Annotated in this window: 50 protein-coding genes, 2 tRNA genes and 6 pseudogenes (2 of these 58 only partly in view); 27 read left to right on the top strand and 31 right to left on the bottom strand. The window is 71.1% G+C overall.

Annotation, left to right across the window (positions count from 1 at the left end; genetic code table 11):
• From FIV43_RS16275 to FIV43_RS22690, 11 genes are all read left to right on the top strand, one after another.
• On the top strand, positions 1 to 122 hold the final stretch of the coding sequence (locus FIV43_RS16275; protein WP_141014968.1) for a DUF6049 family protein. The gene continues 2,149 nt to the left of window position 1, outside the view; the window shows 122 of its 2,271 coding nt (coding positions 2,150-2,271); its start codon lies beyond the left edge, outside the window; it ends in the stop codon at positions 120 to 122.
• Positions 119 to 1,846 (top strand): murein biosynthesis integral membrane protein MurJ, encoded by a 1,728-nt coding sequence (gene murJ, locus FIV43_RS16270; RefSeq protein ID WP_231123460.1) that lies wholly within the window; start codon positions 119 to 121, stop codon positions 1,844 to 1,846. The genes FIV43_RS16275 and murJ overlap by 4 nt, the downstream gene beginning before the upstream one ends.
• 53 nt (positions 1,847 to 1,899) lie before the next feature.
• Positions 1,900 to 3,678: a protein kinase family protein gene (locus FIV43_RS16265; protein WP_181407542.1), complete on the top strand. Its 1,779-nt coding sequence runs from the start codon at positions 1,900 to 1,902 to the stop codon at positions 3,676 to 3,678.
• On the top strand, positions 3,675 to 3,941 hold the full coding sequence (locus FIV43_RS21140; protein WP_181407541.1) for a hypothetical protein: 267 nt from the start codon (positions 3,675 to 3,677) through the stop codon (positions 3,939 to 3,941). Before FIV43_RS16265 ends, FIV43_RS21140 begins: the two co-directional genes overlap by 4 nt.
• Entirely contained in the window at positions 3,931 to 4,626 is a 696-nt protein-coding gene (sigM, locus tag FIV43_RS16260) for an RNA polymerase sigma factor SigM (protein ID WP_141014966.1), read from the top strand. Before FIV43_RS21140 ends, sigM begins: the two co-directional genes overlap by 11 nt.
• Before the next feature lie 55 nt (positions 4,627 to 4,681).
• Entirely contained in the window at positions 4,682 to 5,518 is an 837-nt protein-coding gene (locus tag FIV43_RS16255) for a hypothetical protein (RefSeq protein WP_141014965.1), read from the top strand.
• A gap of 165 nt (positions 5,519 to 5,683) precedes the next feature.
• Positions 5,684 to 6,637 carry a thioredoxin-disulfide reductase gene (trxB, locus tag FIV43_RS16250; RefSeq protein WP_141014964.1) on the top strand — a complete coding sequence of 318 codons (954 nt, stop codon included), beginning with the start codon at positions 5,684 to 5,686 and terminating at the stop codon, positions 6,635 to 6,637.
• Positions 6,638 to 6,746: 109 nt separating this feature from the next.
• Complete coding sequence (gene trxA, locus FIV43_RS16245; RefSeq protein WP_141014963.1) at positions 6,747 to 7,073, top strand: thioredoxin; 327 nt, start codon at positions 6,747 to 6,749, stop codon at positions 7,071 to 7,073.
• 97 nt (positions 7,074 to 7,170) lie between these two features.
• The gene (locus tag FIV43_RS16240; RefSeq protein WP_141014962.1) at positions 7,171 to 8,385 is read left to right on the top strand and encodes a pyridoxal phosphate-dependent aminotransferase; all 1,215 of its coding nucleotides are present in this window, start codon (positions 7,171 to 7,173) and stop codon (positions 8,383 to 8,385) included.
• Positions 8,386 to 8,432: 47 nt separating this feature from the next.
• On the top strand, positions 8,433 to 9,029 hold the full coding sequence (locus FIV43_RS16235) for a lysophospholipid acyltransferase family protein (protein ID WP_231123459.1): 597 nt from the start codon (positions 8,433 to 8,435) through the stop codon (positions 9,027 to 9,029).
• Positions 8,966 to 9,214: a hypothetical protein gene (locus FIV43_RS22690; protein ID WP_231123458.1), complete on the top strand. Its 249-nt coding sequence runs from the start codon at positions 8,966 to 8,968 to the stop codon at positions 9,212 to 9,214. Before FIV43_RS16235 ends, FIV43_RS22690 begins: the two co-directional genes overlap by 64 nt.
• Positions 9,215 to 9,419: 205 nt before the next feature.
• Here the strand turns inward: FIV43_RS22690 and FIV43_RS16230 are convergent, their stop codons facing one another.
• The 8 genes from FIV43_RS16230 to rpmH all read right to left on the bottom strand — a co-directional run bounded on the left by FIV43_RS16230 (position 9,420) and on the right by rpmH (position 14,822).
• Positions 9,420 to 10,454, bottom strand: coding sequence for a ParB/RepB/Spo0J family partition protein (locus tag FIV43_RS16230; protein ID WP_141014961.1), 1,035 nt, complete (start codon positions 10,452 to 10,454; stop codon positions 9,420 to 9,422).
• Between the two features lie 2 nt (positions 10,455 to 10,456).
• Positions 10,457 to 11,398, bottom strand: a complete 942-nt coding sequence (locus tag FIV43_RS16225; protein WP_269204027.1) for a ParA family protein — start codon at positions 11,396 to 11,398, stop codon at positions 10,457 to 10,459.
• Between the two features lie 152 nt (positions 11,399 to 11,550).
• Positions 11,551 to 12,192: a 16S rRNA (guanine(527)-N(7))-methyltransferase RsmG gene (rsmG, locus tag FIV43_RS16220; protein ID WP_231123456.1), complete on the bottom strand. Its 642-nt coding sequence runs from the start codon at positions 12,190 to 12,192 to the stop codon at positions 11,551 to 11,553.
• A 116-nt stretch (positions 12,193 to 12,308) separates the two neighbouring features.
• Complete coding sequence (locus FIV43_RS16215) at positions 12,309 to 12,938, bottom strand: Jag family protein (RefSeq protein WP_196781117.1); 630 nt, start codon at positions 12,936 to 12,938, stop codon at positions 12,309 to 12,311.
• A 14-nt stretch (positions 12,939 to 12,952) separates the two neighbouring features.
• A complete protein-coding gene (gene yidC, locus FIV43_RS16210) occupies positions 12,953 to 13,960 on the bottom strand; it encodes a membrane protein insertase YidC (protein ID WP_141014960.1) in 1,008 nt (335 codons plus the stop codon).
• On the bottom strand, positions 13,924 to 14,196 hold the full coding sequence (gene yidD, locus FIV43_RS16205) for a membrane protein insertion efficiency factor YidD (RefSeq protein ID WP_231123972.1): 273 nt from the start codon (positions 14,194 to 14,196) through the stop codon (positions 13,924 to 13,926). The genes yidC and yidD overlap by 37 nt, the downstream gene beginning before the upstream one ends.
• An 87-nt stretch (positions 14,197 to 14,283) precedes the next feature.
• Complete coding sequence (gene rnpA / locus FIV43_RS16200) at positions 14,284 to 14,646, bottom strand: ribonuclease P protein component (RefSeq protein WP_141014959.1); 363 nt, start codon at positions 14,644 to 14,646, stop codon at positions 14,284 to 14,286.
• Between the two features lie 38 nt (positions 14,647 to 14,684).
• Positions 14,685 to 14,822, bottom strand: a complete 138-nt coding sequence (rpmH, locus tag FIV43_RS16195; RefSeq protein WP_109694204.1) for a 50S ribosomal protein L34 — start codon at positions 14,820 to 14,822, stop codon at positions 14,685 to 14,687.
• A gap of 587 nt (positions 14,823 to 15,409) precedes the next feature.
• Here rpmH and dnaA point away from each other — a divergent pair.
• The 3 genes and pseudogenes from dnaA to gnd form a co-directional block, all read left to right on the top strand.
• Positions 15,410 to 16,932, top strand: a pseudogene (dnaA, locus tag FIV43_RS16190) (chromosomal replication initiator protein DnaA).
• Between the two features lie 448 nt (positions 16,933 to 17,380).
• Complete coding sequence (dnaN, locus tag FIV43_RS16185) at positions 17,381 to 18,517, top strand: DNA polymerase III subunit beta (RefSeq protein ID WP_141014958.1); 1,137 nt, start codon at positions 17,381 to 17,383, stop codon at positions 18,515 to 18,517.
• Positions 18,518 to 18,566: 49 nt separating this feature from the next.
• A pseudogene (gene gnd, locus FIV43_RS16180) lies at positions 18,567 to 19,493 on the top strand (phosphogluconate dehydrogenase (NAD(+)-dependent, decarboxylating)); the annotation flags it as partial.
• Positions 19,494 to 19,506: 13 nt separating this feature from the next.
• On the opposite strand, the gene FIV43_RS21640 reads toward gnd, so the two are convergent.
• The 3 genes from FIV43_RS21640 to FIV43_RS16170 all read right to left on the bottom strand — a co-directional run bounded on the left by FIV43_RS21640 (position 19,507) and on the right by FIV43_RS16170 (position 20,442).
• A complete protein-coding gene (locus FIV43_RS21640; protein ID WP_196780845.1) occupies positions 19,507 to 19,743 on the bottom strand; it encodes a DUF2752 domain-containing protein in 237 nt (78 codons plus the stop codon).
• Positions 19,740 to 19,913, bottom strand: coding sequence for a DUF2752 domain-containing protein (locus tag FIV43_RS21635; protein WP_196780844.1), 174 nt, complete (start codon positions 19,911 to 19,913; stop codon positions 19,740 to 19,742). The genes FIV43_RS21640 and FIV43_RS21635 overlap by 4 nt, the downstream gene beginning before the upstream one ends.
• A gap of 64 nt (positions 19,914 to 19,977) precedes the next feature.
• Entirely contained in the window at positions 19,978 to 20,442 is a 465-nt protein-coding gene (locus FIV43_RS16170; RefSeq protein WP_196780843.1) for an NINE protein, read from the bottom strand.
• A 145-nt stretch (positions 20,443 to 20,587) separates the two neighbouring features.
• On the opposite strand from FIV43_RS16170, the pseudogene recF reads away from it, so the two are divergent.
• The 8 genes and pseudogenes from recF (at position 20,588) to FIV43_RS16135 (ending at position 28,672) form a co-directional block, all read left to right on the top strand.
• A pseudogene (gene recF / locus FIV43_RS16165) lies at positions 20,588 to 21,756 on the top strand (DNA replication/repair protein RecF).
• Complete coding sequence (locus FIV43_RS16160; protein ID WP_231123455.1) at positions 21,746 to 22,372, top strand: DUF721 domain-containing protein; 627 nt, start codon at positions 21,746 to 21,748, stop codon at positions 22,370 to 22,372. The pseudogene recF and the gene FIV43_RS16160 overlap by 11 nt, the downstream one beginning before the upstream one ends.
• Before the next feature lie 311 nt (positions 22,373 to 22,683).
• The gene (gene gyrB, locus FIV43_RS16155; protein ID WP_269204026.1) at positions 22,684 to 24,789 is read left to right on the top strand and encodes a DNA topoisomerase (ATP-hydrolyzing) subunit B; all 2,106 of its coding nucleotides are present in this window, start codon (positions 22,684 to 22,686) and stop codon (positions 24,787 to 24,789) included.
• Between the two features lie 120 nt (positions 24,790 to 24,909).
• A pseudogene (gene gyrA / locus FIV43_RS16150) lies at positions 24,910 to 27,524 on the top strand (DNA gyrase subunit A).
• Positions 27,524 to 28,225, top strand: a complete 702-nt coding sequence (locus FIV43_RS16145) for a DUF3566 domain-containing protein (protein ID WP_231123454.1) — start codon at positions 27,524 to 27,526, stop codon at positions 28,223 to 28,225. The pseudogene gyrA and the gene FIV43_RS16145 overlap by 1 nt, the downstream one beginning before the upstream one ends.
• Positions 28,226 to 28,321: 96 nt before the next feature.
• Positions 28,322 to 28,395: transfer RNA gene (locus FIV43_RS16140), tRNA-Ile, on the top strand.
• 10 nt (positions 28,396 to 28,405) lie between these two features.
• Positions 28,406 to 28,564: a DLW-39 family protein gene (locus tag FIV43_RS21135; RefSeq protein WP_181407814.1), complete on the top strand. Its 159-nt coding sequence runs from the start codon at positions 28,406 to 28,408 to the stop codon at positions 28,562 to 28,564.
• Positions 28,565 to 28,599: 35 nt separating this feature from the next.
• Positions 28,600 to 28,672 (top strand) — tRNA-Ala (locus FIV43_RS16135).
• A gap of 105 nt (positions 28,673 to 28,777) precedes the next feature.
• On the opposite strand, the gene FIV43_RS16130 is transcribed toward FIV43_RS16135, so the two are convergent.
• The gene (locus FIV43_RS16130; RefSeq protein ID WP_141014955.1) at positions 28,778 to 29,554 is read right to left on the bottom strand and encodes a nuclease-related domain-containing protein; all 777 of its coding nucleotides are present in this window, start codon (positions 29,552 to 29,554) and stop codon (positions 28,778 to 28,780) included.
• Positions 29,555 to 29,564: 10 nt separating this feature from the next.
• On the bottom strand, positions 29,565 to 32,660 hold the full coding sequence (locus FIV43_RS16125) for a DUF3427 domain-containing protein (protein WP_181407540.1): 3,096 nt from the start codon (positions 32,658 to 32,660) through the stop codon (positions 29,565 to 29,567).
• Between the two features lie 262 nt (positions 32,661 to 32,922).
• Here FIV43_RS16125 and FIV43_RS16120 point away from each other — a divergent pair, with 262 nt between their 5' ends.
• A complete protein-coding gene (locus tag FIV43_RS16120) occupies positions 32,923 to 33,915 on the top strand; it encodes an alpha/beta fold hydrolase (protein WP_141014954.1) in 993 nt (330 codons plus the stop codon).
• Here FIV43_RS16120 and FIV43_RS16115 read toward each other — a convergent pair.
• The 7 genes and pseudogenes from FIV43_RS16115 to FIV43_RS16090 all read right to left on the bottom strand — a co-directional run bounded on the left by FIV43_RS16115 (position 33,902) and on the right by FIV43_RS16090 (position 41,243).
• The gene (locus FIV43_RS16115) at positions 33,902 to 34,330 is read right to left on the bottom strand and encodes a TA system VapC family ribonuclease toxin (RefSeq protein ID WP_141014953.1); all 429 of its coding nucleotides are present in this window, start codon (positions 34,328 to 34,330) and stop codon (positions 33,902 to 33,904) included. The two genes, FIV43_RS16120 and FIV43_RS16115, sit on opposite strands and share 14 nt — an antisense overlap.
• The gene (locus FIV43_RS16110) at positions 34,323 to 34,523 is read right to left on the bottom strand and encodes a hypothetical protein (protein WP_231123453.1); all 201 of its coding nucleotides are present in this window, start codon (positions 34,521 to 34,523) and stop codon (positions 34,323 to 34,325) included. The genes FIV43_RS16115 and FIV43_RS16110 overlap by 8 nt, the downstream gene beginning before the upstream one ends.
• 166 nt (positions 34,524 to 34,689) lie before the next feature.
• Positions 34,690 to 35,184 (bottom strand): Wadjet anti-phage system protein JetD domain-containing protein, encoded by a 495-nt coding sequence (locus FIV43_RS21630; RefSeq protein ID WP_407938908.1) that lies wholly within the window; start codon positions 35,182 to 35,184, stop codon positions 34,690 to 34,692.
• A gap of 138 nt (positions 35,185 to 35,322) precedes the next feature.
• A pseudogene (locus FIV43_RS23920) lies at positions 35,323 to 35,831 on the bottom strand (DUF3322 domain-containing protein); the annotation flags it as partial.
• Positions 35,828 to 39,157 (bottom strand): ATP-binding protein, encoded by a 3,330-nt coding sequence (locus tag FIV43_RS16100; protein ID WP_141014951.1) that lies wholly within the window; start codon positions 39,155 to 39,157, stop codon positions 35,828 to 35,830. The pseudogene FIV43_RS23920 and the gene FIV43_RS16100, both read right to left, overlap by 4 nt.
• Positions 39,154 to 39,789 carry a DUF4194 domain-containing protein gene (locus tag FIV43_RS16095; RefSeq protein ID WP_141014950.1) on the bottom strand — a complete coding sequence of 212 codons (636 nt, stop codon included), beginning with the start codon at positions 39,787 to 39,789 and terminating at the stop codon, positions 39,154 to 39,156. Before FIV43_RS16095 ends, FIV43_RS16100 begins: the two co-directional genes overlap by 4 nt.
• Positions 39,786 to 41,243, bottom strand: coding sequence for a DUF3375 domain-containing protein (locus tag FIV43_RS16090; protein WP_141014949.1), 1,458 nt, complete (start codon positions 41,241 to 41,243; stop codon positions 39,786 to 39,788). The genes FIV43_RS16095 and FIV43_RS16090 overlap by 4 nt, the downstream gene beginning before the upstream one ends.
• 241 nt (positions 41,244 to 41,484) lie before the next feature.
• Here FIV43_RS16090 and FIV43_RS16085 point away from each other — a divergent pair, with 241 nt between their 5' ends.
• Positions 41,485 to 42,777 carry an HNH endonuclease signature motif containing protein gene (locus tag FIV43_RS16085; protein WP_141014948.1) on the top strand — a complete coding sequence of 431 codons (1,293 nt, stop codon included), beginning with the start codon at positions 41,485 to 41,487 and terminating at the stop codon, positions 42,775 to 42,777.
• A gap of 47 nt (positions 42,778 to 42,824) precedes the next feature.
• On the opposite strand, the gene FIV43_RS16080 is transcribed toward FIV43_RS16085, so the two are convergent.
• Positions 42,825 to 43,838, bottom strand: coding sequence for a glycerophosphodiester phosphodiesterase (locus tag FIV43_RS16080; RefSeq protein ID WP_141014947.1), 1,014 nt, complete (start codon positions 43,836 to 43,838; stop codon positions 42,825 to 42,827).
• 39 nt (positions 43,839 to 43,877) lie between these two features.
• Between FIV43_RS16080 and FIV43_RS16075 the strand changes: the two genes are divergently transcribed.
• Entirely contained in the window at positions 43,878 to 45,668 is a 1,791-nt protein-coding gene (locus FIV43_RS16075) for a nitroreductase/quinone reductase family protein (protein ID WP_141014946.1), read from the top strand.
• 113 nt (positions 45,669 to 45,781) lie between these two features.
• Positions 45,782 to 46,921: a TDT family transporter gene (locus tag FIV43_RS16070; protein ID WP_231123452.1), complete on the top strand. Its 1,140-nt coding sequence runs from the start codon at positions 45,782 to 45,784 to the stop codon at positions 46,919 to 46,921.
• Between the two features lie 5 nt (positions 46,922 to 46,926).
• Here FIV43_RS16070 and FIV43_RS16065 read toward each other — a convergent pair whose 3' ends face one another.
• The 7 genes and pseudogenes from FIV43_RS16065 to FIV43_RS16040 all read right to left on the bottom strand — a co-directional run bounded on the left by FIV43_RS16065 (position 46,927) and on the right by FIV43_RS16040 (position 53,734).
• Positions 46,927 to 47,676, bottom strand: a complete 750-nt coding sequence (locus FIV43_RS16065; protein ID WP_181407538.1) for a glycosyltransferase — start codon at positions 47,674 to 47,676, stop codon at positions 46,927 to 46,929.
• Positions 47,673 to 49,031, bottom strand: coding sequence for a PIG-L family deacetylase (locus FIV43_RS16060; protein WP_141014944.1), 1,359 nt, complete (start codon positions 49,029 to 49,031; stop codon positions 47,673 to 47,675). Before FIV43_RS16060 ends, FIV43_RS16065 begins: the two co-directional genes overlap by 4 nt.
• Positions 49,028 to 49,756: an acyl-CoA dehydrogenase family protein gene (locus FIV43_RS16055; RefSeq protein ID WP_196780841.1), complete on the bottom strand. Its 729-nt coding sequence runs from the start codon at positions 49,754 to 49,756 to the stop codon at positions 49,028 to 49,030. Before FIV43_RS16055 ends, FIV43_RS16060 begins: the two co-directional genes overlap by 4 nt.
• A 387-nt stretch (positions 49,757 to 50,143) precedes the next feature.
• Positions 50,144 to 50,548 carry an STAS domain-containing protein gene (locus FIV43_RS23915; RefSeq protein ID WP_407938907.1) on the bottom strand — a complete coding sequence of 135 codons (405 nt, stop codon included), beginning with the start codon at positions 50,546 to 50,548 and terminating at the stop codon, positions 50,144 to 50,146.
• 161 nt (positions 50,549 to 50,709) lie between these two features.
• A pseudogene (locus FIV43_RS23910) lies at positions 50,710 to 51,705 on the bottom strand (SulP family inorganic anion transporter); the annotation flags it as partial.
• 212 nt (positions 51,706 to 51,917) lie between these two features.
• Positions 51,918 to 52,718 (bottom strand): ABC transporter permease, encoded by an 801-nt coding sequence (locus tag FIV43_RS16045; protein WP_141014941.1) that lies wholly within the window; start codon positions 52,716 to 52,718, stop codon positions 51,918 to 51,920.
• Positions 52,715 to 53,734 carry an ATP-binding cassette domain-containing protein gene (locus FIV43_RS16040; protein ID WP_196780840.1) on the bottom strand — a complete coding sequence of 340 codons (1,020 nt, stop codon included), beginning with the start codon at positions 53,732 to 53,734 and terminating at the stop codon, positions 52,715 to 52,717. The genes FIV43_RS16045 and FIV43_RS16040 overlap by 4 nt, the downstream gene beginning before the upstream one ends.
• Positions 53,735 to 53,980: 246 nt before the next feature.
• On the opposite strand from FIV43_RS16040, the gene FIV43_RS16035 reads away from it, so the two are divergent.
• Complete coding sequence (locus FIV43_RS16035; RefSeq protein ID WP_141014940.1) at positions 53,981 to 54,508, top strand: Dps family protein; 528 nt, start codon at positions 53,981 to 53,983, stop codon at positions 54,506 to 54,508.
• 71 nt (positions 54,509 to 54,579) lie between these two features.
• On the opposite strand, the gene FIV43_RS16030 is transcribed toward FIV43_RS16035, so the two are convergent.
• The 3 genes from FIV43_RS16030 to FIV43_RS22685 form a co-directional block, all read right to left on the bottom strand.
• On the bottom strand, positions 54,580 to 55,014 hold the full coding sequence (locus tag FIV43_RS16030; protein ID WP_141014939.1) for a hypothetical protein: 435 nt from the start codon (positions 55,012 to 55,014) through the stop codon (positions 54,580 to 54,582).
• A 137-nt stretch (positions 55,015 to 55,151) separates the two neighbouring features.
• Positions 55,152 to 57,548 carry an arylsulfatase gene (locus FIV43_RS16025; RefSeq protein ID WP_141014938.1) on the bottom strand — a complete coding sequence of 799 codons (2,397 nt, stop codon included), beginning with the start codon at positions 57,546 to 57,548 and terminating at the stop codon, positions 55,152 to 55,154.
• 106 nt (positions 57,549 to 57,654) lie between these two features.
• Positions 57,655 to 57,671, bottom strand: partial view of an ABC transporter ATP-binding protein/permease gene (locus tag FIV43_RS22685; protein WP_141014937.1) — the final stretch only. Its footprint extends 2,629 nt past the window's final position; 17 of the gene's 2,646 nt are visible here — the last part of the coding sequence; the start codon falls outside the window, past its right edge; it ends in the stop codon at positions 57,655 to 57,657.

Below are 57,671 nucleotides of genomic sequence, written 5' to 3'. Positions count from 1 at the left end.
GCTCCGGTCAGGTGAGCATCGTGATCTGGGGGATCATCGGTGCCGGCGTCGCGATCCTCTTCGTGGCGATCGCGATCCGCCTGATCAAGCGGATCCGGCGAGCCCGGGCATCGCGCCGATGAGCACACCCGTCGGTGAGGGACCCGCCGTCGAGGAGACCGCCGGACTGGCGCGCGACGACGACGGCCAGCGTGCCGTGCTCCGCAACACCATGGTGATGGCCGCCGGCACGGTGGTCTCCCGGGCCAGCGGGTTCGTCCGGTCGATGCTGCTGGCCGCGGCCCTCGGGCTGGGCCTGCACGCGGACATCTTCACCGTCGCCAACACCGTGCCGAACATGCTCTACGTGCTGCTGGCCGGCGGCGTCTTCAACGCGGTGCTGGTGCCGCAGCTGGTCCGCGCGATGAAGGACGACAGCGACGGCGGGGCGGCGTACCTGAACCGGGTGATGACCCTCGCGCTGCTCTTCCTCGGCAGCGTCACCGTGCTGCTGGTGGCCGCCGCGCCACTGGTGATGGACGTCCTGCTCAGCAACGCCTACCAGGCGCCGGACATGGCCGACGAGCGCCAGTCGGCGATCGACTTCGCCCGCTACTGCCTGCCCCAGGTCTTCTTCTACGGCATGTTCGTGCTGGTCGGGCAGGTGCTGAACGCGCGCGGCCGGTTCGGGCCGATGATGTGGGCGCCGATCGCCAACAACGTCATCTCGGTGGTGGTGCTGGTGACCTACCTGTTCGTCTTCGGGCCGGCCACGGTGGCGGAGTCCAACAGCGGCTTCTCCCCCGGTGAGGAGGCGCTGCTCGGCATCGGCTCCACCCTCGGCATCGCCGCGCAGTTCCTGATCCTGCTGCCCTACCTGCGGTCGGCGGGCGTGCGCTACCGCCCGCGCTTCGACTTCCGCGGTGTCGGGCTGGGCCACACCCTGCGGCTGGGTGCCTGGACGGTCGGCTTCGTGATCGTCAACCAGCTCGCCTACACCGTGGTCGTCCGGCTCGCCTCGGGCGGCACGGCCAGCGGTGCGGACGGCACCGGTATCACCATCTACTCCAACGCGATGCTGGTCGCGATGGTGCCGCACTCGATCATCACCGTCTCCCTGGCGACGGCGATCCTGCCCCGGCTCTCCCGGTCGGCCGCGAGCGACGACATCGCCTCGCTGACCCGAACGCTGAGCGCCACGGTCCGCACCGCACTGGTGGTCGCGGTGCCGTTCGCCGCGCTGATGCCGGCGATCGCGCTCCCGCTCGCGCACGCCCTGTGGGGCCACGGCGCGGCGGCGGAGACCTATCCGCGGTTCGTCGAGCCGCTGGTGCTGTTCGCCGCCGGGATCGTGGTCTTCACCATCCACTACCTGGTGCTGCGGGCGTTCTACGCGCTGGAGAAGAACCGGCTGGTCTTCTTCATCCAGTGCGCGATCGCGGCCACCAACATCGGGGTGGCGATCGCCCTGGTGCGCAGCACCGACCCGGAGCACACCACCTCGGCGCTGATCGTCGCCTACATCACCGCCTACGCGGTCGGGTCGCTGATCTCGGTGGTCGTCCTCGGCCTGCTGCTGCGCCGTCGCGGCACCAGCGGAGCGCTGCGCACCGGGTGGCTCGGTTTCACGCTGCGCCTCGCCGCGGCGGCCGTCGGCGTCACCGTGGTCTCGGTGACGCTGCGCATCGTCGTGGACGACACGATCACCGAGCTGTTCGGCGAGCCGGGGTGGGCGCTCTCCGCGGTCGAGGTCGCGCTGGTGGGCGGCGGCACGGTCGCGGTCTACCTGGCCAGCGCCGGGCTGTTCCGGCTCACCGAGGTCACCGCGGTGACCCGGACCGTCTTCTCCCGGGTTCGTCGAGGATGACCTCACCGGCCCCCGAGCGGCCTACCATTGACCTGCGATCAGAGAGGACTGGAGTGGCTACGTCGACACGCCCGGGCGATGTGCTCGCCGGCCGCTACCGCCTGATCGACCTGCTGAGCGAGAGCGGTGGCGGTCGCTTCTGGCGAGCGCACGACAAGATCCTCGAGCGGTACGTCGCCCTCCACGTGATCACCGAGTCCGACCCGCGGGCCGAGTCCCTGCTGGCCGCCGCCCGCTCCTCGGCGAAGGTGCTGGACTCCCGGATCCTGCGGGTGCTGGACGCCGAGACCCAGGACGGCCTCTGCTTCGTGGTCAACGAGTGGGGCACCGGCACCTCGCTGGACATCCTGGTCACCCACCGCGGGGCGATCGACCCCGGTCCGGCGGCGTGGATGGTGGCCGAGATCGCCGAGGCGATGGCCCGCGCCCACGAGGCCGACGTGCCGCACGGCCGGCTGAACCCGGAGAACGTGCTGATCGACCAGCAGGGTGGGGTGAAGCTGATCGGCCTGTGCGTCGACGCCGCCCTGCACGGCCTGCCGCCGGGCGGCACCGAGCAGGACCGGGCCGACATCGGCGGCCTGCTCTACTGCGCGCTGACCGCCCGCTGGCCCGGACCGTCGGCCTCCGAGGTCGCCGCCGCCCGGACCTACCACGGCGTGCCGCTGGCCCCGCGGCAGATGGTCCCCGGGGTGCCGCGCGCGCTGGACGCGATCTGGCGCGAGATCGACCAGCAGCGCCGCCAACCCGCCCAGCAGCATCGCTGGCGCGTCCCCGCGGTCGGGTACGGCGAGCACCCCGACGTCTCCAGCGCGGCCTCGATCTCCGAGCGGCTGATGGAGTTCGTCGGCGACGCGAGCGAGATGTCGTTCGCGCTGGCCGCGGCCAGCCTGCCGATCAACCAGGTGCGGCCGGTGTCGCTGCCGGCGCTGAGCGACCCGCCGGTGCGGCTCCCGCGGCCCGAACCCGAACCGGATCCCGAGCCCGAGCCCGAGCCTGAGCCGACGGCCGAGCAGGAGACCGCGATCTCCTCGGTGGCCGAGGCGGCCGAGGCGGCCGAGGCGGCCGAGGCGGCCGAGCGGGCCGCCGCGGACGCGACGCCGGACGAGCAGGACCTCGACATCCCCTCGCCCTCGGAGATCCGGGCGCTCACCGAGCAGCCCACCGAGGCCGGGATGCCGGTCTTCGGCGAGGACGACGAGGTGAGCTGGATGCGGGCGCGCGCCACGCCCCGCCGCCACCACCGCCCTTCGAGGACCCGCCCGAGCGCCCGCTCTTCGCTCCGGAGACCCCGGAGGGGGCCGCCGCCCGCCTGGCACGCGCCCAAGCGGCCAACCCCAGCCCGGTCCAGGTCGCCACCGACACCCGCAACCGCACCCCGGGGCCGGGCGACTACTGGCCCTGGGACGACGCCGACCACACCGGCACCGCGGAGCGGGTCGCGGTCGACGACGACGGGGTGCCGGGCCGGTCCTGGCTCCGGCTCGCGCTCGGCGTCGGGCTGGTCGTCGTACTGCTGGTGGCGGTGGTGCTGGCGTTCAACGTGGGACGCGGGCGCACGCCGCTGGGTCAGGAGGAGGAGTCCGGTCCGGTGCGGGGCAGCTCGCCGGCGCCCAGCGTGGCGCCGACCGCGATCCCCGACACCGAGGCGATCGACTTCGACCCCTACGGCGACGGCGGCGAGAACCCCGAGACCGCGCCGCTGGCGGTGGACGGCGACCCGGCCACCGCGTGGCGCACCTCGACCTACAACGACCAGCTCGGCCCGGAGGCGCCCGCGCTCAAGCCGGGGGTCGGCCTGGTCGTCGACCTCGGCGAGATCCGCACGGTGACCGAGGTCGACCTGCAGCTGCTCGCCGGCGAGGCGGACGTCGAGGTGTCGATCGGTCGGGAGATGCCGGAGGAGGCCCCGGCCGGCGAGGCGACGATCGGCGCCGGCAGCGTGGGCACCTCCAGCACGATCACCGCCGACGCCGAGGCGATCAGCCAGGGCACGACCACCGGGCGCTACCTGCTGGTGTGGTTCACTTCGTTGCCGCAGGTGCCCGACGGGTTCCGCGCCGAGCTGGCGGAGGTGGTGGTGCGTGGACACTGAGCTCACCGATGTCGAGCTCTTGCGTGCCCACGTCGCCGGGGACGCCGAGGCGTTCGGCCTCCTCTTCGCCCGCCACCGGGACCGGCTGTGGGCGGTCGCGCTGCGCACCTGCGGCGATCCCGAGACCGCTGCCGACGGGCTCCAGGACGCGATGATCGCGGCGTTCCGACGGGCGGACTCGTTCCGCGGCGACGCCCGGGTCACCACCTGGCTGCACCGGGTCGTGGTCAACTCCTGCCTGGACCGGCTGCGGTCGGCGCAGGTGCGTCGTACCGACCCGCTGCCCGACGACCTCGACGACGCCGAGCACCTGGTGCGCACCACCGTGGACCCGGACCCCGGCACCGATCCGGCCCACACCTACGACCGGGTCGAGCGGCGCGCGGCGGTGCTGGAGGCCCTGGGCCGACTCACCCCCGAGCAGCGGGCCGCCGTGGTGCTGGTCGACATGGAGGGCTACTCGGTGGCGGAGGTCGCCGAGATCCTCGAGTGCGCTGAGGGCACCGTGAAGAGCCGCTGCTCGCGGGCCCGGGCCCGTCTCTCGGTGCTGCTCGCCGACCTGCTGCCCGACGGTGAGCAGCGTCACCGACCCTCCGCGGCCCCGGAGCGGAACCGTCCGACCGGGACGGACGTCGGATCAGGGACCCGCCGCGGGCCACCGCCGGCCGCCACGACGCTCGACTGAGCGTCGCGCGACCGACCCCGGCGCTCCCGGCGTACCCCCTCCGCGAGGACCACCCATGACCACCCCCCACGACCCGCACGACGGGTCCGCGACCGACCCGGCCCCGCTCGACCCCGCCCGGGACGCGGCGGTACGCCGCCTGCTGGCCGAGGCCGGCGGTCCCGAGACCGTGCCCGACGACGTCGCCGCGCGCCTGGACGACACCCTGGCCGACCTGGTCGGCGAGCGCACCGACCCGCCCACGGCTCCGGCCACCGGGACCGTCACCGACCTCGCCTCCCGGCGCCGGCGCCGGGTGATGCGGGGGGTCCTGGGCGCCGCGGCAGCGGTGGTCGTGATCGGACTGGGCCTGCAGTTCACCGACGACGTGACCAGCGACGACGTCTCGACCCTGGCCGACGGCGAGCCCGAGCGGGGCAACGACGCCGCCGGCTCGATCGCCCCGGAGGAGTCCTCGGCGCAGGCAGCACCCGAGGACGAGCTGTTCGCCGACGCCGACGCGGGGGCCGATCGGGACGGCGACGCGGGCTCCTCGGAGCGCTCGCAGGCCGACGCCGCGCCGAACACCCTGGCCGAGGCGAAGCGCCGTACCGTGCACGAGCCGGTCCCGGTGCTGCACGACCGCAGCATGCGCGACGACCTGCTCCGGATGCAGGACCGCTACCTGCCCTCGCCCGCCACCGCGGACTACTCCGGCGCCCAGGTGACCGCCCCCCGGGGCTTCGCCTGCGCCGACATGGACCTGGGCCACGGCATCTTCGTCGGAGCCCGCTACCGCGGGGAGACGGCGCTGGTCGGCTTCCGGGAGCCGGTGGGCTCGACCCAGGTCGCCGACGTGCTGCGCTGCGGCACCGACGACGTGCTGCGCTCGATGACGCTCCCGGCTCCCTGAGCTCCGGCTTCCCGGCTTCCTGACGTCCGGCGCGCCGGACGGGTCTGGGGCGGGGAATCTTCCCGCCTACGATCGGGTTGGGATGATCGCGCCCGCCGTTCCCAGAGGAGACTTCGTGAGCACCAGCCCGACCCCGACCGACCCGATGTCGGCCCCCGCAACGTCATCGTCATCGGCTCCGGTCCTGCCGGCTACACCGCGGCGATCTACAGCGCCCGCGCCAACCTCGAGCCGCTGGTCTTCGAGGGCTCGGTCACCGCCGGCGGCGCCCTGATGAACACCACCGAGGTGGAGAACTTCCCCGGCTTCCGCGACGGCATCCAGGGCCCCGCCCTGATGGACGAGATGCGCGCCCAGGCCGAGCGCTTCGGCGCCGAGCTGATCGCCGACGACGTGGTCGAGGTCGACCTCACCGGCCCGATCAAGATCGTCAAGACCGCCACCGACACCTACACCGCCCGCGCCGTGGTGCTCGCGATGGGATCCGGCTACCGCAAGCTCGACCTCCCCAACGAGGACACCCTCTCCGGGCGCGGCGTCTCCTGGTGCGCCACCTGCGACGGCTTCTTCTTCCGCGACCAGAACATCGCCGTCGTCGGCGGCGGCGACTCCGCGGTCGAGGAGGCCACCTTCCTGACCCGGTTCGGCTCCAAGGTCACCCTGATCCACCGCCGCGACGAGCTCCGCGCCTCCAAGATCATGCAGGAGCGGGCCTTCGCCGACCCCAAGCTCGAGGTCGTGTGGAACTCCGAGGTCGCCACCATCAACGGCACCGACTCCCTGGAGTCCCTCACCCTGCGCGACACCGTCACCGGGGAGACCTCCGAGCTGCCGGCCACCGGCCTGTTCATCGCGATCGGCCACCTGCCCCGCTCGGAGCTGCTGACCGGCCAGGTCGACCTCGACGACGAGGGCTACGTGCTGGTCGCCCCCGACTCGACCGCGACCAACCTGCCCGGCGTCTTCGCCTCCGGCGACCTCGTCGACCACCGCTACCGCCAGGCGATCACCGCCGCCGGCACCGGATGCGCAGCCGCCCTCGACGCCGAGAAGTACCTGGCCGAGCTCGACTTCGCCACCTCCACGGCCGCCGACGCGGTGGCCGCGGCCACCAGCTGACCTGCAGCTCACACCGGCGACGGGAACAGGGTCCCCGCGCTCGGTGTTCAACCAGATAGCACCGCACACACCGAGGGGCCGACAGGCCCAGACGAAGGGAAAGATTGTCGTGGGCAACATCGCAGCCGTGACCGACGCCGAGTTCGACGCGCAGGTCCTCAAGTCCGACAAGCCGGTCCTGGTCGACTTCTGGGCCGAGTGGTGCGGTCCGTGCCGCCAGGTCGCCCCGATCCTGGACGAGATCGCCGGCCAGCACGCCGACAAGGTCGACTTCTTCAAGATGAACGTCGACGAGAACCCGGTCACCCCCGCGTCCTACCGCGTCACCGGCATCCCCACCATCAACGTCTACCAGAACGGTGAGGTCGTGAAGACCATCGTCGGCGCCCGCCCCAAGGCCGCGCTGCTCAAGGAGCTCGCCGAGTTCACCGGCTGACCTCCACGCGCCTCGACGGCCGGCGTCCCCGACGGGGCGCCGGCCGTCGGCGTACCGGGGCGGAAAGTCGGTGGCGCCCTCCTGCGAGAATGCGGGGGTGCGCCAGATCCGTCAGAGCCAGAAGCTCCGCGATGTCCGGTACGACGTGCGCGGGCCCATCCTCGTCGAGGCCCAGCGCCTGGAGGCCGAGGGCCACCGCGTCCTCAAGCTGAACATCGGCAATCCCGCCCCGTTCGGGTTCGAGGCGCCCGAGGCGATCCTGGCCGACATGCGCCACCACCTGTCCGAGGCGCAGGGCTACAGCGACTCGCGCGGGATCTACTCCGCGCGCACCGCCGTCGCGCAGTACTACCAGTCCCGCGGGCTGCAGTACACCGAGGTGGAGGACGTCTTCATCGGCAACGGCGTCTCCGAGCTGATCTCGATGGTGCTGCAGGCGTTCGTCGACGACGGCAACGAGATCCTGGTGCCAGCGCCCGACTACCCGCTGTGGACCGGCGCGGTGACCCTCTCCGGAGGTGTCCCGGTGCACTACCGGTGCGACGAGGACAACGACTGGATGCCGGACCTGGCCGACATCGAGGCCAAGATCACCGAGCACACCCAGGCGCTGGTGATCATCAACCCCAACAACCCCACCGGCGCTGTCTACAGCAAGGAGATGGTCGCCGCGCTGGTCGACATCGCCCGGCGCCACGAGCTGGTCGTGTTCGCCGACGAGATCTACGAGAAGATCCTCTTCGACGACGCCGTGCACCACCACGCGGCGGAAGCCGCCGGCACCGACGTGCTGTGCCTGACCTTCAGCGGCCTGTCCAAGGCCTACCGGGTCTGCGGCTATCGCGCAGGCTGGGTGATGATCTCCGGCCCGAAGGAGGTGGCCGAGGAGTTCCTCGAGGGCCTCACCCTGATCGCGAACATGCGGATGTGCGCCAACGTGCCCGCCCAGCACGCGATCCAGACCGCGCTGGGCGGCTACCAGTCGATCAACGAGCTGATCGTGCCCGGTGGGCGCTTCTACGAGCAGGCGATGCTCGCCGACCGGATGCTCAACGAGATCCCCGGTGTCTCCTCGGTCCGGCCCCGCGGCGCTCTCTACTGCTTCCCGCGCCTGGATCCCGAGGTCTACGGCATCGTCGACGACGAGGAGTTCGTGATCGAGCTGCTCCGGGCGAAGAAGATCCTGGTCACCCACGGCACCGGCTTCAACTGGCCCCAGCCCGACCACTTCCGGCTGGTCACGCTGCCCGACGTGGAGATGCTGGAGGAGGCGATCACCCGGATCGCGGACTTCCTCGCCACGCGCCGCTGAGCGGTCCCCCTACGCTTGCCTCAACGACCCCGTCCGAGAGGCCCTCGATGCTCGACATCACCTACCCGCCCGTCATCTTCACCGCGAAGGTGCTCTTCAAGGTGCTCGGGCAGCGGTTCCAGCTCACCGGCACCGAGAACGTGCCGCGCAAGGGTGGTGCCCTGCTGGCGATCAACCACACCGGGTACGTCGACTTCATCTACGCCGGCCTCGGTGCGCACCCGTCCAAGCGGCTGGTCCGGTTCATGATCAAGAAGGAGATGATGGACGCCCCCGGCGTCGGTCATCTGCTCCGCTCCTTCCACCACATCCGGGTGGACCGCGGCTCCGGCGTGCAGTCGGCCAAGGACGCCATCGACTACCTGCGCCGGGGCGAGATCGTCGGCATCTACCCCGAGGCCACCATCTCCCGCTCCTTCGAGATCAAGGAGCTCAAGAGTGGTGCCGTCCGGATCGCGGCCGAGGCCGGTGTCCCGCTGATCCCGGTCATCGTCTGGGGACCGCACCGGCTGATGACCAAGGACCACCCCGGGACTTCTCCCGGTCGAAGAAGACGATCGCGGTCAAGGTCGGCGAGCCGATGCACCCCACCGGTGAGCACCCGAACGAGGAGACCGCCGCGCTGCGCACCGCGATGCAGCTGATGCTCGACGAGGTGATCGAGGCCTACCCCGAGGACGAGAAGGCCCCGGATCGTGGTGGACCCCGCCCGCTTCGGTGGCTCCGCGCCGACCCCGAGCGCGCCGCGGAGCTGGACGCCGCGGAGCTGCGGGAGCGGGCAGCCAAGCGGGCAGCGAAGGCCGCCGAGAAGCGCGCCACCGAGAAGTAGTCCCGCTCCGCCGCCGACAGCCCGCGCCCGAGTCGGCCCGATCCGAGCTTCGGCGCGCCACCACGTGTGTTGCACGTGAAACGCGCGTGGCGGTGTCTCTTCGTCGCCAAAGCGACTCGTCGATCTGTCGCCTTATCGCTTTGTCGACAAATGCGAAGGCCGCCACCCGCGTTCGGGTGGCGGCCTCGTTCGCCGTCGGGGGACGTCAGATCGGCCGGTCCTGGCGGTTGCGCGGATCGATCAGGTCCACGATCCGCTGCAGGTCGCCGGTGTTCGCGAACTCGATGGTGACCTTGCCCTTGGACTTGCCCAGGTCGATCTTCACCCGGGTCTCCAGGCGGTCGCCGAGCCGGTCGGAGAGCTCCGAGAGGCCCGGAGCGGTCGGCTTGGTACGTCGTACCCGCGGCTTCGTGCCGGGCGTCTCGCCCAGCGCCACGATCTCCTCCAGCGCGCGCACGCTGATGCCCTCGGCGACCACACGCTGAGCGAGCTTGTCCTGCTGCTCGGCGTCGGTGACACCCAGCAGTGCCCGAGCGTGACCGGCGGAGAGCACCCCGGCCGCCACCCGCCGCTGTGCCGCGGGGGTCAGCTTGAGCAGGCGCAGGGTGTTGCTGATCTGCGGACGGGAGCGGCCGATCCGCTGGGCCAGCTCCTCGTGGGTGCAGGCGAAGTCCTCCAGCAGCTGCTGGTAGGCGGCCGCCTCCTCCAGCGGGTTGAGCTGGCTGCGGTGCAGGTTCTCCAGCAGCGCGTCGCGCAGCATGTCGGTGTCGTCGGTCTCGCGGACGATCGCCGGGATCGTCTCCAGGCCCGCCTGCTCGGTGGCGCGCCACCGACGCTCACCCATCACCAGCTCATAGGAGTCGGCGGACGTCCGGCGCACCACGACGGGCTGGAGCAGCCCGATCTCCTTGATCGAGTGGACCAGTTCGGCCATCTGGTCCTCGTCGAAGACCTGCCGCGGGTTCACCGCGTTCGGCCGGATCGCTCCGACCGGGATCTCGGCGAAGTAGGCGCCCTCGACCGGCTGCAGAGCCGATTCCGCGCTCTGCGGGCCTGCCGCAGATCCGGTGGACCCAGGGTCCGCCACGTCGCTGGACGGCGCTCTCGCGGCAAAGTCCGAATCCTGAACTACACCCTTGACATTCGCGGTCTCAGTGGGTGCCTTTTCGGGCTCGGGCGGTGCACTCGGGATCAGCGACCCGAGACCTCGTCCGAGGCCCCGGCGCGGTGGGTTCGCCATGCTCAGTTGCCCCCTCGTTCGATGACTTCGCGGGCCGCCTCGAGATAGCTGAGCGCACCCGGCGACGTCGGGTCGTAGGTGATCACGGTCTGCGCGTACGACGGCGCCTCGCTGACCCGGACGGACCGCGGGATCGACGTCTTCAGCACTTGGCCGGAGAAGTGTTCGCGCACCTCGGCCGCCACTCCGGCCGCGAGCCGGGTGCGACCGTCGTACATGGTGAGCAGGATGGTGGAGACGGTGAGGTCCTGGTTCAGGTGCGCCTTGACCATCTCGACCGTGTTGAGCAGCTGGCCCAGCCCCTCGAGCGCGTAGTACTCCGCCTGGATCGGGATCAGCATCTCCGACGCCGCCACCAGCGCGTTCAGCGTGAGCAGGCCGAGCGAGGGCGGGCAGTCGATCAGCACGTAGTCGAACCGGTCCTCGCCGACCTCGGCGGCGGAACCGACCCGGGGGTGGCCGAAGATCGCCTTCTTCAGGCGTCCCTCCCGGGCCACCACGCTGACCAGCTCGATCTCTGCGCCGGCCAGGTCGATCGTCGCCGGCACCACCCACAGGTCGCTGATCTCGGGGCACTGCTGGGCGATCTCGGTCAGCGCCGTGCCCTCCACCAGCGCGTCGTACGTCGACAGCGTGCCGCGGTGGTGATCGATGTTCAGCGCGGTGGAGGCGTTGCCCTGCGGGTCCAGGTCGACCACCAGCACCCGCTGTCCCAGCTGGGTCAGCGACGCGGCCATGTTCACCGTGGACGTCGTCTTGCCCACGCCGCCCTTCTGGTTCGCCACGACGAAGACCCGGGTCGACTCCGGCCGCTGCATCTGCTCGTGCGGGATGCCCTGGCGGACCTGGACCGTGCGCTGCGCGGCCTGGGCCAGCGGCGTCTGGTGGTCGTCGTAGTCGGTTGTCACCTCGGCCAGCTCGGCCGCGGTCCGGACGGTTCGCACCGGCTCGCCCGCCGATGTTCCACGTGAAACGTCCACGTCGTTGTCTCCTTCAGCCCCGGGTTCGCCCTGTGGATAACTTGCGGCGAACTGTGGAATCTCACGCTCAGAGGGATGGTCATCACCGGTGGAAAACCCATGGGACGGGTCTGGGGTCACGTCCGTCTCCTCTGCTTCTTCGACCGCTTCGACGAAGGCCTGGCACCCGTGGACGATCCGCGGGCGCTGGAAGTGCGCAACGATACCCGCGGTTCACCGGCCCAGGTGACCCGGACCAGACGGACGGAGCCGGCATCGGGGTCGTCGTACTCGACGATCTCGGCGGGCGCACAACCCCAGGCGCTCAGCACATCGCCGGCGTCGGCCAGCTCGTCCTCGGCCGAGGACCCCTTCATCACCGTCAGCGAACCGCCGGCGGCCACCAGCGGCATGCACCAGGGGACCAGGCGCTCCATCGCCGAGACCGCACGCGCGGTGACCACGTCGAAGGACTGTTTCCCGTGAAACATCTCCGCCCGACCACGGGCGACCACCACGTTGTCCAGGCCCAGCTCGGCGACGACCTCCTCCAAGAAGGTGGTCCGCCGCAGCAACGGCTCCACCAGCGTGACGTGGAGGTCGGGGCGGGCGATCGCGAGGACCAGGCCGGGCAGGCCGGCACCGGAGCCGATGTCGGCTACCCGGGCGCCCCGGGGGAGGGCGGGTGCCATGAGCACGGAGTTGAGCAGGTGCCGGTCCCAGATCCGCGGCGCCTCGCGGGGGCCGATCAGTCCCCGCACCACGCCGTCGGTCCGCAACAGTTCGGCGTAGCGGGCAGCCAGTGGCAGACGGTCCGGCCCGAACAGCCGCGCGGCCGCGGGGGGAACCTCATTCCCACCCGCGGCCGCGTCCGGAGCATGTTCCACGTGAAACGTCACTCCTCCGACGGAAGCACCACGACGTAGCGTCGCGGCTCGACGCCGGCCGACTCCGAGGTCAGTCCGGCCGCCGCGACCGCGTCGTGCACGACCTTGCGCTCGAACGGGGACATCGGCTCCAGCGACTCCGGCTCACCGGAGGCACGCACGCGCTCGGCGGCCTCCTCGCCGAGCCTGGTCAGTCGGGACCGCTTGTCCGCCCGGTAGCCCGACACGTCCAGCATCAGCCGCGACCGCTCACCGGTCTCCCGGTAGACAGCGAGCCGGGTGAGCTCCTGGAGCGCCTCCAGCACCTTGCCGTCGCTGCCCACCAGCTGGTTCAGGTCGGCGCCCACGATGGAGACCGACGCACGGTCGATCTCGACGTCCATGTCCAGGTCGCCGTCGAGGTCGGCGATGTCGAGGAGCTCCTCGAGGTAGTCGGCGGCGATGTCACCTTCCCGCTCCAGGCGTTCCACCCGACTGCCGGGGGCGCCTGCCTCCTCAGCGTCCTCGTCGGAGTCGTCGGAGTCGTCCGACTCATCGGTCTCCACGACGTCGTCGGTCTCCACGACCTCGGCCGACTCGTCGCTCGGTGCCGACTGCTCGGTCTCCACCGACTCGTCGGTCTCCGACGTGGTCTCCAGGTCGGTCTCTGTGCTCACTTGCCGTCTCCCTTGTTCTGGCTGGGACGGTTCTGCCCGCCCGAGGACTTCTTGCGCGCTGAGCGCGTCTGACGCTTCGGTTGCTCACGCTGGGTGGGGCGCCGCTCGCTCTCGGTGGGAGCCTCCGGCTCCTCCTCCTCGATCACGACACCGTGCTTGGCCGCCTTCTCCTTGTCCCGGGCCTCCTTCGCCGCGAAGGCGGGCGTGCCGGGCGCCGGGTTGTTGCGGATGACGTAGAACTGCTGGCCCATGGTCCAGATGTTCGAGGTGGTCCAGTAGAGGACGACGCCGATCGGGAAGGCCACGCCGGTCACCGCGAAGACGAACGGCAGCACGTAGAGCAGCACCTTCTGCTGCTGCGCGTAGGGGCCCGACATCGCGTCCGCGGGCATGTTCTTCATCATCAGCTGGCGCTGCGTGGTGAAGCTGGTGACCACCATGGTGGCGAAGAGGACGAACGCCACCATCATCACCAGCGCGTTCGGGTCCGGGCCCCAGACCCGGGCACTCCAGAACGAGTCCGCGATCGGGATCTTTCCGAAGATCTCCGACTGTCCGAACTGGACCGCCTTCTCCTCGGTGAGGAAGCCGTGCGCGGTCCCGTTACGGGCCGCCTGGTCGAGGATCCGGAAGAGCGCGAAGAAGATCGGCATCTGCAGCAGCAGCGGCAGGCAGGAGGCGAACGGGTTGGTCCCGGCCTCCTTGTAGAGCTTCATCGTCTCCTCGGCGAGACGCTGCCGGTCGTGCCCGTACTTCTTCTGCAGCGCCCGCACCTTGGGCTGCAGCATCTGCATGTTCCGGCTGGACTTGATCTGCCGGACGAAGAGCGGGATCAGCGCCGTACGGATGACCACGGTCAGTCCGATGATCGACAGCACCCAGGACATGCCGCCCGCGGGGTCGAGGACGAGGCTGAACAGCTCGTGCCAACCGATCAGCACCGCTGAGATGGCGTAGTACAGCGGCGTCATGATGAGGTTGCCGATGTCGCCGAGAATGCCCACGGATCAGGCTCCTTGTAGGGGTCGGGCCCCGTCGACCGGATCGGCCGGGGGCGTTGCATCGTGGGGAGTCTCTCCGCGCGCCGGCGGCACGTGGTCGACACCCCCGGGTTCCAGGGGTTGCAGCGGAGCAGGCGCCGAACCGTCAGCCAGCTGCCGCGCACCACCCCGTGCCGCTCGACGGCGGTGATCGCGTACGCCGAGCACGAGGGGTAGAAGCGACAGGTGGGTCCGAACATCGGGCTGATCGCGAACTGGTAGACGCGGATCAGGGCGACCACGACTCGTTTCACGTGGAACGTCTCCCTTCCGGCCTCAGCCGCGGATCAGGCGCAGACCCGCGACAGGCACCTGTCGAGGTCGCGGTGCAGCTCGTCGTACGACGCCGCGGCGGACGCGGGGGTGGCCCGCACGACCAACACGCTACCGCCGGGCAGAAGGTCGAGCCGCTCGCGGACGAGGTGGCGCAACCGGCGCTTGACCTGGTTGCGCACCACGGCCCCGCCGACCGCCTTGCTGACCACGAAGCCGACGCGTGGGGTGGCGGCAGCCCCCGACAACACCAAAGCCTCCTCACCCTGGCGGGTGAGGAGGTGGGTGACGAGGGTCGCCGATCCCGAGCGCCGGCCCGTGCGCGCGACCCGGCGGAACAGGTCCGCCTCGGTCAGGCGCGCAGCAACGGGGAGCACGTCAGCACCGGCCCCGGCAGAGGCGGCACATGTCCGCCTCAGACGGCGAGGCTCTTGCGGCCCTTCCGGCGCCGGTTCGCCAGGATCGCGCGACCCGCACGGGTGCGCATGCGCAGTCGGAAGCCGTGCGTCTTGTGACGACGACGGTTGTTCGGCTGGTACGTCCGCTTGCTCACGTCTGACCTCTCAAAGGTGGTTGGGAAGGGTATGCCGATACGCGGCAGGACACCGCGCCGTGGGTCGGCCGGCACCGCGCAGCCACGCTCCCAGCTCCCGCGTGCGGCGGGTCTGGGCGTCGTGGACATGCGGCACCGGTCGACAACGGCAGACCGACCTACGGTACGCGGTGCGCGAAGACAGGGTCAAACCAGCGCGCACCCCCGGGACGAGGGTCCCGGGAGCGGTGCCCGACCACCTGTGGATAGCGTCTTGATCCACAGGCCTGCGGGCGACTAGTTTCGAACCTTCCGGGATTCCCCGCCGCTCCACGGTGTGGTCCTGGTGCCGAAGCGGCCCGTGACGCCCGATGCTCCCTCTACCTGCATCTGACCTGCGGAAACCTCGGTCACCCGGCCTTCCACGATCGGCCTCGGTCAGGCTCCTCCACCCCCGGCGGCGCCACGTTCACAGCCTGTGGACAAACTTGTGGAACCGGATCAGCGTCCGACCGATCCGGACCGCGACCGACCAGCAGCGAGCGAGAGGCAGACGTGACCGGGAACCCCGAGCACCAGGGCAGCGACGAGACCACCCCACCGCCCCGGTGAACCCCGACGAACGCCTCGCCCAGGTGTGGCGCGCCATCGTGGACGACCTCGAGGCCCACCAGCGCGCCTGGCTCCAGGCGAGCAAGCCGATCACGCTGCACGGGACCACCGCGATCGTGGCCGTCCCCGACGACTTCACCCGCGGACGCCTGGAGAACCGGATGCGGGCACCGATCGAGAACGCGCTGAGCGAGCGCTACCAGCACGACATCCAGCTCGCGGTCACCGTCGACGCCGACCTGCTCACCCAGTCACCGGACGGCAGCGACCCCTACGCGGGCGACTTCCCGACCGCCACCGACGCCCCGAGCGAGCCGGCAGCGCCTGCCGCGCCGACCGTCGACATGTCGACAAAGCGACAGGTCGACGTGGCCACGAGCACCGAGCAGGCGCCGGCCACGGGGTTCGACCCCGCCGAGCCGACCGGCGCCGGCGTGACCACGCCGGTGAACCAGATCTCGCAGCCCAGCGCCGCACCCGGTGAGTCACGGCTCAACCCCAAGTACACGTTCGAGACGTTCGTCATCGGATCCTCCAACCGGTTCCCGCACGCCGCGGCGGTCGCGGTCTCCGAGGCTCCCGGCCGCAGCTACAACCCGCTGCTGGTCTACGGCGAGTCCGGTCTCGGCAAGACGCACCTGCTGCACGCCATCGGTCACTACGTCCGCACGATCTACGCCGGCTCCAAGGTGCGTTACGTCTCCAGCGAGGAGTTCACCAACGAGTTCATCAACGCGATCCGCGACGACCGGCAGGACCGGTTCAAGCGGAAGTACCGCGACGTGGACGTCCTGCTGATCGACGACATCCAGTTCCTGGAGGGGAAGACCCAGACCCAGGAGGAGTTCTTCCACACCTTCAACACGCTGCACAACGCCAACAAGCAGATCGTGCTCACCTCCGACCGCCCGCCCAAGCGGCTCGAGGCGCTGGAGGACCGGCTCCGCAACCGGTTCGAGTGGGGCCTGATCACCGACGTACAGCCGCCGGACCTGGAGACCCGGATCGCGATCCTGCGGAAGAAAGCCGCGATGGACCGGCTGACCGCGCCCTCGGACGTGCTCGAGTTCATCGCCTCGAAGATCCAGACCAACATCCGCGAGCTCGAGGGCGCCCTGATCCGGGTCACCGCCTTCGCGAACCTGAACCGCCAGGAGGTCGACCTGACCCTGGCCGAGATCGTGCTCAAGGACCTGATCCCGAGGGCGGCGAGCCCGAGATCACCGCGCCGCTGATCATCGCGCAGACCGCTGCCTACTTCGGGCTCTCCATCGAGGAGCTCACCGGACCCAGCCGTGGCCGCCACCTGGTGATGGCCCGCCAGATCGCGATGTACCTCTGCCGCGAGCTCACCGGGCTCTCGCTGCCCAAGATCGGCGCCCAGTTCGGCAACCGCGACCACACCACCGTGATGTACGCCGAGCGCAAGATCAACCAGCTGCTCGGCGAGCGGCGCGCCGTGTTCAACCAGGTCAGCGAGCTCACCAACCGGGTCAAGATGCAGGCCCGCCAGGGTTGATCGCCCTCCAGGCCTGTGGATGAACCCGGGAAAACGGTGCGAACTACACGGGGAGGATTCCGTGGACCCACCGGGAGCGCCCTCCCCAGACCCGTCCGGCTCCACACCGCGGCACAGGTCAGCCCGATTTCATCCACACCGTTCTCCCCCGCCGGATCCGGCGCTGACCTGCCGGAACGAGTGTCATCCACAGTTTCCACCGGTGCTATTACTCCTCCCGAATTACCTAGGCACCAGACAGCTCGTGAACTTCTCCCGGGCCCCGGCCTGGGGATGAACCCGATCGGCGGGACGGATCCCTTCGCCCGCACGCCACACGGCGACCGCGCCCGTGGCAGGATGCTCGGTGCAGGAATGTCCGTGGGATTCGGAGCGGACTGTCCACCACGTCCCGGCAGACGGCGACCCGGCGGTCGTCGCAGGCCCGTCGCAGAAGAGGTACGCCGTAGTGAAGTTCAGAGTCGACCGCGATGTCCTCGCTGACGCCGTCGCCTGGGCAGCGCGCAGTCTTCCGGTGCGTCCGAGCGCCCCGGTGCTGGCCGGCCTGCTGATCGAGGCGGGTGCCGACGGCCTGGTGCTGTCCACCTTCGACTACGAGACCTCCGCACGGGCGACGCTCGAGGCCGACATCTCCGACGAGGGCACCGCCCTGGTCAGCGGCCGCCTCCTCGCCGACATCTGCCGCGCGCTCCCGGCCAAGCCGGTCGAGCTCGCGCTCGACGGCGCGCGGGTCGCGGTCACCTGCGGCTCCACCCGGTTCTCGCTGCAGACGATGCCGGTCGAGGACTACCCGAGCATCCCGGACATGCCGGCGGCCAGCGGCGTGGTGAGCAGCGAGGACTTCGCGCACGCCGTCGCCCAGGCGGTCACCGCGGCCGGCCGCGACGACATGCTCCCGGTGCTGACCGGTGTCCGCCTGGAGATCGAGGGCGACAACATCGCACTGCTCGCCACCGACCGGTTCCGGCTCTCTCAGCGCGAGCTGACCTGGCGCCCGAGCACGCCGGACGCGTCGATGGCGGCGCTGGTCCCGGCGAAGGTGCTCGGCGACACCGCGAAGTCGCTGACCGGCGGCGACGTCACCATCGCGCTGTCGGCCAGCGGATCCGGCGACGGCCTGATCGGCTTCGAAGGACAGGGACCGGGCGGGGTACGTCGTACCACCACGCGGTTGCTGGACGGGGAGTTCCCCAAGGTCCGCAGCCTCTTCCCCAACGAGAAGCTCACCACCGCCAAGATCGAGCGGAAGTCGCTGATCGAGTCGGTCAAGCGGGTGGCCCTGGTCGCCGAGCGCAACTCGGCGGTCCGGCTCGCCTTCGCCGACGGGGTGCTGACCCTGGACGCCGGCTCCGACGACGAGGCCCAGGCCTCCGAGGGAGTTCCCGCGCAGATCGACGGCGACGACCTGGTCACCGGCTTCAACCCGCAGTTCCTGCTCGACGGCCTCAACGCGATGGACGAGGCCGAGGTGGAGCTCGCCTTCACCCAGCCGGCCAAGCCGGTGGTGATCAGCGGCGTCACCGACGCCGACAGCGACGCGGCCAGCTTCCGCTACCTGCTGATGCCGCGCCGCCTGCTGAGCTGAGCCCCGGCGGTCCCGGCCGCGGCACGCCGGCACGCACGCACAGGTCCCCCACGGAGAACAGGTGACGCACATGGAGATCGGACTCGTCGGACTCGGGAAGATGGGCGGCAACATGCGCACCCGGTTGCGCAACGCCGGCCACACCGTCGTCGGGTACGACCGCAACCCCGAGGTCAGCGACGTCGACAGCCTGGCCGCGATGGTCGAGGCCCTCCCCTCCCCCGCCGTGGTGTGGGTGATGGTGCCGGCCGGCGACCCGACCCATGCCACCATCGCCGACCTCAAGGGCCTGCTCCACGAGGGCGACCTGGTCATCGACGGCGGCAACTCCAAGTACACCGACGACGCCGAGCACGCGGCCGACCTGGCCACCGCCGGCATCGGGTTCGTCGACTGCGGCGTCTCCGGCGGCGTCTGGGGCCTGGAGAACGGCTACGCACTGATGTGCGGCGGTGCCGAGGAGCACGTCGCCCTGGCCCAGCCGATCTTCGACGCGCTGAAGCCCGACGAGGGCGGCTTCGTCCACGCCGGCAAGGCGGCCGGCGCCGGCCACTTCGCCAAGATGGTCCACAACGGCATCGAGTACGCGATGATGCAGTCCTACGCCGAGGGCTGGGAGCTGCTCGAGAAGGTCGACATCGTCGACAACGTGCCCGACATCTTCGACTCCTGGCGCAGCGGCACCGTGATCCGCTCCTGGCTGCTCGACCTGCTCACCGAGGCGGTCCAGGCCGACGAGCACCTCGACCAGCTCCGCGGCTACGCCGACGACTCCGGCGAGGGTCGGTGGACGGTGGAGGCCGCGATCGACAACGCGGTGCCGATGCACGTGATCGCCTCCTCGCTCTTCGCCCGGTTCACCTCGCGCCAGGACGACAGCCCGGCGATGAAGGCGATCGCCGCGATGCGCAACCAGTTCGGCGGGCACGCCGTGCACACCTCGCCGCCGCCCGGCGGCGAGGAGAACCCCGGCTGAGCCAAGCTGAGGCTCAGGCCGCCAGCACCGCGCGCACCACCGCGAAGACCAGCCACGCGGCGGCGATCGTGATCGCGACCGGATGGCGCACCCAGCGGTCCAGGTCCGGTCCGCGGCGTCCGGTCACCCGGGCGCGGACCAGCAGCACCGCCAGCACCAGCACCACGGCGATGCCGAGGAGCCCGAAGGGGTGGGCCAGGAACGACTCGCGCCACCAGCCGTGGCTGGCGTAGACCCACGACCGGGTCAACCCGCAGCCGGGCAGGGCAGGCCGGTGAGCCGGCGGAACGGGCAGAGCACCGGCCCGTCCTCGATCGTCTCCGGGGAGAAGAGGTACGACGCCGCCAACGCGACGACCCCGCCGCCGGCGAGCAGCTGGGCGCTCGTCAGCGACGGGGTCGTCGTACGGAGGTCGGTCACGCGGCCATCATGCCGCGCGACCCAGGCCGGTCGAGATGCACGGGCTCAGCTTGGGTGCACAGGCTCAGCGCAGCGGACGACCGTTGGAGTCCGGGACCTTGCGGAGCAGGATCAGGATCAGGTCGATCAGCGACCAGATGCCGCAGCCGCCCAGGGTGAGCAGCTTGGCGACACCGAGACCGGTGTAGCCCAGGTAGAAGCGGTCCACGCCGAAGGAGCCGAGGAACCACGAGATCAGCACCGTGGTCAGCCACTCCTTGTCGGAGTAGAGGCCGGGGATGTCGCGCGCGGCGTAGTACTGCTGCGAGTCGGCGGTGCGGACCGGGGTGTCCGGCTTGATCTGCGCGGTGACCGCCATCTGCGCGAGGCCGCCGTAGTCGATCGGGCCCTGCTCCTGGCCCATGTAGGAGACGAAGAACGGGCCGGTCGGTGCGGCGTAGCCGGCCGGCTGCTGCGGGTAGCCGTAGGGCTGACCCTGCGGAGGCTGCTCGCCGGGAGCGCCGTACGGCGGGTTCGGTGGTTGCGTCATGCGCAGCAGCCTAGGCTGATCGGAGCCTGTTGAAACGTCGTCGGACGGCCCTGCGGGCGATTTCTCGTGCGCACACCGGAGCGGAAGGATGGTGCGCCGAGGGGATCCGTGTGCGGATCGAGGGTGTGGACGAGAAGGAGGAGACGTGCACGTCGCGCGGCTGAGCCTCCACGACTTCCGGTCCTACCCGGCCCTCGACGTCGACCTCGCCCCGGCGTCACCGCGTTCGTCGGCCGCAACGGCCAGGGCAAGACCAACCTGGTCGAGGCGATCGACTACCTCTCCCGGCTCTCCTCGCACCGGGTCGCCTCCGACGCGCCGCTGATCCGGGCCGGTCAGCCGCAGGCGATCGTGCGCGCCGCGGTGGTCCGCGACGGACGGACCGCGGTGCTCGAGGTGGAGCTCAACCCCGGCAGGTCGAACCGGGCCCGGGTGAACCGCTCCCCGCTCCCCCGCGCCCGGGAGATCGTGGGGCTGGTGCGCACCGTCGTCTTCTCCCCCGACGACCTGGCCCTGGTCAAGGGGGATCCGGGCGAGCGGCGCCGCTTCCTCGACGAACTCCTGGTGCTGCGCGCTCCTCGGTACGCCGGCACCCGGGCCGACTACGACCGGGTGCTCAAGCAGCGCAACACCCTGCTCAAGACGCTCTACTCGGCGCGCGGCAGCAGTCGGGACGCGGCGCTGGCCACGCTGGCCGTGTGGGACGACCACCTGGTCACCACCGGCACCGAGCTGCTCGCCGCCCGGCTGCGCCTGGTCGCCGACCTGGCGCCGTACCTGGGCAAGGCGTACGAGGCGGTGGCCCGCGGGGCGTCGCGCGACGACGCCCGGCTCGGTTACGCCGGGACGGTAGCGGTGGAGACGGCCGCCGTGGAGGGAGTCCCGGCGTCGGAGGAGATCGCGGAGGTGTTCCGCGCCGAGCTGGCGCGGCGACAGCGCGACGAGATCGACCGCGGGGTCACCCTGGTCGGGCCGCACCGCGACGAGCTGCAGCTGACCCTCGGTCCCGGCGACCAGCCGGAGTCGGCGCGGCTGCCCGCGAAGGGCTACGCCTCGCACGGGGAGTCGTGGTCGTTCGCGCTGGCGCTGCGGCTGGCCGCCTACGACCTGCTCCGCGCCGACGGCGACGACCCGATCCTGATCCTCGACGATGTCTTCGCCGAGCTCGACTCCGACCGTCGCGCCCAGCTGGCCGCCCTGGTCGCCGGGGCCGAGCAGGTGCTGGTCACCGCGGCAGTCGAGGCCGACGTACCGGCGGAGCTGCGGGGCGTGACCTTCCACGTCGCCGACGGGGAGGTCCGACGTGCCGACTGACCCGACCGAGCACTCCGACGGCGCCGAGGGCGCCGAGGAGTCGGCCGAGACTCCGCCCGACGAGGCCGGCTACGAGCCCGACGGGCTGGACCTGGCCCGCAGCGCGATGCGCTCGGCGGCCGGATCGACGCCGGCGACGGATCCCCGCGCCCGGCGCAGCGGCGGCGCCCGCTCACCGTTCGGTCCGGACGGCGCCAAGCGCCGCAACCGGCGGATCCGGCCGGGCGAGGCGCAGATGAGCGGCGCGCACCCCGACGGCCGGGATCCGCAGGGGGTCGGCAGCGAGCTCGACCGGCTGATCGGCGACCGCGGCTGGGCGTTGGACCTGCAGGTGCGCGGCGTCTTCGCCCGGTGGACCGAGATCGTCGGCCCGGAGATCGGCGCGCACTCCACGCCCGAGACGCTGCTCGACGGCGTACTGGTGGTGCGCACCGAGTCCACCGCCTGGGCCACCCAGCTGAAGCTGCTCGCCGCCGACGTCGTACGACGCCTCAACGACGAGCTGGGCGACGGGACCGTGACCGTGGTGGAGGTGCGCGGACCGAACGCGCCGAGCTGGAAGCACGGCCGTCGCAGTGCCCGGGGTTCGCGGGGCCCGCGGGACACCTACGGGTGAGCGCCGCGCGCCGCGTCGGATGAGGCTCCACCCGTCCCGCACCAGAGCCGTTGGCAGCGGTTTCGCCGTACTGGCCTTTGGCGACCCCCCTCCGCGGCGCGCAGAATGGCGATTGCGGGCCTCTGAGCGGCCACGGGCAGCGCCGGTCGTCCCCCGTGCGAGCGGCGCACCGTGATCTGAGGCGTTCTACGGGGTATCATGGCGATCTGGCCGGGACCATGCCGCCACCGGGACTCCGGGGCGCTCGACTCGGCCAGCGTCATGCCCGTCCCGCGCGCACGCGCGCGGATCGCCGACCCGAAGAGGTTCGTGTGTCCACAGCCGATCAGCCCACGCCCGCGGAGCTCGCGGAGGTCACCGCTCCGGTCGCCGTCACCGGGGACTACGACGCCTCCGCGATCCAGGTCCTGGAGGGGCTCGAGGCGGTCCGCAAGCGACCGGGCATGTACATCGGCTCCACCGGCGAGCGCGGCCTGCACCACCTGATCTGGGAGATCGTCGACAACGCGGTGGACGAGGCGCTGGCCGGTCACTGCGACCGGATCGTGCTGACCCTGCAGGCCGACGGATCCCTCAAGGTCGAGGACAACGGCCGCGGCATCCCGACCGGCACCGCGCCCGGCCAGGAGATCCCGGCGGTCACGCTGGCGCTGACCGTGCTGCACGCGGGCGGCAAGTTCGGCGGCGCCGGCTACAAGGTCTCCGGCGGTCTGCACGGCGTGGGTGTGTCCGTGGTGAACGCGCTCTCCACCCGGCTCAAGGTCGAGGTGAAGAACCGGGGCAAGCTGTGGGAGCAGGAGTTCTCCCTGGGCGACCCGGACTACGACCTGCGCGAGGTCCGCGACCTGGAGCCCGGTGAGCGCACCGGCACCACGGTCACCTGGTTCGCCAGCGAGGAGATCTTCGAGACGACGACCTACTCGCTGGAGACGATCACCACCCGGATCCGGGAGATGGCCTTCCTCAACAAGGGCCTGGAGATCGTCGTCATCGACGAGCGCGAGGACGCCGGCGACCTGGCCGACGCGGTCGCCGACGACACCGTGCCGGCCCGGGTCGACGGCGGGGAGGAGGGCACCGGCGCGATCAAGCGGGAGGGCGCCGGGCTGCGGCAGGTCTTCAAGTACGAGCGCGGCCTGATCGACTACGTCGAGCACATCAACCGCACCAAGCAGGCCGCCAACCCGACGGTGATCAGCTTCGAGGCGGAGACGCCCGTGGACTCCGACTCGCACATGAGCCTGGAGGTGGCGATGCAGTGGAACACCACCTACACCGAGTCGGTGCACACCTTCGCCAACAACATCAACACCCACGAGGGCGGCACCCACGAGGAGGGCTTCCGGGCAGCGCTGACCAGCCTGGTCAACGGCTGGGGCGAGGAGTGGGGCCTGATCAAGAAGCGTGAGGACCGGGTCTCCGGCGACGACATCCGCGAGGGCCTGACCGCGATCATCTCGATCAAGGTGGGCGAGCCGCAGTTCGAGGGTCAGACCAAGACCAAGCTCGGCAACACCGAGGCCAAGGGCTTCGTGCAGCGGGTGGTCAACGACCGGCTCGGTGAGTGGCTGGAGAAGAACCCGGCCGAGGGCAAGGACATCGTGCGCCGCTCGCAGGCGGCGGCCTCGGCGCGGATCGCGGCCCGCAAGGCGCGCGACCTGGCCCGGGACCGCAAGGGCCTGCTCGGCCGGGCCGGGCTGCCCGGCAAGCTGTCCGACTGCCAGTCGACCAACCCCGCCGAGTGCGAGGTGTTCATCGTCGAGGGTGACTCCGCCGGTGGCTCCGCGCGCCAGGGCCGCGACCCCCGGATCCAGGCGATCCTCCCGATCCGCGGCAAGATCCTGAACGTCGAGAAGGCCCGGATCGACAAGGTGCTCGGCAACCAGGAGGTGCAGTCGATCATCTCCGCGCTGGGCACCGGCATCACCGAGGAGTTCGACCTCGACAAGCTGCGCTACCACAAGGTCGTGCTGATGGCCGACGCCGACGTGGACGGCCACCACATCAACACCCTGCTGCTGACCCTGCTGTTCCGCTTCATGAAGCCGCTGATCGAGCACGGCTACGTCTACATGGCCCAGCCCCCGCTCTACCGGCTGCGCTGGAACAAGCCGCACGAGCACGAGTTCGTCTACTCCGACGCCGAGCGCGACGCGCTGCTGCGCGACGGCCAGGCCGCCGGCAAGAAGCTGCCCAAGGAGAACCCGGTGCAGCGCTACAAGGGTCTCGGCGAGATGAACGCCAAGGAGCTGTGGGAGACCACCATGGACCCCGACCAGCGGCTGCTGCTGCAGGTCACCCTGGAGGACGCCGCCCAGGCCGACGAGATTTTCTCGATCCTGATGGGCGAGGACGTCGAGCAGCGCAGGTCGTTCATCCAGCGCAACGCCAAGGACGTGCGATTCCTCGATATCTAGGTATCTAGCAGATTCCTTAGACATCGATAGAACGCGACAGAGAGAGCAATCGTGACCGAGACACCGACCGACCCGACCGGCCCCGAGGCACGGACCCGCTCCATCGACCTGCAGGAGTCGATGAAGCGGTCCTACATCGACTATGCGATGGCTGTGATCGTGGGCCGCGCGCTGCCCGACGTACGCGACGGACTGAAGCCGGTGCACCGCCGGGTGCTCTACGCGATGTTCGACGGCGGCTACCGCCCCGACCGCGGCTTCTCCAAGTGCTCGCGCGTCGTCGGCGACGTGATGGGTCAGTACCACCCGCACGGCGACACCGCGATCTACGACACCCTGGTCCGGCTGGCCCAGCCGTGGGTGATGCGCGCGCCGCTGGTGCAGGGGCAGGGCAACTTCGGCTCGCCGGGCAACGACTCCGCCGCCGCGATGCGTTACACCGAGTGCCGGATGGCGCCGCTGGCGCTGGAGATGGTGCGTGAGATCGACGAGGAGACCGTCGACTTCCAGCCCAACTACGACGGCCGCTCGCAGGAGCCCGTCGTCCTGCCCGCGCGGTTCCCGAACCTGCTGGTCAACGGGTCCGCGGGCATCGCGGTCGGCATGGCGACCAGCATCCCGCCGCACAACCTGCGGGAGGTCGCCGAGGGGCGAAGTGGGCGCTGGAGCACCCCGACGCCACCCGCGAGGAGCTCCAGGACGCGCTGATCGAGCGGGTGAAGGGCCCCGACTTCCCCAACGGCGCGCTGATCGTCGGCCACCAGGGCATCGAGCAGGCCTACCGCACCGGTCGCGGCTCGATCACCCAGCGCGCGGTGATCGAGGTGGACGAGGACGCCAAGGGCCGCACCTGCCTGGTGATCACCGAGCTGCCCTACATGGTCAACCCGGACAACCTGGCCCTGAAGATCGCCGAGCTCGCCGACTCGGGCCGGGTGCAGGGCATCGCCGACGTGCGGGACGACACCTCCGACCGCACCGGCCAGCGCCTGGTGATCGTGCTCAAGCGCGACGCGGTCGCCCGGGTGGTGCTCAACAACCTGCTCAAGCACACCGAGCTGCAGACCAACTTCAGCGCCAACATGCTGGCGCTGGTCGACGGGGTGCCGCGCACGCTGTCCATCGACCAGTTCATCAGCAACTGGGTGGAGCACCAGGTCGAGGTCATCCGCCGGCGCACCGAGTATCGGCTGCGCAAGGCCGAGGAGCGGGCTCACATCCTGCGCGGCCTGGTCAAGGCGCTCGACATGCTCGACGAGGTGATCGCGCTGATCCGCCGGTCTCCCGAGGTCGACGACGCCCGTCGCGGGCTGATCGACCTGCTCGAGATCGACGAGCTGCAGGCCAACGCGATCCTCGACATGCAGCTGCGCCGCCTCGCCGCGCTGGAGCGGCAGCGGATCATCGACACGCTCGCCGAGATCGAGCTGGAGATCGCGGACCTCAAGGACATCCTGGCCAACGTCGCGCGGCAGCGGCAGATCGTGGCCGACGAGCTCGGTGAGATCGTCGACAAGTACGGCGACGAGCGTCGTACCCAGATCATCGCGGCCGACGGGGACCTCTCGATGGAGGACCTGATCCCCGACGAGGAGCAGGTCGTCTCGATCACCCGCGGCGGCTACGCGAAGCGGACCCGCGCCGACCAGTACCGCCTGCAGAAGCGCGGCGGCAAGGGTGTGCGCGGGGCCAGCCTCAAGGGCGACGACGTGGTGGAGCACTTCATCTCCACCACCAGCCACCACTGGCTGCTCTTCTTCACCACCGCCGGCCGGGTGTACCGGACGAAGGTCTACAACCTGCCCGAGGCCTCGCGCGACGCGAAGGGCGGGCACGTGGCGGGGCTGTTGAGCTTCCAGCCGGACGAGTCGATCGCCCAGGTGCTGGCGATCCGCGACTACGAGCAGGCGCCGTACCTGGTGCTCGCGACGCAGCACGGCCTGGTGAAGAAGACCCGGCTCGGGGACTACAACTCCCCGCGGCAGGCCGGCGTCATCGCGATCAACTTCCGCGAGGACGACGACCAGCTGATCGGGGCCGAGCTGGTCTCCGAGGGCGACCACATCCTGCTGGTCTCGCGCAAGGGCCAGGCGATCCGGTTCGAGGCGACCGACGAGCAGCTGCGGCCGATGGGCCGGGCCACCTCCGGCGTGACCGGGATGAAGTTCCGTGACGGCGACGACCTGCTGTCGATGTCGGTGATCCGCGCGGCCGTGGTCGAGCAGTCCGAGGCGGAGGCCGCGGCCGACGACGACGTGCAGATCCAGTACGTCTTCACGATCACCGACGGCGGCTTCGCCAAGCGCACCCCGATCGCCGACTACCGCGTGCAGGGCCGTGGTGGGCTGGGGATCAAGGCGATGGCGCTGGCGAACGAGGACCGCGGCTCGCTGGTCGGTGCGTTCATCGTGGTCGACGGCGACGAGGTGCTCTCGATCACCACCGCCGGTCAGGTGGTGCGGAGCCCGATCAACGCGGACTTCCGCCCGACCGGACGGTCCACCCAGGGCGTGACCTTCGTGAAGCTGAAGAAGAACAACGACGCGGTGGCCGTGGTCGCCCGTTCCGTGGAGAGCAAGGAGGCCGCCGAGGGCGTCGACGACACCCCTGAAGCAGGGGACGTCGCCGCTGAGAACTCGGAGGCTCAGGACCCGGATGCCACAATCGAGGGGTCCACGGACGCCGGGGCCGCCGGTGACGGCGCTCCCGACAGTGCGGGAGAGAGTGAGAGCTGATGACCGATCGCGTCGACGAGACCACGATCAGGACCGACGGTGCGGAGACCGACGACGCCCGCACCGCCGAGGTCCCGACGGTGAAGTCGGGTGACGAGAAGGGCGCAGACTCGGACGGCGGCGCCGACGCCGGCGCCGAGACGGGGATGAAGAAGGAGTCGAAGAAGTCCAAGGCCGCGAAGGCGGCCAAGGACCCCGCGGCTCCCACCAAGCCCGCCCCGTCGCTCCCCCCGCCCCCGACCACGGCGCCCCTGCCGGCGTCGGCCGGCGGGCCGGCCGCGGCCGAGGGTCCGGTCGAGGCGCCGAAGCCGGCCCCCGCCGCCACCCGTCCGGTACGACGGGCACGGCTGCGCCTGACCCGCGTCGACCCCTGGTCGGTGATGAAGACCGCCTTCCTGCTCTCCATCGCGTTCGCGGTGGTGACCGTGGTGGCGGTGGCGATGGTGTGGCAGGTGCTCGGCGCCGCCGGCGTCTGGGACTCGATCAACTCCACCATCCAGGAGAGCATCGGCGGCGAGGACGTCCAGAACTTCCAGATCGAGGACTATGTGGGCACCAGCCGCGTGCTCGGGTTCACGATGCTGGTGGCCGCCATCGACGTCGTACTGCTCACGGCGGCGGCGACCCTGACCGCGTTCCTCTACAACATGTCCGCCGCGCTGCTCGGTGGCGTCGAGGTCACCCTCGCCGAGGACCACTGAGAGCGCACCCGCGATTTCGTCGGCCGGACCCGCTCCGGTAACGTTCATCCTCGGCTTGGGCTGATGGGGCTTCCACCCTGACGTCCAAGCCGACCCGGGCCTATAGCTCAGACGGTTAGAGCGCTTCCCTGATAAGGAAGAGGTCACAGGTTCAAGTCCTGTTAGGCCCACCGGTCACTCGTGACCACCCCGATCCGCACCACGGAGGTCCTCGTGAAGAAGATCCTTCTGGCAGCGCTCGCGGCCGCCGCGGCCGTGTTCGCCAGCAAGAAGCTGCAGCAGAGCAAGGCCGAGAAGGCGCTCTGGGCGGACGCGACGGACAAGCTCCCGGAGGCCTGAGCCTCCAACCCACGCCGGCCGTTGGTCGGTGATCAGGGGCCTTGGCGCAATTGGTAGCGCACCTGCTTTGCAAGCAGGGGGTTAGGGGTTCGAGTCCCCTAGGCTCCACTCGAGGAACCGCAGGTCAGCCTGCGGTTTCTGTCATTTCGGGCCCATCCCAACCCGCATCCTTTCAGCGGCCTCGGGAGGGGAGTGGTTCCTTCGCTCGGCCGGTCAGCTCCTGTTGGAGGCCGGTGCCCAGGTGTTCGCCCGAAAGTCCTTGAGTCGGGTCAGGGCGTCTGCGGCGGCATCTCTGTCGACCGGCTCCCCGGTGAGGGTGGCCAGCCGATCCAGCAGCCGACGACCGCCGACGAACTCGATTCCGTCGATCTGGAAGCTTTCCGGAACGTGGTCCTGGACCGGACCCCAGATGACGATGAGCGGCGTCACCGCCGCGGAGTGAAGTCTCGCGCGATGCGCGCCTCGCTCGGGCTTGAGAAGGCTCCGGGTCACGGCATCGGCTCGAAGCTTGACCCGGGCCGCCGATCGCGCCATCTCCGTGGTGTCAGCGCCGTCGCTGCGCCACTTGGAGTCGATGGCAACGATCCCGCCGCTTCGCGTCAAGGCCAGGTGATCGAGGTCGCCGGCCTGGAGGTTGATGCTGTCGACCCAACCCCAGATCAGCCGTTTCTTCTTGGCGCGCCGCAGCTCATCCCGAGTCGCTTCCTCCCCCCAGGCGCCGCGGAGCTGCCAGATCGCCTGCCGCTCGTGGGCGAGGAAGGCGGCATTGACGAAGTGAAGGGCGGTCGCGATGAGGGCAGCCTGCAGGCCACCGAGGAACCACCATTGGAACCTGCCGTCAGGGAAAAGGGTGAGGATCACCGCTGTCTCGAAAGCGAGCAGCACGAGCAAGCCGAACGTGAGCAAGGCGAGGGACTTCTTGTTTCTCCGTGCCCATGCTTTGAAGAGATTGCTGTAGGCACGGCGCGGGTACGGCGCGAATCTGGTCACGTGGTCCCCCTTAGCTCGCGACGACCTTGGCGGCCGTGAAGAAGTCGATCGGCATCGGGGTCTCCAGCCTCCAGGTGATGGCGATCGGTCGTTCGCCCTCGTGGGTGACATAGGTGGCGGGTCCGAGGAACAGGTACGGGGCCCCGGTGCCGTACTCGTCGACGGACGTCTCGCGAACGAACAGCAGGACGTTGCCGGTGCCGTTGACGTACCGCTGCCCGGTTGACGAGGAGACGGTGGTGCGGCTCTGCGACTCCCAGTGGAAGAGCGTCGGGCTGATCGGGTAGTCGCGATACATAGTGGTGGGTGAGAAGGCTGCTTCGGACTTCTTCAGTTGGATGAAGAAGGCGTCGGTGTTGATGTCGGGGACCCAGAGGACACCTTCGCGGAAGTTGATCGGGGGCTTCGCCAGGCTCGCGTCGCCAAGCGCCGCGAGCGCTTCCTCTCGTCGGTAACGGCCGTGCACCTGCAGCGGGACGTCAGCAAGGTCGCCGGAGAGCTCGAGCGTCGTGCGCCGCGCGTTCTCGAAGCCGATATCGACCAGGACCGACAGCTCATCCGCCGCGGCTTCGTTGGTCCGAAGTGCGCGGATGCCGTCCTCGATGCTGGCGAACCTGCCGCCGTTGGGCCAGAGGGAGAAGAAGAGCATCTCGGCCAAGCGGCGTTCGGCCGGCGTCCAGGCTGCTGGCTCAGTGTCCGAGTTGAGGACCGACTGGTAGGTCGACGCCCGAGGGCGGTCGTCGACGTGGATCAGCGACCGGCCGCGCTTCACGAGCTCGTTTTCACGGTCACCCACCGGCCTGGTCTCGAAGCCGGCTTCCCGCCGGAGCCTGGTCCACGATCGTCCGGACCTCAAGAGATCGGGGAGGGCGGCGCCGGACTCGTCGAGGTACTCGCGCAGGTCGACGTTGCCGATGCCGCGCAGCTCGGAGAGCAGGTCGCTCCAGCGGCTACCGATCTGCGTCCTGAGGTTCGCCAGAACGGCAGCCTGCGTCTCTTTGTCCATGACGATCTGGCAGCCGCTGGGCAGGAAGGGGAACTCTTGGTCGACGGCGGTGCCGAGCCTGCTGCGCGAGAGACCGGTGAGGGCGGTGAGCTTGAGGTCCCAGCGGAATCGCTTGTGCTGGTGCCCCACGAAGTCGAGCACGGTGAGCACCGCCTTGTCCGCCGTACGGCGAAGTCCGCGGCCGAGCTGTTGTAGGAAGACAGTCGCGCTTTCGGTCGGCCGCAGGAAGAGGATCGTGTCGACGTTGGGGATGTCGAGGCCCTCGTTGAACAGGTCGACGGTGAAGAGCACGTTCACGTTGCCGTCCCGGAGCGCGCCGAGAGCGGATGCGCGTTCGTGCGGTGTGTCCTCGCCGGTCACCGCACGCGCGGGGATCCCAGCGTCGTTGAAGGCCGCTGCCATGTACGTCGCGTGCTCGATCGTGACGCAGAAGCCGAGCGCCCGCATCGATCCGGTGTCGAGGACCTTGTCGTGCAGCTCCTTGAGGATGATCCGCGTCCGGGCGTCGTTGCCGGTGAAGAGGTTGGACAGCTCCCCGTCGTCGTAGGTGCCGCCCTTCCAGCCGAGCTGGCTGAGGTCGGTGTTGTCCGCGACGCCGAAGTAGTGGAACGGGCACAGCAGTTCGGCGCCGAGTGCGTCCCACAGTCGGAGCTCGGTGGCCACGCGTCCGTCGAAGAAGGCGTCGCGGACGTTGATGCCGTCTGCGCGCTCGGGGGTTGCCGTGAGTCCAAGCAGTTCCGTCGGGTCGAGGTGGTCGAGCAGCGTCCGATACGTCGGGGCGGACGCGTGGTGGAACTCGTCGATCACGACGACGTCGAAGGCGTCAGTTGGCAGGTTCGCGACGCCGTAGGAGCTCAGCGACTGGACGCTGGCGAAGACGTGCTTCCACTCCTCCTTCGGGAACGCTCCGTCGACGTAGAGCTCACCGAAGTTCGCGTCGGCCAGCACCTCACGGTAGACACGCAACGACTGGGTGAGGATCTCCTTGCGGTGCGCGACGAAGAGGAGAGAAGGTCGACGGGCCGGGTTCGACGCGAGCCGCCGATAGTCGAGGGCAGCGACCACCGTCTTGCCGGTTCCGGTCGCCGCCACGACCAGATTCCGATGGCGATCATGCACGCTGCGCTCCGCGTCGATCTCGTCGAGCATCTCCTGCTGGTAGGGATAGGGAGTGACCGCGAGTCCTGAAAGGGAGAGCGTGACGCGATTGGTCTGGCTGCTGCCGCCCGCCTCGGCCAACGCCAGGTCGAGCCGGTCGGCGTCCCGACTGGGCTGATAGACCTCGAACGCAGCGTCGTTCCAGTACGTGTCGAACGTTGCGTCGAACTTCTCTAACAGCGCAGGCGTCGCAATACGGGAGAGCCGGACGTTCCACTCAACGCCTTCGAGCATGGCGGCATGGGTGAGGTTCGAGGAACCGACATACCCGGTGTCAAAGCCGGTGTTGCGGTGGAACATCCACGCTTTGGCGTGAAGTCGCGTGCGCTGGGCGTCGTACTGCACACGAACCTCGGCGCCGTACTCGCGCACCAGGTGGTCGAGCGCCCGCCGTTCGGTGGAGCCTGTGTAGGTCGTCGTGATCACCCTGAGTCGGCCGCCTCGCTCGCGTAGCCGGCGTAGCTCGGGGTCGAGGAGGCGCAGCCCGGCCCACCGGACGAAGGCGCAGAGGAGATCGACGCGGTCCGCGGTGTCGATCTCGGTACGCAGCTCGGGACCGAGGCTCGGCTCGGACTTCGCGTTCGTCATCAGGGCCGCTTCGGTCAGCGGCGTACGCGGCCTGACGTCTGGATAGGTGACCACACCGGGCCCAGGCGTGGGTGCGAGTCGGAGCAACTGCGACGCGGGTGCCGAGACTTCGGTGCCTGACTCCTGCATCGCGTCGATCAGCTGGTTGGCAAGGTCCACGGCGTCCTCGGGGCTGCGCCCGGCGAACGCGCGGTGTGCGGAAGCAGAGACGTGCTGGGCGAGGACGCGAGGAAGATCGACTGCATCGATCTCCCCGGTCGCGGCCTCGAGACCCGTCACCGTGGCCAGGCGCCTCTGCAGGTCGGTGGTCACCAGCGATTCGTGGAGGCCCGGTGCGATCGGCTCGCGCGTCATGGGTGCAGCTTTTCCTATTCGACCGACATGAGGACGGGGATCGGAGTGATTTGGTCATCCGAACCATGCAGGACGTCCGGCGGATCACGGCACCGAGCAAGGCGACACTCAGGCGACCGGATCGGTCTACGCTCACCACGATGAATGTCATCGCCCTCGAACCGCGGCTGCCCGGATACGGACCTCAACCCGACCGTCAGGTAGGGCCCGTGGCGGAGGTGCGGACAGCACCCGATGTCCAGCGCGCATGTGGTCCGACAAGATGAAGGACCACACCCTCGACGTCGGCGAGATCCCCCTCCGCGTGTTGGAGCACGGCGCCGGCCCCGCGGTCGTCCTGTGCCACGGCTTCCCCGGTCTCGCCTACAGCTGGCGCCACCAGCTCCCCGCCCTCGCCGCAGCCGGCTACCGCGCGATCGCGCCGGACATGCGGGGCTACGGCGGCAGTGGGCGACCGGCGGATCCCGCCGCCTACGACAGACGCAGCACCGTCGCGGACATGGTCGGGTTGCTCGATGCGCTGGAGATCGAGGAAGCCGTGTTCGTCGGGCACGACTTCGGTGCGGCACTGGTCTGGGACCTGCCGCAGTGGGCCCCGCGACGGGTGCGGGCGCTGGTCCAGCTGAGCGTGCCGCGTGCGGCCCAGCTGCCGATCCTGCCCAGCGAAGTGTTCGCGGCGGTGGCGAGGAAGCACTGGTTCCACCTGGACTACTTCCAGCGGCCGGGCGTCGCCGAGGCCGAGCTCGACGTACGGCCGCGGGAGTTCTTGCAGCGGGCCTTCTGGGCGCTGTCCGGCGGCTACCACTACACCGACATCTACGCCCACCCCAGCGATGGCAACGGCTACCTCGACGTCCTCCCGGAAGCCCCGGATCTGCCGTGGCCGTGGCTGAGCCAGGCCGAGTTCGAGGTGTACGTCGACACGTTCGCCGCGACCGGTTTCACCGGCGGACTCAACTGGTACCGCGCGAACGACCACATCTGGCACGAGAAGCAGGCGCGGCCCGACGAGCCGGTCACCGTGCCGACCTGCTTCATCACCGGCGATCGCGATCCGGTCATGCAGGTCGCCGGCAGCTCGATCGACGAGATGCGCGACCTCGTCCCCGGGCTGGAGCAGGTGCACATGATCCCTGGGGCCGGACACTTCGTGCAGATGGAGGCGGCGGACGAGGTCAATCGGATCGTCGTCGACTTCCTGGGCGAGATCGACAGCTCCCAACCCTCCGGGTGGCGGCGGGTCAGCCCAGGGTGAGCACCGACCCCTGGTCGTCGGGCGCGAGGATCGGCTGGATCTTCGAGTCGAAGGTGACCAGGCGGGCGGAGTGGGCCGCGGCGAGGTTCACCAGGTGCAGGTCGGTGACCTGACGGCAACCGGTCAGTCCGACCAGGTCGATGCTCGCCTCGGCGAGAGATGAGTCGTCGGGTAGGAACACGGCGCGCTCGTGACGGCGCAGCGACCGCAGTGAGTCCAGCGCTTGTCCGGCGCCGGCGGCCACGCCCATCACGGTCGGATTGAGTGCCATGCGCACCAACCCGGACTCGGTGACGGGAGTGGTCGCGAACCGAGCAACCGAGCCGAACCACGTGTGGGCGGCGCGGTGATGCACGTGGTCTGGATGGAGGAGTGCCACGAGCACGTTGACGTCCGGCAGGTCGAGTTCACTCATCGAGCATGGCCTCAGCGACCATGTCGCCGGTGATCACGTGACCCGGCGTCGACGGCAGCAGCACGAGACCACCATCGGAGGGGCCGCGTGACTCGGTCGTGCTCGCGAGGCCGGCGAGTGCGAGGGCGGAGACCGCCTCGCCGAGGCTCTTGTTCTGACCCTCGTTGACGCGCGCACGGGCTGCGGCGAGCACGCGGGGTTGATGTCGAGGGTGGTGCGCATACTCACCATAATATCGCATCACGCATCACGCATCGCCTGCTCGAGCCTCAGCGGTCGGCGGCCTCATCGTGGGTGGGCGTGACGAGAGTGCCCCGACGCCGGGCGTTGGTCGACCGGTCATCCACAGGCGGCCCGCGTCATCGCGGGGCGACCGCGCCTTCCAGCGCCGCCAGCGCCACCGACCAGGGGATCCGCTCCTGCTCCAGCCGTACGTCGCCCTCGGCCCGCAGCCGCGCCAGAGCCGCATTCTCGCCGGGAGTGAGTCGGTCGAGGACGGCGCGGGTCGGCTTGGGCTCCGTCACCCACAGGTCCCGGTGATCGAGCAGGGTCTGCTCATCCATCAGGAGCGAGGGGACGTCGGGGAGCCAGAAGCGCAGCCGGTGCAGGATCGCGAAGCCGTGAGAGTCCAGGTCGCCCCAATAGACGACCCGCGCCGCCTGCACCCAGGGCAGGCGACCGGCCGCGTCGACGTCGTACCCGGAGCCGTGGACGGCGACGACCCCCGGCCACGGCGGCAGGGCGAGCATCGATTCGAGGTTCTCCAGGATCAGCACGACCGCGGGCGCGATCGGGAGCTGAGCAAGTTGCGTCTCCGGCGCGGCGAGGTCGCACAGCCCGCCGATCGCCGGCACCGGATCGAGGATCCGGATCCGCACCAGCCGGTCGGCCTCGACGAGCCCCAACCCCGGCGCGCCGGTGGCGGCCGCGTGCAGATCGGTGACGACGGCCCGGTGCGCCGCCAGCCACTTGGTGTCGACGCCGCGGATCGGCACCTGGCGCGGTCGCAGCCCCGTGGCCGGGTGGGTCGAGAGCCACGCGACCACCGCCATCGCGCGGTCGAATCGTTCGGGGACCACCCGATCAGGGCCGCCGCGTGCTTACGGAGCGCGGCGTCCACCGCCGCCGACGCGCCCAACCCGTCGCGCACGGCCGCGATCCGACGGGTCAGCGTCGACCAGTCTCGCGCGGCGGAGCCCTTCGCGAAGGCCGCCACCGCATCCGCTGTCGTCAACCGCAGGCGCACCGGCACCTCTTGGCGACCGAGTCGCTGCCAGTCACGGGTCTCCCACTCGACCTCCGCCCCCACCGGCACTACGACGCCCCGCCACTCCCGCACCCACGACTCCGCCGCGGCCTGATCGGCCAGTGCGGCGCGCTCGGTCGGTGGCTTCAGCGGGATCGTCAGCGCAGGAGCCTGCGGCGCGGTGACCGCCCACCCCGTCAGTCTCTTCGCGAGCTTGTCGTGGGCGGTGCGGCGGGCGTCGCCGACACCGATCACTCGTCGCTCCACACCACGTCGGCGACCACCGAGCGCTGGCGGGTCGGGTTCTCGATCGAGGTGGCGGCGCCGACGTACGGCTCGATCGTCTGCAGCAGCTTCTGCGGCGTCGCCAGCACCATCTGGAACCCGAACTCGACGAAGACGTCCAGCGCCATGCGGGTGTAGCGGGTGTCGGCCTTGTCGAAGGCTTCGTCCAGCACGATGGTGCCGTAGCGCGGGAACGCGTCCTCAGTGTCGGCCAGCTGATAGCGCAGTGCCGCCGCGAGGCAGAAGATCACCAGCTTCTGCTGCTGGCCGCCGGACATCGCGGCTCCGGAGTCGTAGGTCGCCTGCACCCGCTCGTGCTCGTCGATCTCCTCGGCCAGGAACGTCACGTGCTGGCGGGTGTCGAGGCACTGGTGACGCCAGGTGCGGTCCGCGTGCTCGCTCGAGGCGAGCCGCCGCATGAGGGAGTCGAGCGTGGCGAAGCGTCGCTCGGCCGAACCGAGGTCGTCGTCGGACCAGCTGCCCTCGGCCACCGACCGCAGGTCGGCGATGAACCGGTTGACCGTCTCGGTCCGCCGGGTCTTCACCCGCAGACGTAGGAAGCGTCCCTCGTCGAACGGCGAGCGCCGCAGCGAGGCGTTGACCGGGGTGACCCGGTCCTGGATCTCACGAGGCGCAGCGAGGATGTCGCTGACCAGCTCACCGATCAGGTCCCGCGAACGCTCGCGCAGCAACCGCAGGAAGTTCGCTTCGTACTCGGGCAACCCTTGCGCGACGATGGTGTCGAGCAGCTCCAGGTAGCCACGCCGGTCGTCGACGGTCGCAACCAGCTCGGCGGTCGCGGCGGCCGCCGGCCAGGTGTCGTTGAAGGTGGTGGCGGACCCGATCAGCGCACCGGTGGCACTCTGCGCCTCGGCCAGGGCCCGGTCCCGTTCCTGACCCAGCTGCTGGGTGACCTGCTGCCCGACCTCACCGATCACTTGTCGGGTGAGGTTGCGCCGGCGCGTCCGGAACCGTCGGGCCAGCTCCTCGGCCAGCCCGGGCTCGACCTCGGCAATCGCTCCCGATGCGAGCTCCGCCTCGATGCTCGCGATGACCTCGCGCAGCTCGGCGTCCTCGGTCCTGGTGGACTTCAGCGCCGACTGGCTGTTGATCAACGCCTCGTGCGCCTTCTTGCGCCGATCGCGAGCCGTGTGGGCGGCCTGGACCGCAGCATGGAGGCTGGCGTTGTCGGAGGTCAGCGCTCGCAACTGGTCCTCCAGGTCGACGACCGCCTGGGCGGCGCCCTGCCGATCGATGTCGGACCAGCTCTGCTGCCGCGCGCTCTCCAGGATCGTGCGCCGCTGTACGGCGGCCTGGTGCTCGGCCTCGATCCGCTGGACGACCTCCTCGATCCGACGGTGCTCCTCGGTGGCCTCCCGCAACTGCTCGACGAGCGCCTCCAGCTTGGCCTCGCGGTCGCCGAGCACCCACTGGCTGCGGTCCTCGATGCGTCGCCGGTCGTCCTTCTCGTAGCGGGTCCGCGAGGTCTTGACCTGGCCGTTGATCGTGACGGCTCGCACGTGGTCGTCGAGCTCGTCGGGGGAGTCGACGCACGCGACGTCGTACCGCGCCGACAGCTGGCCGTTCATCCAGTTCGCGAACGGGCCCGCCGAGACGGTCACCCGGTGCACCAGGGACCGGTCGCTACCGGCGGGCCGCGCCGCGGGCGCGTCGTCGGCGACCTCCTCGAAGACGAGGCGGCCCGGCAGGCGGTGGGTGTCGATCCAGCGCCTGACCGAGCCGAGGTGCTCGGAGCGCACCAGCAGGGCCAGCGCGAACGGACGCAGCACCCGCTCGATCGCGCCCGTCCACGCGGCGTGCTCGGGCCGCACCTCGATGAGCTCCGCGGCGAAGGGCAGCGCCGAGACGGGGACCGCCAGCTCGTCGGCGAGCGTCGCGCGGATCCGGAGCAGCTCCTCGGGCACCGTGCTGCCGGTGGTCCGGATCGAGGAAACCGCGGCCTCGACGGACGAGACCCGGTCCCTGGCCCGGGCGAGCGCGGCCAGCCGATCATGGTCGACCGACACCGCTGGCGGCGCGTCGGCGAGGATCTCGTCGATCCCGCGGACCAGCTCGGCGAACTCCTCCACTCGCGTGGGGGCGCGGTCCACCCCGGCCCGGCGCAGCTCGGTGGCGAACCGCTTCCACCGGGCGTCGACATCGCGGGCGGACTCCTCAGCGGCCCGGATCCGCTGCTGCAGGTGCCCGGTCTCGGCACCTCCCAGCTGGAGCTCCAGCCGCTCCGAGCGGGCGACGGCGTCATCGGCGGCCGCATAGGCCTCCTCGGCCTGGTCCGCCTCGATCGTCAGTCGGCTCATCCGCTCCTGAACTGCCTCCAGCTCGCCGCGCGCGAGCTCGAGCCCGCGTCGGCGCTGGAAGGGACCGACCGCCTCGATCAGGGCGAGGGCTGCGCCGGCCCTGGTCTGCGCGGCGTCGTACCGCTCCGCATGGTCCTTGAGGCCGATCAGGTGGTCGCGCTGCTCGCGCAGTTGCACCACGCGGTCGTGGGCGTCGCGCAGCTCGCCGAACTGGTCGACCGCATTCTGGGCGAGGTCGAAGGTGGCGGGGCGCTCGAGCATGTAGTCGCGGAAGAGTTGGTCGAGGCTGTCCAGGCTCTTCGCCGACTGGGTCTTGTGCAGCAGCTGCAGCGCGGTCTCGTCTGCGATCCCGAAGATCGACCGCATCCGCGCGTAGAACCGGCCGTGGGAGTGGTTGCTGGTCACCAGTGCGTCCGGCCAGGCCTTCTGCACCCGGCGGGTCTCCAGCCCCTCGGCGGCGAACTCCTGCAGGTCGCGCAGGTCGACGGCGGAGCGGTCGAGCAGGCAGAGGTCGTTGACGTCGGAGGAGGCTGTGGCCGTGGCGCGGGCGAAGAAGAGTCGGCAGAGCGAGACGACGCCGCCGTCGCCGTCCTCGAAGCGCAGCACGATCCCGCTCCACGTCGCCTTGGGGCGCAGGTAGGCACTGACCACGCGGTCCTCGGTGGCGTCGATCGTGCGCGACCACGCCCCACGGACATAGCTGTAGACGCTGCGCTGGTCCTGACGCGCGCCCGCGCCCTGTGCCGCCTGGTTGAGGCGCAGCCACTTGTCGGGGGTCAGCACGGCGGCGATCGCGTCCAGCAGCGAGGACTTGCCGGAGCCCGACGGTCCGGTGACCAGGTGGCCGCGGCGGGCGACCGGGAGGCGATAGATGGCGCCGTCGAAGGTGCCCCAATTGGCGAGCTGGACCTCGGCCAGGCGCCACTGGCTGTGCGGCGCATCGGGTACGGCGAAGAGCGCGTCCTCGGAGGTGGTCATGCCCCGTCCGCCTCCTCGGTGCCCGGCTCCGACTTCTCCGCGATGCGGCGGTATTCGTCGGCCAGCGCCAGGACGAGGTCGTGGTCGAGGACGAACTTCACCACCGGGGAGATCTCGGCCCGGCCCTCCCCGGCGGAGTGGAGCACGCGGAACTTGTTCAACATCCGGGTCCAGGAGCCGTTGAGGTTGCGCGTGAAGGTGGATCGGTCGCCGGTGCGATAGACGTCCAACCGCTCGTAGATCTCGGTCTGTCCGACGATCACCCGCTGCTCGCCGGGCGCGGCGAGCAGGAGCTGGCGCAGCACCAGGAGCATCGCGGTGTCGAGGAAGTTGAGGCTTTCGGTGCGTAACGGGCTCGGCACGTCGAGCTCGGTGGTGCGGACCTTGCGGACGAACGCGAACTCGTCGACCGGGTCGATGACCAGCTCGAGGAACAGGTTGTGCAGCTGAGAGCGGATCGCCGCCTCGTCGGCGAGCAGCGCCGCCCACAGCTGCGGACGGCGGCGGCCGGAGAGGTAGGGGCCCTTGACGATCTCCAGCAACGCGCGCCGCGACTGTTCGTGCAGCGAACCGAGATCACCGGGCCACAGGTTCGGGCGCGCGTCGGTGCTCGCTGCGTGCTCCTCGGTCATCGGATCCTCTCGGTGAAGACGTGCACGGCGACGTCCGCCGCACGATCGACCCCGTCGACGCCGGTCCAGGCGAGCTGCTCGTGACCATCGTCGCGAACCTCGCCGTTGGCCAGGGCGAGGGAGAGCAGGCCGACCACGCTGGCCAGGCCCTGGGTGGCGGGTGTGGCGCGCAGGATGTCGGCGACGCTGGCGCTCTCCTGATTGCCGAGCACCCGGTTGACGTTGTCGATCAGCTCGGCGAAATCGATCTCGCTCTCCCGCGCGATGGCGGCGAGGGCGGACAGGTCGATGCTCTCGGTCTCCGCATCGGGCAGCGTCGACCCGGTGTCGTAGTCGGTGGGGTCGTGCGGCGCGAGCTCGCCGACGGTCGAGAGCCGCAACGCCGACAGCTCCAGCTCGTGCGGCAGGTCGGCGTACGGCTTGACCTCGCGACTGGCGGGCACGGCTGCGGAGAGCGCGGACTGGAGGGCGTCGCGCAGCGCTCGGTCGCGCTGGAACTCCTGGGAGTAGACGTAGCGGCGCAACCCGCGGGCGAACTCGGTCAGCTCGCCGTGCACCTCCCGGCTGCCCCGCTTGAGGTCCCGGACCAGAGAGCGAAGCGTACGACGCGCCTCCGGCGTGAGGTGACCGGCGAAGTCGCGGTCCAGGACCGCCGACAGGTCGGACTCGAAGGCCGACGAGCGTTCGGGATCGCGGATCAGGGAGGAGAACGCGCTGAAGGTCCGGCCCTCGTCCGAGGTCTCGATCAGGTCGACGCCGCGGAAGACGTCGTCGAGCACGCTGCTGCGCCCGTCGGTCCGGTCGTCGTCGAGGATGCGCGCTCGTAGCTCCTGATTGAGCTGCTCGAACCGCGCTCGCACGCCCGCGAAGTCGCCGGGCAGGTCGCGCGCCTGGAGCAGGACGTCGGTGACCCGCTCGTGTGCCTCGCGTGGGTCGAGTACGTCGACCTCGCCGCGGGTGACTCGCGCGATCCGCTCGTCGAGCCGGTCCCGTTCGGCGCGCAGCGCCGCGAGCCGCGTCGTGCTGTCCGGATCGGTGTCGATGGCGAGCTGGCGCACCGCCTGGGCCAGGCTGATCAGGCGAGACTGGGTGACGGTCGAGCGCGGGGCTTCGAGTTGGGCGACCACGCGGAGCGCCACCACCGCGTCGGGAGCGAGCTCGAGCGTCTCGCCGCGAGCCTCCGCCGCGGGGCGTCGCACCAGGAATCCGGCGTTGCGCCAGTCGTCGCAGTATCCCCGGGCGGTCTGGGGCAGAACGAAGTGGTCGCGGAGCACCTCGAGGTCGGCGTCGATCAGCTCGTAGACGTCCTCGACGGGCAGCCGCGTGCCGGGGGCGCCGAGGTGGACGGTCAGCAGCGCGGCGATCACCGGCGCGTTGTCGGCGCGCAGCAGACGGAGGGTGGCGCTGTCCTCGACGAGGCGGCGATAGGCCAGCGCCACGGCGAGTGCGGACATGCGGGCCATCTTGTCAGGGGGGCACGACGGTTCGGGGCCGGTCAGGGATCCGCGGGCGACGGTCCCGTGCGCCCCGCAGGTCACAGCGCGAGCCAGGTGGCGTCGGTGTGCTGTGGAAAACGGCCGGTGACCTGCGGAAACGGTTCCACCATCTTCCTCGCAGGGGTCGAACTGGTGTTCGATCGCAGGTAGAATCCGGGTCAGCGGAACGCTCCTCGCGGACACTCTCGGAAGGCCCCTGATGGCTCTGGACCACACCCACCCCGACCGCATCACCGGTGCGGTCACCCGGGTGCGGGCCGAGTTGGCCGGGGTCGCGGATGCACAGCCGGCGTTCCTGAAGACCGAGGACCGCGAGGCGCTCCTGACTGAGCTGGTTGCTGCGGAAGCACAGCTGACCGAGCTGCGGATGCGGGTGCTGTCCGCGAGTGGTGATGTGGCCGACCTGCATGGTGCCCGCGATGTCGCGGGATGGGTGGCATCGCGTTCCAACGTCCAGGCGCGACGGTTGCGGGCCGAGGCCGAGCTCGCCGCCGCGGCCGAGCGGTGGCCGGGCGTCACAGCCGCGATGGCGACCGGGCGGCTCACTCCGGACCAGGCACGCGTGGTCGTCCGGGGACTCGACGCGCTGCCCGACCACCTGGAGGCCGCGGTGAGGGAACGGGCCCACTGTGACCTGGTGGCCTATGGGACCGGGGACCATTCCGACGCCCCCGACACCGGGTTCGGACCCAGAGAGCTCGGGGTCCTGGCCGACCGGATCCTGCACGTGGTCGCGCCGGAGGTCGCCGACGAAGAGGACGCCCGCCACCTGGAACGCCTCGAACACGACGCGCACCGCAAGACGACCGTGCGGATCCGGGGCCTGGGCGACGGGATGTCCCGGGTGATCGCGACCGTGCCCGACCACATCGCCACCCGCCTGGTCACCTATCTCGACGCCTACACCTCACCCCGCCACGCCGGCGCCCACACCAGGGAGCAGAACCCGGACCTCGAGCGGCTCCCGCGGGCTCGAGCCCTCGGGCACGCGTTCTGCGCGCTGCTGGAACACCTCGACCCCGCGAGCCTTCCCGACCACGGCGGGGACGCGACCACCCTGGTCGTCACGATCGACCATGACCACCTCACCCGCAGCCTCGGCGTCGCCGAGCTGTTGGATGCCGGCGACACGGACCAGTCCGGACGGATCAGCGCCGCTCAGGCCCGACGGCTGGCGTGCACCGCCAAGATCCTCCCCGCCGTCCTCGGCGGGAAGAGCGAGGTCCTCGACCTCGGCCGCGCCCAACGCCTGTTCAGCCCCGCCCAACGCAAAGCACTTCGCCTTCGCGACCGCACCTGCCGCGCCGAGGGTTGCACCGTGCCGGCGACCTGGTGCGAGGCGCATCACCTGGACCCCTGGTCCCGTGGCGGGAGGACCGACCTCGCCGACGGCGTACTCCTCTGCAACTTCCACCACCACCGCGAACACGACCCCGGCTACGTCACTACGCGGCTCCCCAACGGTGCGCACCGCTACCACCGGCGAACATGAGCAATCGACACTACTCAGACGATCACCACGACCAGCCCCAGAGCCCCTCAGGCGCAGGGATCCACGCCCGGCTGCCCGGGACGCACGATGCCGCGCTTGTCGAGGATCGTCTCGAGCACCGTCGGGCGGGCGGGCATCAGGCCGTCGGCGCAGGTGTCGATCATCCGCCGGTACGTCGCCGCGTCGTCCGGCGCCGAGCCGCTGAACCAGACGTGCACGGCGTATCCGTCGCTGTGCGCGCGGTCGACGAACGCGCGCGTCACGATCGGGATGCCCTGGTAGGTCACCGGCACCTGCAGGGCGACGGTGCCCTCCATCGGTGGGGTGCCGGTGAGCACGTAGGCGGTGAGTGCGGCCATCCCCGGCGCCAGCCCGATCTGCGGCGCCCGCTGGTGGAAGTCGGTCAGCGCGGCGTCGTTGAAGGAGGCGACGATGACATCGGTGCGGCCGACCTTGTTCAGGAACCGGGCGAGCAACCGCCCCGTCCGCTGGTACGACGCCAGGTCGGCGTCCGAGGTCCCCTTGATCTCGATGTTGATCGGCGTGCGCGGGAACCGCTTGAACACCTCCCACAGCTGCGGCACCCGGAAGTCCTTCGGCTGGTGCCCGCGCACCCGGACCTTGCCGTAGCGGGCGCCGCGCAGCGGATACCGCTGGGCGGGCAGGCCGTGCACGGCGCTCCGGCCGGGGACGAACCAGTGCGCGGCGTCGAGCCGCCGCACCTTCCGGACCGGCAGGTCCTCGACCTGGCCGGTGCCGTTGGTGGTGCGGTCGACGGTGGCGTCGTGGATCACCACCAGGCGTCCGTCGGCGGTGGAGTGCACGTCGAGCTCGAGCATGTCGGCGCCGAGCTTCGCGGCACGCTCGAACGCATACATGGTGTTCATCGGCGCCTCGTTCTCGCCGCCGGAGTGCGCCATGTTCATCACCCGGGCCTCCAGCCACGGGTTGGGGGCCGGGTCGACCGGCTCGGCCCCGGCGGTCGACGCGGACAAGGTCGACGCCGGGACGGTCAGGGCGAGCGCGGTGAGCACCGCGGGGATCAGGCGAGACGCGCGCATGGACTCAACCTAAGTGTCGCGCACGGCTACTGTCAGCGTGTGACCCACGACACAGGTGACCCCGAGCGCTACGGGTTGACCTGGGTCGGCAAGCAGGACGCCCTCGACCGGGCGTCCGCCCCGTGCGCCGCGACGCTGGTCGAGGACCTCGACGCAGCGATCCGCCCGGACGACGCCCGCCACCTCTTCATCGAGGGCGACAACCTGGAGGTCCTCCAGCTCCTGCGCGACGAGCACTGCGCGGGCATCAAGTTGATCTACATCGATCCGCCCTACAACACCGGCAATCCGTTCGTCTACCGCGACGACGTCAGCGGCGACGACGGTGACGGGTGCCGGCACAGCCGGTGGCTGTCGATGATCCTTCCCCGGCTGGTGCTGGCCCGCGAGCTGCTCACCACCGACGGCCTCCTCGCGGTCTCCATCGACGACCACGAGACCGCTCAGCTGCGGCTGGTCCTCGACGAGGTCTTCGGTGGGGAGAACTTCCTCGCCACCATCTGCGTGCGCTCCCGCGCGTCGGTCTCCAACGACCGGCTGGTCTCCCCGTCCCACAACTTCCTGCACCTCTACGCGCGCCACCTGCCGGCGCTGGCCGACCGACGCGCCGACTTCGGGCTCGACCCGGTCCTCGAGGGCTTCGACCTGGTCGACGAGCGCGGCCCCTACCGCCTGGTCCCCGTCGACGGTCCGGGCGGCGCGAAGAAGGGCAACCCCTACTACGAGTTCCACGGCGTCGCCGGCTACTGGCGCTACTCCGAACGGACCATGCAGGCCAAGTACGACGCCGGGCTGATCGTCGTACGACCCCGGGCGCTGCTGCAGAAGTACTACCGCGAGGACGCCGCCGCGAAGCGCCGCACCGCCACCACCTGGTGGGACGAGGAGATGCAGACCTCGACCGCGACCCGGCGGTTGCGCGAGCTGATGGGCGCGGCGGTCTTCGACAGCCCCAAACCGGTCGAGCTGGTACGACGCCTGGTCACCCTCGCCGCCAACTCCGACGGCGACGTGGTGCTCGACTTCTTCGCCGGCTCGGGCACCACCGGCCAGGCGGTGATCGAGGCCGACATCGCCGATGGCCGGAGGCGTCACTCCATCTGCGTGACGCTGCCCGAGCCCACCGCGGAGCGGTCCGAGGCGCGGCGGCTCGGCTATCGCACGGTCTCCCAGATCACGCTGGCACGACTGCGGCGGGTGGTGGAGGGCGTACCGGGGGTGGGGCTGCGGGTGCTGCGGCTGCGTCCCGCTCCCACGCAGACCCGCACCGGCGACGCCGACCAGCCGGACACCGACCAGCCGGACACCGACCAGCCGAACACCGACCATGCAGACACCCACCGAGCAGACTCGAACCACCAGCACGTCCCCACCACCGAGGAGTTGCACATGCCCGACGTCGAGGACCTGAACGCACGGATCGTCGCGGAGTTCCGCGACAACGACGGCCGGGTCGGGGGCCCGTTCGAGGGCGCGCCGATGGTGGTGGTGCACCACGTCGGCCGCAAGTCGGGCGAGGCCCGCACCAACCCGATGATGTATCGCCCGGACCCCGACGACGCGGACACCGTCTACGTCTTCGCCTCCGCGGCCGGCGCGCCGAAGAACCCGGACTGGTACCACAACCTGGTCGCCGCCGGACGGGCCCGGATCGAGCGCGGCACGGACGCCGGGATCGACACCTACGAGGTCTCGGTGAAGGAGGTCATCGGCGAGATGCGCGACGAGGTCTACGCCGCGCAGGCCAGCGACTTCCCGGGCTTCGCCGACTACGAGAAGAAGACCGAGGGCGTTCGCACCATCCCGGTGCTCGCGCTCGAACGCACTTAAAGGTCGGCGCGTCCGGCGCCGCCGGAGGTTTGCGGCGCACTCACAAGTCTGGTTTGTGAGCGCCCAAGAACGTGCCGCTACCGCGGCGCCTCCCCACCGGCGAACCTGGACAGGTGACCGCCGCTCTCGCTCCCGCCTCACCCGCCCGGACCACCGGCACCTCCAGCGTCACCACGCGCCTCGGCTACGTCGGTCCGAACTGGTACGCCTCGGTGATGGGCACCGGGATCCTCCCGGTGGCGCTGCTCGGCCTGCCGTTCCACGTGCCCGGCGCCGCCACCGTCGCCGCGGCGCTCTGGGCGCTCGCCGCCACCCTGCTGGTCGCGGTCACCGCCGCGACCGTGCTGCACCACCGCCACCACCCGACCGTGGCGAACGGGCACCGCACCGACCCGGTGATGGTGCACTTCTACGGCGCCCCGGCGATGGCGCTGATGACCGTCGGCGCCGGCGCGATGCTGGCCGGTCAGCGGTGGATCGGGGCGGAGGCGGCCCTCGCCCTGCACGCCGTGCTCTGGACCGCGGGGACGCTGCTCGGGATCGCCACCGCGGTGCTGGTGCCCTACGCGGCGTTCACCCGGCTCGCGCTCCGCGGGGACGAGGCGTTCGGCGGGTGGCTGATGCCCGTCGTGCCGCCGATGGTCTCGGCCGCGACCGGTGCGCTCCTGGTGCCGCACGTCCCGGCCGGCCAGGCGCGGGAGAGCTTCCTGCTCCTCTGCTACGGCCTCTTCGGCCTGACCCTGCTCGCCAGCCTCGTGGTGATCACGCTGATCGTGCACCGGATGGTCCGGTACGGCGCCGGGCCGGCCGCCCGCGTCCCCACCCTGTGGATCGTGCTCGGACCCCTCGGCCAGTCGGTCACTGCCGCGCACCACCTCGGACTGCTGGCACCAGGCGTGCTGCCGGCGCCGTACGGGACGGCGTTCGAGAGCCTGGCGCTGGTCTACGGCATCCCGGTGTGGGGATTCGCGATGCTGTGGCTGACGGTCGCGGCGCTGACCACCTGGCGCACCGTGCGGGCGGGGATGCCGTTCACGCTGACCTGGTGGTCGTTCACCTTCCCGGTCGGCACCGTGGTGACCGGGACCTCGGGGCTGGCCGGCGTCACCGGGCTGCTGCCGCTGGCGCTGGTCGCCGGGGTGCTCTTCGGTTGCCTGGTGCTGGCCTGGGCCGTGGTGCTGACGCGGACGGTCGCGGGGGTGCTCGACGGGAGCCTGCTGCGGGCGCCGCAGCCGGTCGTCGCCCCGCGCTGATCCCGTCAGCCCGGCGTCGCCCCGATCTCCAGGCGCAGGGTCCGCAGGTAGCCGGCGAAGCCGCCGGGGGTCCGGCCGGTCCGCCGGGCCGAGGTGGTGACGGTCGGCCCGATCGTCCACGGGTGGCCGGCGCGCCGGACCGCTTCGACCAGCACCACGTCCTCGTGCTCGCGCACCGCCGGGAACCCACCGGCGGCCAGGTAGGTGGAGAGTCGGACACCGAGATTCGCGCCGTGGATCGAGGTCCCCCGCGGGTCGTGCCGGGCGGCCCACGCCGCGACCTCCACCGGCGAGAGCTCGGTGGGATCGGGGCGGACCCGGCCGAGCACCAGGTCGTTGCCGAGCTCGGCGAGCCGTACCTGGTCGACCAGCCAGTCGCGCCCCACCACCGTGTCCGCGTCGGTGTTGGCCAGCCACACCTGGTCGCCGCCGATGCCAGCCCCGCAGCCGACACCGAGGTCACCCGAGCTCACGGCGACCACCCCCGCCCGCCGCGCGGCACCCACCGCACCCGCGTCCACCGGGAGCACCGGCACCGCGAACCTCGCGGCCACCCGCTGCGACCCGTCGCGGCACCGGTCGAGCACCACCAGCGTCCGCACCGTGATCCCCGGACGCTCGACCTGCAGGGCGGCGACCGCCGACCGCAGGGCGGCCAGGCAGTCGGGCAGCCGGGCCTCCTCGTCGCGCGCGGGCACCACGACGTACACGGCCCGGATGGACCCGGTGCCGCGCAGGATCCGCGTGCTGGTCACGGTTGCGCTCCTGGCAGCGGACGTGCGGAGAGCACCAGGATCTCCGCGTCGCGGTCGCGATACTCGGCCACCACCGGGAGGCCGGAGCCCTCCCGGAACCGCTCGTGCACCGCCGCGCCGTCCAACGGCCAGCCGTGGATCGGGTGCCGCCAGTGGCACAGCAGCAGGTCGCCGTCCGGGGCGAGGCCGCCCCGGAGCCGCTCCACCAGCTCCTCGAGCTCGCCGGGGCTGAGGAAGTAGCCGACCTCGGAGACCACCACCAGGTCGAAGGGCTCCGCCTGCCACCGCGCGTCCCAGTCCCGCGGCAGGGAGCGCTGCTCGACCCGGACCGCGGCCGCGTCGTCGGCACGGTCCGTGGCAGCCAGACGCTCCGTGGCGGCGTCGACCGCGGCCCCGCTGGCGTCGACGGCGAGCAGGTGGTCGCAGCGGTCGGCCAGGTCCTCGGCGAGCGCGCCGACCGAGCACCCGATCTCCAGGGCCCGGCCGTAGCGGGGGCGCGGCAGGGCGGCCAGCGTGAGCGCGCGCTTGCGCCGCTCGTAGTCAGAGCCCGTCCGCCACGGGTCGGCGGACCGGCGGTGCAGGTCGTCAAGAGCGTCGTCGGCCGCGGCCTCGGCCAGGAAGACCTCCTCGGGGCCCGCGAAGTGCTCCAGGAAGTGGTCGGGGAGCAGCTGCTCGTCGCCCGCCGCGGGGGACAGCGGCCGGACCTGCGAGGAGTGCTGGGCGAGCGCACCGGCCTTGGCCGCTCGCGCCCGCGCACCGAGCGGCAGCAGGCGCACCAGCTCCCACGGCAGGTCCTGCGGCGTGGCCCACTGCCAGCACCAGATCGGATACTGCAGCAGTCTCGCGCCGGTACGACGCGCACCGACCGCGGCGGCCCGTCCGCAGGCCTCGTGGTCGGGATGCCCGTCCTCCCGCCACGGGCTGAGCAGCAGCGTGGAGCGCCCGTCGCCGACCACCCTGACCAGGCGGTGGACCAGCTCCTCCTCCCGGGTGGCCACGGCGCCGTCGACGAGGTCGAGGTGCACGGTGTGCGCCGCGGGGGCCACCACGGCCAGCGCCGCCGCGGACTCCCGCAGCCGGCGCTGCGCCAGCCGCTGCGGCGAATGGGTGGGCGAGGCGGGATGGCTGGCCTCGCCGGCGGTGGCCAGCACCAGGGTCACCGGGACGCCCCGCGCGGCGAGCGTGGCCGCGATCCCGCCGGCGCCGAGCGTCTCGTCGTCGGGATGGGCGGCGAGCACCACGACCCGCTCGATCCCGCCCAGGTCCACGGTCGGCGCCGCGTGCCAGCGCGGGTCCTGACGCCACGTCGTCGGTGAGCTCCCGCGGTCCTGCGCCGTGAACGAGCGCGCGCTCACCGGCTGTCCTCGGGCAGGTCGAGGAGCCCGCGGTCGAGCACGTCACGTCCCAGCGCGGCCAGGTCCCGCTCGGCGTGGTGCTGGCGCAGGTAGAGGTGCAGGTCGGCGACCCGGGCGGCGTGCTCGGCCTCGCCGGCCAGGGGACCGGGGCCGAGCGCGTGGTCGACGTGGCGCAGCGTGGTCTCCGCGGCGTCGGCGACGATCTGGCGGGTGCGCGCCGCGAGCAGGGAGCCGGCGGATCCGCCTGCGTCGCCGGCGTCGATCGCGGCGGCCGCCGCCTCCAGTGCGGTTCGCGCGGCGTGCAGGGCGGTGTCGACAGCGCCCAGGTGGACCAACGCGACCTGGTCCGGCTCACGTCGGCGCGAGGCGGCGGCCAGCCGGCCCGCGAGGCCGACCGCTCCGCCGTACCAGACCGCTGCGACGCCGATGCCGCCCCAGGCGAAGCCGTCGCGCTGCAGGTACCAACCGGGGTCGCCGACCGGCACCGCGGCCACGTCGGCGAAGGTCACCCGCGCGCTGACCAGGTCGGGCAGGCCGACGGCGTGCCAGGCGTCGGCACTGGTGTCGACACCGGGAGCGCGCAGGTCGACCAGGAAGAGGCCGCGGCGGTCCTCGTCGACCCAGGCGGTGACCAGCGCGTGGCTGAGCCGGTCGGCCAGCGAGCACCACGGCTTGACCCCGTCCAGTCGCCAGCCGCGGTCGGCCGCGCGGGCGCTCAGCCGCACGCCCGGACCCTCGGCGGCGAAGACGCCGAAGGTGGCGCCCGGCGGCGGCTCGGTGCCGGCCTCGCCCAGGATCGCCAGGGCGTCGAGGTGGGGTTCGACGGCGCGCGCGAGCTGGAGGTCGACCGATCCCAGCGCGGTGAGGGCCTGCCACAGCACCTGCGTGTCGCCGCGCCCCGGCCGCGGGAGGTCCAGGGAGGCCGCCAGCGCCAGCGCCCCGTCGAGGTCTCCACGGGGGACGGTGCGCGCCCGCTCCCGCAGGCGCCGCGGCGTGGTGTCGGCATGATCCATCGCACGATCTCCTGACGCGGTCCGGGTGGCGCCCGAGGTCGGGCCGGTGCGTCACTCCCGTACCCGGGCCGGGGACGGCGATGCGCGGTGTCGCCGGGGTCAGTCCCCGCGCGACCGGAACGCCTGGACCGCGTCGTCCACCTCGAGGTGCACCCGCCGGCCGTCGAGCCGCTCCTCGACACCGCCGACCCGCAGCAGCGCGTGCACCTCGGTGCGCACGCGGGCCAGCTCGAGGGTGACCGAGCGCCGGTCCAGCTCGTCGAGCAGCTCGTGCAGGACCTGGATCGCGGAGGAGTCGATGTCGTGGGTGGCCTCCAGGTCGAGCACCACGCAGCGCGCCCCCTGCTCGGCCTGGAGCGCCAGCAGGTGGTCGCGCATCCGGCCGGCGTTGGCGAAGAAGAGGGGCGCGTCGAACCGGTAGAGCAGCAGCCCCGGGAGGGTGACCGCGTCGGCGTGGTCCGCGACGTCGCGGTAGGTGTCGGTGCCGGGCAGGAGCCCCAGCACCGCCCCCGTGCGTCGGCGGCGCGCAGCACCATCAGCAGCATGGTCAGGCCGATCGCGACCGCGATGCCGACCAGCATCCCCAGGCCGAGCACGGCGGCGACGGTCGCCACGGCGGTCCAGAACTCGCTGCGCCGGTAGCGCCAGAACGCCCGGAACTCTGCGACGTCGAAGAGGGAGAGCCCGGCGACGATGACGATCGCGGCCAGCGTGGCGGTCGGCAGGTAGTCGAAGATCGGGGCGAGCGCGATCAGGGTGACCACCGCCAGGGCGGCGGCGACCAGGTTCGCCACCTGGGAGCGGGCGCCGGCATCGCGCAGCACGAAGCTGCGGGACTGGCTGCCGTTGACCGGGAAGCCGCCCAGCAGCCCGGCGCCCAGGTTGGCGGCCCCGATCCCGAAGAACTCCCGGTCGGCGTCGATCCGGTCGGGGGTGCCCACGGTCAGCGACCGCGCGGTGAGCGCGCTGTCGGGATAGACCAGCAGCGCGATCGCCAGCGCGGGCGCGACCAGCATCCCGACGTCGGACCACCCCAGGTCGGGCAGACCGATCGCCGGCAGCCCGCCGTCGAAGGCGCCGACCACCGCCACGTCGACGTCGAGGAGCGCCACCACCGCGATCGACCCGGCGACGGCGAGCAGTGCGCCGGGCACCGCCGGCAGCCAGCGCCGGAACGCCAGGACCAGCACCAAGGACGCCACGCCGAAGCCGACCGCGGTCAGGTCGGCCTCGTCCAGGTTGCGCAGCACCGCCCCCACCTCGGTCAGGTACGGCGTCGGGTCGACCGACGAGCCGAAGAACCCCTCCAGCTGGCTGGTCACGATCAGCACGCCGGAGCCGAAGACGTAGCCGGCCAGCACCGGACGGGACAGGAAGTCGGCGGCCCGGCCGAGCCCGAGCACTCCGCCGATCACCAGGAAGAGGCCGACCAGCAGCGCGAGCACCATGGCGAGGTCGGCGTACTCCTCGGTGCCCGGTGCGGCGTGCGCGGTGAGCGTGGTGGCGACCATCAGCGCGACGGTCGACTCGGCGCCGACGCTGAGCACCCGCGACGATCCCCACCACAGGTAGGTGAGCATGGCGCCGATCGCCGCGTAGAGGCCGACCACCGGTGGCAGGCCGGCGAGGGTCGCGAAGCCGAGGGACTGCGGGACGAGCATCGCCCAGAGGGTGGCGCCGGCGAGCAGGTCCGCCCGGAGCCAGGAGCGCCGATAGCCGGCGAAGGCACGCAACCCCGGCACTGCGCGGGACCACGGGGAGCTCATGGCGGACTTCCTACCAGCCGACCGGGGGCGGCGGACAGCACGACGCCCGCCCGGTGGGGTCCGGGCGGGCGTCGCGCGTGCGGAGGGAGTGGCTCAGCGGCTGGTGCTCAGCGGCTGGTGGTGCGCCGGTACTGCCGGACCGAGAGCGGCCCGAAGACCAGCAGGATGCCGACGATCCAGATCAGCGTGTAGGCGACCGGGTTCTGCATCGGCCACGCGTCGGGCACCGGCACACCTCCGGTGTTGCCGAACAGCTCGCGCGAGGCCTGGGTGAGGGTCGAGACCGGGTTCCAGGTCACGAAGGTCTGCAGGATCCCGGAGAACTGGTCGGTGGGCACGAACGCGTTGGAGACGAACGTCAGCGGCATGATCACGATGAACGAGGCGTTGTTGATCACCTCGACGCTCGGCACCAGCAGGCCGACGAAGGCCATCACCCAGCTGATCGCGTAGGCGAAGAGCAGCAGCAGGGCGAACCCGGCGAGCGCGTCGACGAAGCCCTCCCGGATCCGCCAGCCGACCAGCAGGCCGGTCAGCGCCATGATGATCAGCGACAGGACGTTGTAGACCACGTCGGAGGTGGTCCGGCCGACCAGCACCGCCGAGCTCGACATCGGCAGTGACCGGAACCGGTCGATGATGCCCTTCTGCATGTCCTCGGCGAGTCCGGCGCCGGTGAACGTCGCGCCGAACACCACGGTCTGCGCGAAGATGCCGGCGATCAGGAACTCCTTGTAGCCGACGCTGCCGCCGGGGTCGATGGCGCCGCCGAAGACGTAGGCGAAGAGCAGCACGAACATGATCGGGCTGACCAGGACGAAGACCAGGACCTCGGGGACCCGCTTGATCTTGATCAGGTTGCGCTGGGCGACCACCCAGCCGTCGGTGAGTGCCTGGGTCGTGCTCATCGGGCCACCTCCGCGTCCGTCGTCTCGGCCGCCGGTCCGGTCCGTTCGTCCTGCTCGGTCGGTGTGTCGTCCTCGGCGGCTCGGCCGGTCAGGGCCAGGAAGACGTCGTCCATGGTGGGTCGCCGCAGGCCGACGTCGAGGACGGTGACCGTCTCCCGCTCGAAACCCTGCAGCACGCGGAGCAGCTCGCCGGCGCCCGAGCCCTGCACCGCGGCGGTCAGCTCCCGGCTGTTGTCGGAGACGATCACCTCGGCGGCGGCCACCTCCGCCATCACCCGGACGGCCGCGTCGCGGTCCTCGGCGTCGGCGAGGACCACCTCGATCCGCTCGCCGCCGGTGCGCGCCTTGAGCTCGTCGGAGGTGCCGCGGGCGATCGCCCGCCCGTGGTCGATCACCACGATGTCGTCGGCCAGCTTGTCGGCCTCCTCCAGGTACTGCGTGGTGAGCAGCAGGGTGGAGCCGCCGCCGACCAGCTCGCGGATCACGTCCCACATCTCCTGCCGGCTGCGCACGTCGAGCCCGGTGGTGGGCTCGTCGAGCACCAGGACCGGCGGCTCGGCGACCAGCGCCCCGGCCAGGTCGAGGCGTCGCCGCATCCCGCCCGAGTAGGTCTTCGACGGCCGGTCGGCGGCGTCGGTCAGCGAGAAGCGGGCCAGCAGCTCGCGCGCCCGCTCCTGCGCCCGGGCCTTGCCGAGGTGGTAGAGCCGCCCCACCATCACCAGGTTCTCGTAGCCGGTCAGGTGCTCGTCGACCGCGGCGTACTGACCGGAGAGGCCGATCCGCGACCGCACTCCGACCGGGTCCTGGAGCACGTCGACGCCGGCGACCTCCGCGGTGCCGGCATCGGGCACCAGCAGGGTGGTCAGGCAGCGGACGGCGGTGGTCTTGCCGGCCCCGTTGGGTCCGAGGAGGGCCAGCACCTTGCCCTCGGAGACCTCGAGGTCGAGGCCCTGGAGCGCCTTCACGCTCCCGTAGTGCTTGGTCAGTCCGCTGGCGCGGATCATCGTCGTGGTCATCGATCCCTTCCCTCGTGCAGCGCCGGTCCCGACGGGCCGGCGAACGCTGGTGACGTTAGTGACCACCACCGACAGTCGAACTCATCGCCGGACCGGATCGCCACCGGATTACCGCCGGATCGCCGCTGGTGTCCCGGCGTACGAAGGCTAGGCTTACTTATCTGGAATCGTTCAAGAAAAGGTGCCATAGTCGTCGCATCAGGTCCGCACCGGACCTCGGATGGTTCAGCGAAAGGAGCACCACCCATGGCCACCACTGCGACCCACCACGACAAGCACGTCTCCCACCCCGTCTTCGTCGGCGACGAGACCTTCGCCGGTCACCTCCAGCAGGTCCTCGTCGACCTCACCGACCTGCACCTCCAGGGCAAGCAGGCCCACTGGAACATCGTGGGCGCGAACTTCCGCGACCTGCACCTGCAGCTCGACGAGATCGTCGACGCCGCCCGTGACTTCGCCGACGACGTCGCCGAGCGGATGCGCGCGGTCTACGTCGTGCCGGACGGCAGCTCGGCCCGTGTCGCGGCCCAGTCCAGCCTCCCGGCCTTCCCGACCGGCGAGGTCGACACCGGCGAGGCGATCGACAAGATCGTCGCCTCGATCTACGCGGTCTGCGCGACCGCCCGCCGCGTGCACGACGAGGTCGACGCCGCGGACCCGACCACCGCGGACATGCTGCACGAGATCCTCACCCGGCTCGAGCAGCTCGCGTGGCTGACCGACGCCGAGCGTCGCCAGCCCGGCACCGCGGTGCCGAAGCCGATCAACGCCTGACCCCGCAGCCATCCGAACGCCGGGTCCCGCTCCCTCTGCGCGGAGCGGGACCCGGCGTTCGTCGTACGGCGTCAGCGCGGCGGGTAGGACGCTGCCGCCTCCTCGGGCTCGGTGTCGACGTTGTTGGGCGGCAGCTCCCCCGCCCCGATCGCGTCGACGACCCGGCGGATCTGCTCACCACTGGCGCGCCAGTCACCGGCCTCGTCCTGCCACCAGATCCGGAAGCCCTTGCGGGCCTCGATCACCCAGTGCCGGCCGAAGAGCATCCGGATCAGCACCGCGAACGGGAAGACCAGCAGCAGCACCAGCAGCTCCAGGCTCGCCACGATCGCGAGCAGGATCAGCGGCAGCGCGATCACGGTGAAGATGATCAGGCTGATCGGGTCGTCGGCGCCGGCGGGCATCATCTCGAACGGTCCGCGCCACATCCCCTTGAGCCGTCGCCGCCACGGCACCCAGCGCCGGGTCACCCGCCAGGTCTGGCCCCACCGATCACGTACCTTCACAGCGAGCCCGTCTACCCCGGGCTCGTCCCGGACAATCACCTCGTCCCCCGAGTAGCCCGGGGCGCCGCCGGGTGATGCGTCGCACGAACTGGTGCCGGGGGACCACCGAACGTAGGACGCAAGCCCGACCCCCGCGCTCACTGCCCGACGATCACCGACGCCAGCCGGTCGGGCAGCGGCAGCGCTACCGCCTCGCCGGCCTCCAGCGCGACCCGGTGCACGCTGCCGGCGTACGCGAACCCGCGGCGGTGGCCGGCGCCGTAGTCCGCGGTGACCGGGGTGCCCCGGTCGATGCCGACGTCGAGGGTCTGGTCCATCGAGAACATCGCGACCAGTGAGCGCTCCAACCGCCCCCGGCCGGCGACCTCCCCGTCGACGAGCAGCGTCACGTCGCCACCCAACCCCAACCGGTCCGTCCCCGGCCCGTCCGGCTCCAGCCCGTCACCGTCGTAGGCGAACTCCAGCTCGACCACGTGGTCCGCGGCCTCCTGCGGCAACGGGGCTGCGGCCCGCACGTGGGTCCACTCGATCGCCGCGTAGGAGTAGGCCCACGACGGCACCCCGTCCTTGACGTAGAGCGACCAGCCGCCGAACCGACCACCTTGGGCGACCAGCACCCCGTCGTCGGCCCGGCCCCCGGTGAAGGTCGCCGTGATCCGGGAGGAGCAGTTCTTCAGATCCGGTACGGCGTCCTCGCGCAGCCGCCCGTCATCGGGCCCGAGCACGATCGAGGCCGGTCGCTCCGGGCGCGCGCCGCCGCCCGCGCCGAAACGTCGGATCAGCTTGTCGTCCAGCGGATAGACCCGGTTGCGCCGGGCCTCCGCGTCGAAGAGTGCCTGCAGCTCGGCGAGCAGCTCGGGCCGCTCGGCGGCCAGATCACGCGCCTGCGTCCAGTCGGTGACGGTGTCGTAGAGCTCCCAGGTGTCCTCGTCGAACCGCGGTGTCTCCTGCGACGCAGGATGCCAGGGCGCCTTGTGCGGCGCGACCGCGGTCCACCCGTCACGGTAGATCCCGCGGTTGCCGAACATCTCGAAATACTGGGTGGTGTGCTTCTCGGCTGCCTCCGGGGAGTCGAGGCAGTAACCGAAGGAGACCCCGTCGAGGTCGTCCTGCTCGACGCCGTCGAGGGTCGCCGGGACCGGCAGGCCGATCAGGTCGAGCACAGTGGGCATCACGTCGTTGACGTGGTGCCACTGGTGGCGCACCTCGCCTCGCGCGGCGATCCCCGCCGGCCAGTGCACCACCATCCCGTTGCGGGTGCCGCCGTAGTGCGAGGCCACCTGCTTGGTCCACTGGTAAGGCGTGTCCATCGCCACCGCCCACCCGGCCGGGTAGTGCGGGTAGGTGTCGGGGCCGCCCAGATCCCTGGGACGCTCGGCGAGGAACGTGGCGATCCGGTCCGCCGACTCGGCGATGCCGTTGAAGGGCAGGTGCTCGTTGAGGGTGCCGACCATGGTCCCCTCCGCCGAGGCGCCGTTGTCGCCGAGGATGAACAGCACCAGCGTGTCGTCCAGCTCGCCGCGCTCGCGCAGCGCATCGACGAGCCGGCCCACCTGGGCGTCGGTGTGCTCGGCGAACGCGGCGTAGAGCTCCATCAGCCGCTGCCCGGTCTCCCGCTCCTGCGCGGGGATCTCGTCCCAGTGCGGCACCCCCGGCGTCCACGGCGCCAGCTCGGCGTCATCCGGTACGACGCCGAGCTCGCGCTGCCGCGCGAGGGTGATCTCGCGTTGGCGGTCCCACCCGTGGGCGAACTCACCGCGGTAGCGGTCCCGCCACTCCTCGGGGACCTGGAACGGCGCGTGGGTGGCGCCGAAGGCCAGGTAGCAGAACCACGGCTTGCCTCGTCCGTGCCGCGACACCTGACCGGTCCAGCTGATCGCCTCGTCGACCAGGTCCTCGGAGAGGTGGTAGCCCTCCTCGGCGCTGCGCGGCGGGTCGACGAAGGTGGTGCCGCGGACCAGGGTGGGCTCGTACTGCGAAGCCTCCCCACCGAGGAAGCCGTAGAAGTGGTCGAAGCCCTCGTGGGTGGGCCACCGGTCGAACGGGCCGGCGGCGGTCTGCTCCCACGGCGGGGTCTGGTGCCACTTGCCGAAGGCCCCGGTGGCATAGCCGTTGCCCTGCAGCACCTGCGCCAGCGTGCCGGCCGACCGCGGCCGCATCCCGCTGTGCCCCGGGGTGCCGGTGGAGATCTCCACCACCGTGCCGACGCCGACCCGGTGGTGGTTGCGACCGGTCATCAGGGCGGCGCGGGTCGGTGAGCACATCGCGGTGGTGTGGAAGCGGGTGAACCGCAGCCCGTCGGCGGCGAGCGCGTCCGCGGTGGGCATCCGGCACGGCCCACCGAAGGTGGAGGAGGCCCCGAACCCCATGTCGTCGAGCAGGATCACCAGCACGTTGGGGGCCGTCGCCGGCGGCTGGAGCCGGTCGCGGACCGGCAGCTTGTCGACCTGGTCGCGGACGTCGGTGGCGGCGTCGTACGGCGGGAGCGAGCCGGGGTGGGGGAGGTGGCGGCGGGGGTCGGTGCGGTCGTGCATGAGGGGTCCTCTCGGGAGTGGCTGGTGTTCAGGCGCCGCGCCCCATTCGGATGGGCTCGGATCCCAGCGAATTCGCGACCGATCCGCATGGGGCGCGACACGGGCGTCAGGAGGCGCGGGCGT

It is taken from the genome of Nocardioides sambongensis (assembly GCF_006494815.1).
GTDB classification, from domain to species: Bacteria; Actinomycetota; Actinomycetes; order Propionibacteriales; family Nocardioidaceae; genus Nocardioides; species Nocardioides sambongensis.
Note: the sequence above shows the minus strand (reverse complement) of the source record. Positions and strands in the feature narration are given on the sequence as shown.

Bases quoted from the DNA above. Each gene is read 5' to 3' on its own strand.
- murJ (WP_231123460.1), top strand. From the start codon at position 119: ATGAGCACACCCGTCGGTGAGGGACCCGCCGTCGAGGAGACCGCCGGA.
- FIV43_RS16255 (WP_141014965.1), top strand. From the start codon at position 4,682: ATGACCACCCCCCACGACCCGCACGACGGGTCCGCGACCGACCCGGCC.
- FIV43_RS16235 (WP_231123459.1), top strand. From the start codon at position 8,433: ATGCTCGACATCACCTACCCGCCCGTCATCTTCACCGCGAAGGTGCTC.
- FIV43_RS22690 (WP_231123458.1), top strand. From the start codon at position 8,966: ATGCACCCCACCGGTGAGCACCCGAACGAGGAGACCGCCGCGCTGCGC.
- FIV43_RS16230 (WP_141014961.1), bottom strand. From the start codon at position 10,454: ATGGCGAACCCACCGCGCCGGGGCCTCGGACGAGGTCTCGGGTCGCTG.
- yidD (WP_231123972.1), bottom strand. From the start codon at position 14,196: ATGTTCGGACCCACCTGTCGCTTCTACCCCTCGTGCTCGGCGTACGCG.
- FIV43_RS16170 (WP_196780843.1), bottom strand. From the start codon at position 20,442: ATGACGCAACCACCGAACCCGCCGTACGGCGCTCCCGGCGAGCAGCCT.
- FIV43_RS16145 (WP_231123454.1), top strand. From the start codon at position 27,524: ATGACCGATCGCGTCGACGAGACCACGATCAGGACCGACGGTGCGGAG.
- FIV43_RS16125 (WP_181407540.1), bottom strand. From the start codon at position 32,660: ATGACGCGCGAGCCGATCGCACCGGGCCTCCACGAATCGCTGGTGACC.
- FIV43_RS16120 (WP_141014954.1), top strand. From the start codon at position 32,923: ATGAAGGACCACACCCTCGACGTCGGCGAGATCCCCCTCCGCGTGTTG.
- FIV43_RS16115 (WP_141014953.1), bottom strand. From the start codon at position 34,330: ATGAGTGAACTCGACCTGCCGGACGTCAACGTGCTCGTGGCACTCCTC.
- FIV43_RS16100 (WP_141014951.1), bottom strand. From the start codon at position 39,157: ATGACCACCTCCGAGGACGCGCTCTTCGCCGTACCCGATGCGCCGCAC.
- FIV43_RS16095 (WP_141014950.1), bottom strand. From the start codon at position 39,789: ATGACCGAGGAGCACGCAGCGAGCACCGACGCGCGCCCGAACCTGTGG.
- FIV43_RS16090 (WP_141014949.1), bottom strand. From the start codon at position 41,243: ATGTCCGCACTCGCCGTGGCGCTGGCCTATCGCCGCCTCGTCGAGGAC.
- FIV43_RS16085 (WP_141014948.1), top strand. From the start codon at position 41,485: ATGGCTCTGGACCACACCCACCCCGACCGCATCACCGGTGCGGTCACC.
- FIV43_RS16080 (WP_141014947.1), bottom strand. From the start codon at position 43,838: ATGCGCGCGTCTCGCCTGATCCCCGCGGTGCTCACCGCGCTCGCCCTG.
- FIV43_RS16045 (WP_141014941.1), bottom strand. From the start codon at position 52,718: ATGAGCACGACCCAGGCACTCACCGACGGCTGGGTGGTCGCCCAGCGC.
- FIV43_RS16040 (WP_196780840.1), bottom strand. From the start codon at position 53,734: ATGACCACGACGATGATCCGCGCCAGCGGACTGACCAAGCACTACGGG.
- FIV43_RS16035 (WP_141014940.1), top strand. From the start codon at position 53,981: ATGGCCACCACTGCGACCCACCACGACAAGCACGTCTCCCACCCCGTC.
- FIV43_RS16025 (WP_141014938.1), bottom strand. From the start codon at position 57,548: ATGCACGACCGCACCGACCCCCGCCGCCACCTCCCCCACCCCGGCTCG.